General features: G+C 40.8%; 35 protein-coding genes (2 of these 35 only partly in view). 8 read left to right on the forward strand and 27 right to left on the reverse strand.

Translation table 11 applies throughout. The annotated features are described in order from the left end of the window. The 18 genes from OQX61_RS03335 to OQX61_RS03420 form a co-directional block, all read right to left on the reverse strand. Nucleotides 1-1,153: the 5' portion of an alginate lyase family protein gene (locus OQX61_RS03335; RefSeq protein WP_265840255.1), read on the reverse strand. It extends 86 nt beyond the left edge of the window; 1,153 of the gene's 1,239 nt are visible here — the first part of the coding sequence; it begins with the start codon at nt 1,151-1,153; the stop codon falls past the left edge of the window. A gap of 2 nt (nt 1,154-1,155) precedes the next feature. Continuing rightward, nucleotides 1,156-3,303: a TIM-barrel domain-containing protein gene (locus OQX61_RS03340; protein WP_265840256.1), complete on the reverse strand. Its 2,148-nt coding sequence runs from the start codon at nt 3,301-3,303 to the stop codon at nt 1,156-1,158. Nucleotides 3,304-3,316: 13 nt separating this feature from the next. After that, nucleotides 3,317-5,857 (reverse strand): glycoside hydrolase family 95 protein, encoded by a 2,541-nt coding sequence (locus tag OQX61_RS03345; protein ID WP_265840257.1) that lies wholly within the window; start codon nt 5,855-5,857, stop codon nt 3,317-3,319. Between the two features lie 6 nt (nt 5,858-5,863). Beyond that, nucleotides 5,864-8,317, reverse strand: coding sequence for a glycoside hydrolase family 2 TIM barrel-domain containing protein (locus tag OQX61_RS03350; RefSeq protein ID WP_265840317.1), 2,454 nt, complete (start codon nt 8,315-8,317; stop codon nt 5,864-5,866). Between the two features lie 137 nt (nt 8,318-8,454). Continuing rightward, on the reverse strand, nt 8,455-9,300 hold the full coding sequence (locus tag OQX61_RS03355; protein ID WP_265840258.1) for a hypothetical protein: 846 nt from the start codon (nt 9,298-9,300) through the stop codon (nt 8,455-8,457). 44 nt (nt 9,301-9,344) lie between these two features. Next, nucleotides 9,345-10,901 (reverse strand): RagB/SusD family nutrient uptake outer membrane protein, encoded by a 1,557-nt coding sequence (locus OQX61_RS03360; protein ID WP_265840259.1) that lies wholly within the window; start codon nt 10,899-10,901, stop codon nt 9,345-9,347. 11 nt (nt 10,902-10,912) lie between these two features. Beyond that, nucleotides 10,913-14,101: a TonB-dependent receptor gene (locus OQX61_RS03365; protein WP_265840260.1), complete on the reverse strand. Its 3,189-nt coding sequence runs from the start codon at nt 14,099-14,101 to the stop codon at nt 10,913-10,915. Between the two features lie 236 nt (nt 14,102-14,337). Beyond that, nucleotides 14,338-15,219: an AraC family transcriptional regulator gene (locus tag OQX61_RS03370; RefSeq protein ID WP_265840261.1), complete on the reverse strand. Its 882-nt coding sequence runs from the start codon at nt 15,217-15,219 to the stop codon at nt 14,338-14,340. Nucleotides 15,220-15,513: 294 nt separating this feature from the next. Then, entirely contained in the window at nt 15,514-19,587 is a 4,074-nt protein-coding gene (locus OQX61_RS03375; protein WP_265840262.1) for a hybrid sensor histidine kinase/response regulator transcription factor, read from the reverse strand. Nucleotides 19,588-19,797: 210 nt separating this feature from the next. Next, a complete protein-coding gene (locus tag OQX61_RS03380) occupies nt 19,798-20,892 on the reverse strand; it encodes a hypothetical protein (RefSeq protein WP_265840263.1) in 1,095 nt (364 codons plus the stop codon). A 221-nt stretch (nt 20,893-21,113) separates the two neighbouring features. Next, nucleotides 21,114-21,371 carry a winged helix-turn-helix transcriptional regulator gene (locus OQX61_RS03385; RefSeq protein ID WP_265840264.1) on the reverse strand — a complete coding sequence of 86 codons (258 nt, stop codon included), beginning with the start codon at nt 21,369-21,371 and terminating at the stop codon, nt 21,114-21,116. A 114-nt stretch (nt 21,372-21,485) separates the two neighbouring features. Further along, nucleotides 21,486-22,241, reverse strand: coding sequence for a LytTR family DNA-binding domain-containing protein (locus OQX61_RS03390; protein ID WP_265840265.1), 756 nt, complete (start codon nt 22,239-22,241; stop codon nt 21,486-21,488). Nucleotides 22,242-22,336: 95 nt separating this feature from the next. Beyond that, complete coding sequence (locus tag OQX61_RS03395; protein WP_265840266.1) at nt 22,337-23,701, reverse strand: RagB/SusD family nutrient uptake outer membrane protein; 1,365 nt, start codon at nt 23,699-23,701, stop codon at nt 22,337-22,339. 10 nt (nt 23,702-23,711) lie between these two features. Next, nucleotides 23,712-27,071, reverse strand: a complete 3,360-nt coding sequence (locus OQX61_RS03400) for a SusC/RagA family TonB-linked outer membrane protein (RefSeq protein WP_265840267.1) — start codon at nt 27,069-27,071, stop codon at nt 23,712-23,714. Nucleotides 27,072-27,109: 38 nt separating this feature from the next. After that, nucleotides 27,110-29,710 (reverse strand): zinc-dependent metalloprotease, encoded by a 2,601-nt coding sequence (locus tag OQX61_RS03405; protein ID WP_265840268.1) that lies wholly within the window; start codon nt 29,708-29,710, stop codon nt 27,110-27,112. Nucleotides 29,711-29,864: 154 nt separating this feature from the next. Then, nucleotides 29,865-31,481 carry a histidine kinase gene (locus OQX61_RS03410; protein ID WP_265840269.1) on the reverse strand — a complete coding sequence of 539 codons (1,617 nt, stop codon included), beginning with the start codon at nt 31,479-31,481 and terminating at the stop codon, nt 29,865-29,867. A gap of 96 nt (nt 31,482-31,577) precedes the next feature. Next, complete coding sequence (locus OQX61_RS03415) at nt 31,578-33,011, reverse strand: Gfo/Idh/MocA family oxidoreductase (RefSeq protein WP_265840270.1); 1,434 nt, start codon at nt 33,009-33,011, stop codon at nt 31,578-31,580. A 291-nt stretch (nt 33,012-33,302) separates the two neighbouring features. Continuing rightward, nucleotides 33,303-35,762: a glycoside hydrolase N-terminal domain-containing protein gene (locus OQX61_RS03420; protein WP_265840271.1), complete on the reverse strand. Its 2,460-nt coding sequence runs from the start codon at nt 35,760-35,762 to the stop codon at nt 33,303-33,305. Nucleotides 35,763-36,268: 506 nt separating this feature from the next. Between OQX61_RS03420 and OQX61_RS03425 the strand changes: the two genes are divergently transcribed. Then, nucleotides 36,269-36,586, forward strand: coding sequence for a PD-(D/E)XK nuclease family transposase (locus tag OQX61_RS03425; protein WP_265840272.1), 318 nt, complete (start codon nt 36,269-36,271; stop codon nt 36,584-36,586). Continuing rightward, complete coding sequence (locus OQX61_RS03430) at nt 36,583-36,864, forward strand: hypothetical protein (protein WP_265840273.1); 282 nt, start codon at nt 36,583-36,585, stop codon at nt 36,862-36,864. Before OQX61_RS03425 ends, OQX61_RS03430 begins: the two co-directional genes overlap by 4 nt. Nucleotides 36,865-36,964: 100 nt before the next feature. On the opposite strand, the gene OQX61_RS03435 is transcribed toward OQX61_RS03430, so the two are convergent. Together OQX61_RS03435 and OQX61_RS03440 are read right to left on the reverse strand one after the other, a co-directional pair. Further along, entirely contained in the window at nt 36,965-38,221 is a 1,257-nt protein-coding gene (locus OQX61_RS03435) for a hypothetical protein (protein ID WP_265840274.1), read from the reverse strand. Between the two features lie 202 nt (nt 38,222-38,423). Continuing rightward, a complete protein-coding gene (locus tag OQX61_RS03440) occupies nt 38,424-40,697 on the reverse strand; it encodes a glycoside hydrolase family 95-like protein (protein ID WP_265840275.1) in 2,274 nt (757 codons plus the stop codon). Between the two features lie 248 nt (nt 40,698-40,945). Here OQX61_RS03440 and OQX61_RS03445 point away from each other — a divergent pair, with 248 nt between their 5' ends. Further along, nucleotides 40,946-41,236: a putative quinol monooxygenase gene (locus OQX61_RS03445; RefSeq protein WP_265840276.1), complete on the forward strand. Its 291-nt coding sequence runs from the start codon at nt 40,946-40,948 to the stop codon at nt 41,234-41,236. A 3-nt stretch (nt 41,237-41,239) separates the two neighbouring features. On the opposite strand, the gene OQX61_RS03450 is transcribed toward OQX61_RS03445, so the two are convergent. Beyond that, complete coding sequence (locus tag OQX61_RS03450; RefSeq protein ID WP_265840277.1) at nt 41,240-42,004, reverse strand: methyltransferase domain-containing protein; 765 nt, start codon at nt 42,002-42,004, stop codon at nt 41,240-41,242. A 396-nt stretch (nt 42,005-42,400) separates the two neighbouring features. On the opposite strand from OQX61_RS03450, the gene OQX61_RS03455 reads away from it, so the two are divergent. Continuing rightward, entirely contained in the window at nt 42,401-43,234 is an 834-nt protein-coding gene (locus OQX61_RS03455; protein WP_265840278.1) for a DUF6266 family protein, read from the forward strand. Nucleotides 43,235-43,794: 560 nt separating this feature from the next. Beyond that, nucleotides 43,795-44,112: a hypothetical protein gene (locus tag OQX61_RS03460; protein WP_265840279.1), complete on the forward strand. Its 318-nt coding sequence runs from the start codon at nt 43,795-43,797 to the stop codon at nt 44,110-44,112. Nucleotides 44,113-44,203: 91 nt separating this feature from the next. Here the strand turns inward: OQX61_RS03460 and OQX61_RS03465 are convergent, their stop codons facing one another. The 6 genes from OQX61_RS03465 to OQX61_RS03490 form a co-directional block, all read right to left on the reverse strand. Beyond that, nucleotides 44,204-45,547, reverse strand: coding sequence for a TlpA disulfide reductase family protein (locus OQX61_RS03465; RefSeq protein WP_265840280.1), 1,344 nt, complete (start codon nt 45,545-45,547; stop codon nt 44,204-44,206). A gap of 26 nt (nt 45,548-45,573) precedes the next feature. Further along, nucleotides 45,574-46,440: a hypothetical protein gene (locus OQX61_RS03470; RefSeq protein WP_265840281.1), complete on the reverse strand. Its 867-nt coding sequence runs from the start codon at nt 46,438-46,440 to the stop codon at nt 45,574-45,576. A gap of 14 nt (nt 46,441-46,454) precedes the next feature. After that, entirely contained in the window at nt 46,455-47,819 is a 1,365-nt protein-coding gene (locus OQX61_RS03475) for a RagB/SusD family nutrient uptake outer membrane protein (RefSeq protein WP_265840282.1), read from the reverse strand. A gap of 41 nt (nt 47,820-47,860) precedes the next feature. After that, nucleotides 47,861-51,421 (reverse strand): SusC/RagA family TonB-linked outer membrane protein, encoded by a 3,561-nt coding sequence (locus OQX61_RS03480; protein WP_265840283.1) that lies wholly within the window; start codon nt 51,419-51,421, stop codon nt 47,861-47,863. A gap of 126 nt (nt 51,422-51,547) precedes the next feature. Then, entirely contained in the window at nt 51,548-52,702 is a 1,155-nt protein-coding gene (locus tag OQX61_RS03485; protein WP_265840284.1) for a FecR domain-containing protein, read from the reverse strand. A gap of 89 nt (nt 52,703-52,791) precedes the next feature. Further along, nucleotides 52,792-53,370, reverse strand: a complete 579-nt coding sequence (locus OQX61_RS03490) for an RNA polymerase sigma-70 factor (protein WP_265840285.1) — start codon at nt 53,368-53,370, stop codon at nt 52,792-52,794. A 568-nt stretch (nt 53,371-53,938) separates the two neighbouring features. Here OQX61_RS03490 and OQX61_RS03495 point away from each other — a divergent pair. The 3 genes from OQX61_RS03495 to aspA form a co-directional block, all read left to right on the forward strand. Then, the gene (locus OQX61_RS03495; RefSeq protein ID WP_265840286.1) at nt 53,939-55,195 is read left to right on the forward strand and encodes a hypothetical protein; all 1,257 of its coding nucleotides are present in this window, start codon (nt 53,939-53,941) and stop codon (nt 55,193-55,195) included. Nucleotides 55,196-55,253: 58 nt separating this feature from the next. Beyond that, a complete protein-coding gene (locus tag OQX61_RS03500; RefSeq protein WP_265840287.1) occupies nt 55,254-56,300 on the forward strand; it encodes a type II asparaginase in 1,047 nt (348 codons plus the stop codon). Between the two features lie 142 nt (nt 56,301-56,442). After that, nucleotides 56,443-57,671 carry the 5' portion of an aspartate ammonia-lyase gene (gene aspA / locus OQX61_RS03505; RefSeq protein ID WP_347343838.1) on the forward strand. It continues 184 nt past the right edge of the window, so only the first 1,229 of its 1,413 coding nucleotides appear in the window; its start codon is at nt 56,443-56,445; the stop codon falls past the right edge of the window.

Raw genomic sequence — 57,671 nt, forward strand, 5'->3', positions numbered from 1 at the left:
TTTTGAGCCAGTCCTGCTCCTGAAAAGCATCTGCTGCAAATATTAAGAAAGGCTGTGCTACCGGCCAGTTGTCCCAATGCATCACATCCGGTTTTAAAGGCCATTTACTTTTATCTTTTACAAAAGGATAGAAATATTCCACGCCCTTTCTGATGGACTTCCCATCCGCCGTTTCAAAAGTCCAGAGGTTATCCTGTGGCGTAGAAAGAATCTGGCAAATCGTGGTCATGGCATCCAGGTTAAAAACCGAATACCCATAAGGTTTAGTACGTGACATCTCTCTGGGGAAACTACCATCAGCAGCCATTTGATTGGGTAACAAAACTGTTTTATAACGATCGCTGCAAAAACGCAACAACTCCTGATTTCCGGTAAGTTTAGCGAAAGAAGCTACCTGCATGACAAAACAGGTCCCATGGTTATTCTCTGCATTCATCTCTTTTTTACCATAAGGATGAGTCATCAGCCAGTTCAGGTATTCCGAAAACCAGTTTTTCACTCCTTTCAATACTTCTTTATCCAAAACATCCGACATCACAAAGACCCCTTGCGCCACTTCCATCAACTGAATGGTATCAATGATCCCGATCCCACGTCCCGTAAATCTGCCCTTAATAGCCTGTGCAAATTTCAGGTCCGGATTCATCATCGTCCCCTCAGTGATAAACCAGGCTTTCAAATGCACCATTGCCTGTTTCGCATATTTTTCCTCTCCGGTTAAACGATAAGCAGAGGCCAGGGCCCCAATAATTTCGCTAAAGCGGATCATTGCTAAACGATGCGCCACAAAGTTTTCCGGATTGGTCATCCCATCCTTTTGTACATAAGGACTATCAATGTGTTTAGGATCCGGCCACCAGTAATCACCTTCTGAAAAGAAATCATGTAAACCACCGGCACTTCTTGAGGAGCGATCTGCGGTTACGGTGATCGTTTTTTGCTGCATCGCCCATTTCGCCTGAGCCAAAACCTGCTTTTTCAAAGTCAGTTCCGCCTGTTTTCTGATTTCATCAGCAACCTGCTTCAGATCAACCGCTTTACTCAGCTCATCAAATTGACTCACTGTATCCTTCAGCGGATTCCCACTGGCAAACCGGGGAAAGCCTGCCAATAGAAAACCAGCTGTACAAACCATCAGGATTAATCTTTTCATAATTAAAATTTAGTAGTCATTGCTTTGAAACTGATTTTGTTCAGTGTATTCGGTTTTCCTTTAACAGCATTGCTGATTGAGGCTTTCAATTTCCCATCTTTCCCGCGTTCCATTTTAATCTCCCTAAAGCTGAAATCTCCTTTTTCATAGTTAAAAGTCTCCCCGTCATCATCATAAAGCTGATAAGTTGCCGGCTTATTGCCATAATACCTGATCTCCAGGTCGATCTTATCTGTAGGTTTCGGTGCGTGCATTAAAGCAGGGCCCATCGGAATGATTCCACCATCTTTTACATATACCGGAATCCGGTCTAAACCTGGCGTTACGGTAATCACTGTTCCATCCCCTACAAAATCTCCTGTATAAAAATCAAACCACTTCCCACGGGGAAGGATCACCGTACGTGTCGTTTTACCGGCAAACATTGGGGCAACCAATAAATACTCGCCTGCCATATACTGATCTTTTACTTCTTTAGTTACCGCCTCTACGTAAGGATTATCTTCCAGATTAGTACTTTTCAGTTCTTTCTCCGGACCATAAGCAAAGCCGGATTCCAGGTTCATCGCACGGAAAGGAGGAATCCCCTGAAAATGATATTTCGCAAACTCACTGTACCAGTAAGGCATCATTTGCATCCGCAGCAAAGCCATATCTTTCACCTGCTGTTCAACTTCCGGATAAGACCATGGCTTTGTCCCGCTAGACCAGGCATTGATCATCGCCATTGGCGAGAAGACCACCGACTGCATCCTGCGCAACCATTCCTCTCCCGTTTTGGAAGCCCTGACTTCCGGCGTCCATAATACCCCGGCAAAACTGCTGTTGATTAAAGCTGTAATAAAATCTTCATGGTTATAATAATCGTTGTAAATCACGTAAGGGAAAGACGTACCTCCCCCATTAGAGCCGCGAACCAGGCCATAAGTCCGCTGATTGCGCTCATGAAAAATGGCGGCACTGTAACGTTGCATCAGCAAACCGTAAGTCTGCCTCATTTGCTCCGCACTTTTTCCGGAAGGGAAAGTCGTCACATCCGGCCATAAATAATGGTCATAACCATCCACCTCATCAAATTTATAGCCGCTGACGCCGATATCTACCTGACTCTTCTTCAACTGACCAAACAATAACTGCTGTGCCTCAGGCATGGTCAGATCAGGAATTGCGCCTAACCAAACCGTATGATCTGCGGTAAAAGGCTTGATCTCCTTATAAACCGGAGATTCAGGAGAAACATAAGGATTGGTCCATAAGTTCAACCTGATTCCTTTTTTAAGCATATCGCTCACAAATTCCGAAGGGTTAGGAAATCTTCCCTTATCCCATTCAAAAGAACAAGGATAAGCCTTACTTTGCCAGCCTGGTTCCAGACCGATAAAGTCTAAAGGAAAACCTTTATCGGCAAATGTGGCCGCTTCTTTCTCTACATCTTCAGCGGTAAACAAAGTTTTCACACGTTGCGTGAAACCCAGGCCCCAACGCGGAGGCAAAGGACCACCGCCATTAAATAAATTGTAACGACTCACTGCATTTAATGGCGTCGGACCGGCGAACACATAAAACTCTACCCCTTCTGCCGGAACAAGAATCTCCACAGCATCAGAATAAGGGCGTGAAGCCCAGCTTTTATCTGTATTCCGATCTTTAGCAGGAGGCGCATTTTCGCTGTCTCTACGAACCGCAGAACCCGCATAAACTTTCAGGTAACGGGCAGAATTGATGAAAACCCCATAACCATCGGAAGACACATAAAAAGGTGTTGGCGCATGTGTGCGGCCATTATCTTTACCTCCAAAATGATCTACATGCAATTCCAGAATTTTTCCACGCTGATGGATCGTCTGGAAATTTAAACCAAAACCAAACAACTGCTCTGCCTTTTTCAATGGGAAACGCAAATATGTTTTCCCATCTTTTAACTGCGCAACCACTTCCTGCTGTACCATAGGAAAAGTTGCTGAACCTAATTTGTTCAGCCCCTCTAAATAAGGTTTCGCGCCCGAGGCCGTTAATAGATTATAACTTTCAGGACGACCTACCGTCCCTTTCCAAACACCCGGAGCCACCAGCTCCCAGGCAATATTTTGTGCATTTACGCAAAGACAACTCAGTAAAAATGCAGTACAAACAACAATGCTTTTAAACATAAATCAAACTTTTTTATAGGGTGACCACTTTGTAAATCTTACCTTTTTCCGTCTTAAAATCTACCACATAACCATTTCCAACCGGCAGTTTTTCCAGGACAGCTTTTGAAGCATTTTTATAGGTTGGTACATATGGTGTTTGAGTTAATAAATTCTGGTTCTCTCCTTTAGCCGCTTTTGTAGCTACCGCTACAATTTTCACCGGTTGCAACGTCCGTAACCTGCAATTCCCGCCAATCTCAGATTTGATCGTAGCGCCGGTCAGCTTTCCGTCTTTCCAGTCCATTCCTACTACAAAATTCCCTCTCGCCTTAATTCCCTGAATGCTACCTGAAGACCAGGCATCCGGCAAGGCCGGCAATAAGCTGATCATCCCATCCTGACTTTGCAACAACATCTCCGTAATACCGGCTGTTGCTCCAAAATTCCCGTCAATCTGAAAAGGAGGATGGGCATCAAAAAGGTTCGGATAAGTCCCGCCCCCACTCATCTGCGCTTTGGTTAGCGTTGGATCGATATAAGTAAAAGCATCTTCCAGAATCTTATACGCATGATTACCATCCTGTAACCTTGCCCACCAATTGATCTTCCAGGCCATAGACCATCCTGTACTTACATCCCCTCTAAAAATCAGGGTTTGTTTTGCGGCACTCGCCAGCTCCGGCGTTTCAAAAACAGAAATCTGGTTACCGGGAAATAAGCTGAATAAATGAGAAATGTGACGGTGTTTATCCTGAGGATCGTCCCAATCCTGAAACCATTCCTGCACCTGACCATATTGGCCGATGTGGAAAGGATATAACTTTTCGCGCGCATTGATCAATTCGGTTCTGAAAGCCGCATCTATATTTAAAGCCTCAGTAGTACGGATGATATCCGTAAACAACTGTCTGAGGATCGACATATCCATCGTAGAAGCTTTAGAAAGCTGGTATTCCTTCCCTTTAATTTTAACCGTATTTTCCGGAGAAGTAGAGGGACTGGTCACCAGGTAACCGGTTTTATCATCCTTGATCAACCATTGCAGCATAAACTCTGCGGCACCTTTCATTAGGGGATAAGCCGTTTTACTTAAAAACACCTTGTCTCCGGTAAACTGATAATGCTCAAACAAATGTGTACTGAACCAGGCGCCACTCATCGGCCATGCGGTCCATCGTGGAGCCCCTTTAGGATCCCAGTCATACCCTCCCGGAGGAGAAGTTTTTGCCCAGAGGTCTGAATTATGGTGGGCTACCCAGCCCTTGTCTATATTGTAATTTACTTTAGCGGTCTTTGCCCCGTTTACAGCCAGCTCCTTCATAAAATCAAAAAGTGGCTGATGACATTCCGAAAGGTTGGCATTTTCTGCCAGCCAGTAATTCATTTCCGTATTGATATTGGTGGTATAATTGCTACCCCATGGTGGTTGTACCTGGTCGTTCCAAATCCCCTGAAGGTTAGATGGACGAGAGCCCGGACGGGAGCAGGCAATCATCAGGTAGCGGCCAAACTGATAATATAAAGCCTGTAAACCCTGGTCATTTTTAGTACCCGCATACTGCTTCAAACGTTCATCCGTAGTTTTCTTTTCAGCAATTGCATTGCCTTTCAGCTCAAACTTCACACGGTTAAAAAGCTGCTGATAATCCTGCACATGCTGCGCTTTCAACACCGCATAACTTTTCCCGAATACCGCATTCATATCCGCTAAACTGGCTATAGCAGGATCTTTTCCGGCAAGGCCAGGCGATTTATCAAAACCATTAAAACTGGTTGCTTCCGTTAAATAGATCGTTACCGCATCGGCATTCTGAACGGCTAACTGATCACCGGCAGCTTTCAAAGTTCCCCCTTCATTTTTAACCCGTAAACGGATCTCAAAAGTCATCCCTTCTTTTTCATCATACTCCACCTGTTTCGGCTCATAATCCCGGTTGGCGACAAACTTCGGCGCCTTACCTTTTAAAATCAGCTCTTTATCTCCCGAAGCAGCAGTCTTAAAACGCAGCTTACTGATTAATCCGGTGTTGAAACTAATCGAGCCCGGCTTACTTGCCGTAATGCGCATCATCAATACCTTTCCAGGAAAACTGGTAAAAACTTCTCTTTTATAATCTACCCCATTCAAGGAATAATTCACGGTAGTAACTGCATTTTCCAGGTCAAGCGACCTGCTGTAAGTCGCAGGGATACTATCCTGCTGTTGAAACTGTAAATACAAATCCCCTAAAGGAAGGTATCTGGCCGAATAAGGGCCCTGCATCTTGCGCCAAAGCTGTGTTGCTTCCTCATATTTGCCCTCATCTATTGCCTTCCGTACTTCCGGCAATACTTTTGGACCTGCCGGATTGTTCCCCGGATCCGGATAGCCAGACCACAGTGTATTGTCGTTCAAAGGGATTCTCTCCCGGTTCACACGACCATAAACCATGGCACCTGTTTTACCGTTTCCTAATGGCAAGGCCTCCTCCCATACTTTCGCTGGCCGGTCGTACCATAATTTTAAAGGCTGTTGTGCAGCGGCATTCATACTAATGGACACGGCTCCTAACCATACATACAGTTTCTTCATTTTCAATTAGTTTATTTCGACAAATGCGGAAGCCAAACCATCAGCTTTTACGCTCGCTACACTCTTTCCTTTATTCGTTTTTATGCTGATCTCTGCGCGGCCATTTCCAAGTTGTACTTTTCTGGAACCGCGGGCAGTTCCCATATCATCGATTAAAGTACCATCACCGGTTATGCCAAAGCTGATATAGTTTTGCGCATCCAGACACAAGATATTGTTCTTGTCCAACACTTTAACACGAATCGTAGCAATACCATCCTTTTCAGACACCTTTTCAAGTAACATTTTCGCGGGTTTATCCCATTTCGCAGTTTGATATTCTTGTGTGATCTCGTCCGTAAATACCTTCCCATCTTTCTTCCCTACCGCTTTAATCGTATTCTGACCTTCCTTAAAAGTGACCATCCACCTCAAACCAGCTGCAGGAAAATCCTGACTATCTCTTTTTCTTTTGCCCAGGCTCTTACCATTCAGGAAGAGTTCTACCTCATCCAGATTGGCATATACCTTGATCATTTTCTCTTCATTGGCTGAACCCCACCTTACCGGCCAGGAATGCCCGTAAATGTGGATCATCGGATCGGTTGTCCAGTACGACTGGAACACATAGAAAGACTCTTTCTTAGTCAGATCGCGCTCTACCACCCCTTTTTGATTCATATAAGGAATCGGATTATCCGGACGTACCGGCGTAGAAAAATCTTTAAAAGGCCAGTAAGCAGCACCGGTTAACCAGGGCATGGTTTCCTGTTCTTTCAAATGCCAGTCGATCAGGTTTACGATGTAACTCTCACTCCAATCGCCATCTTTAGAAACCCGGGCACTACCTCCAAATAAGGAAGCATCACCTGCACGCTCATCGGCACCTTTACCTTTAGACACCAAACTCAAAGCATTATCCGGACTTTCCGAATGACGACCTGCATGGCTATCTCCCCCCCATTCTACATGGAGGAAGTTGTCTACTTTATCAAATTCCTGCTTAGATACTTCTTTATATTCCGTGTAAATCCCACGGTACCAACCTGCCCAGATAGATGGAGAATACACATCTACGATATCCCTGCAGAAATCACACCTTCTGATGGCTGTCTTTCTGGAAGGATCCAGCAGGTGAGAAAGGTCATTCAATTCTTTCATGAACTCCCTGATTTTATGCTGATCAAATTCGGAGAAATCTCCCGGCCAGTCATTTTCATTCCCCATTCCCCAAATGATGATAGAAGGATGGTTATAATGTTGCTCCACCATATTGCGAAGCATTGTACGCGCCTGATTCTTATAGCTTTCGCCACCTAAACCACCGCGACACCATGGAATTTCCTCCCAGACTAAAATCCCTAAACTATCACACAAATCCAGTACAATTCTGGATTGCTGATAATGACCGAGGCGGATAAAATTAACGCCCATGCTTTTCATCAGCACCATTTCCTCGCGGATCTGATCTTCTGTCATTGCCGCAGCTACCCCTGCATGATCCTCATGACGGTGGGTGCCTCTCAACAACAACCTTTTGCCATTCAGCATAAAGGGCCCTTTTTTAACGAACTCAAAATTTCTGAATCCTATTTTCTCCGAATGAACGGAAGTCTGCCCTTTTGCAGTAATACTCATTTCTACGGTATACAGGTTTGGATTTTCTGTAGACCATAGCTTAGGATGCTTCAATGAAGTTTCCCAAAGGTCTTTTTTTCCATAAAAGGCTTTCCAGGCTTTATTAAAACTGGCGACCAATTTCCCCTGCGGGTCTTTTACCCGGATATTGACCGCTACCGTATCCAGCCCATCAGGGTTTAATAATTTTGAACTGATTTTAAGCTGTCCGACAGCACCTTTGGCATCCACACTTGCTGTTGCAAAAATCTTTTCTGCGGACACCTGTGGCACATAACGAAGATTCAGGTAACGGTATAAACCGCCGTATACATTAAAATCTGAAAGATCCGAAGGGATCATTTCCAGATCACGGGAGTTATCTGAACGGATTGCTACCGGGATCTTTCCTTTAAACTGTTTTTCGAATAATGGGTTTTTACGGAAAGCTGCTACCGCATCGGTAATGTCAGCCGTCCATTCATCGTAACCACCAATATGCTCAGCTACTAAAACATCATAGATATAAACTTTAGTTTTCTGTCCTGCTCCTTCAAAATGAAGGAGTGTACGTCCATTTGTATAAGGATTATTAATCGTCAGCTGCGTCCGGTACCAACCTGGTCCCTGATAGTAATTGACATCGGGAGTTACGGCATCCTTCGCATTGAAACAATGCGGAAGCACCACCTGTTCCCATACCGGAACACTCTCGGGATTTCCGGCTTTCACCGGTCTGATGGCTTCATAAATACCACCAAGATCACCTTTTAAAAATTCCCAGTTTTGGGTTAAACGCTGACTTTTTTGTGCAAACAGCGGACTGCAAAACAACACAGCAACGATTAGTATCAGCTTTCCTATCCAGTTTCTATAATTTCTCAATTCCTATATTTTAATATGTTCAGCCAAATCTAAATGGCAAATTAAATCCGATGCATTAACCTGTAAATCAGGAGAAAAAGCGCAGTTTTCTCCTGATTTACAGGGGTAATTCTAAGCTATAAATAACTGTATCTAAAAGGGTATACCGTTGTTCCATACACATGTACCTGCCCGTTGGTGGCAATTTGTCCCGCAGAACGGTCAGAGTTGAAATCGTTAATTTTCAATGGCGTACCATCAGAGTAAACAATCTTCATATTGATTAAACCATCCGGATCAAAACCTGGCGCACCCTGTATAAAATTAGAAACTATAAGAAAGGTATTAGGAGCTGTCCCCGCAGGATTTGGGGTCGACTTAGTGACCATATAGCTCAACATAGATTCATCTTTTTTGGCCACAGATCCCGGAGGAAGCAAGGTTTGGAAAGTCGTATTCGTCGTAACGGCATTGTTAAAGCCATAGTCCCCCTGAAGGATCAGGTATAAAAAGTAATTTTTGACTGTTTCTTTAGAATAATCGCTCCATTTTGTTGCAGGACGGGTTTTTGGTCTGGCTGTAACAGGATCCATTATCGGAACACCATTTGCGTCTTTTAGTACAATCGGCACATCAAACCAAAACCCGCTTTTAGGCAGCTTCGTTTTGTCATCCAATACACGGATGGCATCATTGTGTAAAAAGAGGAATGTTCTGCCCGGCTTTTCGTACTCTGCAAGGTCTATTCCTGCATAGTCCAGTCCAAGCTTCATATATTTAAAAACCGTATCATTCAATTTGGTGGGAACAACTGCACGCGTCTCCAGGTACTGTCTGGCGGTCATGTAAAGGTTAGGATCTAACTCCTGTTTGATATACTCATGGTCTTTCTGTACATCCAGACCAAACATAGAGCAGGAAGAAAGGGCTGCTGAAACCAGCAGAAAAAAGGCACCCTTTTGTATATTTTTATATTTTTTCATTGCTATCAATTTAAACTGTGATTAATTCTTTGAAACGAGGAAAATTACTCGGAATAAGGCTGATTTTGAACCAATAAACTATTTGAGTTCAATACATTCCTGTTAATAGGCCAGAAATATCTACGCTTATCGGTGCCCCAGCCTACAGGCGTAGCCCCTTGTTCAATCTGACGGGTAATCAGGATTGGATCCATAAACTCGGCCACGCGGTCGGTACGGACAAGGTCAAACCAGCGTTTTCCCTCAGCAAATAATTCCAACTGACGCTCCTGTAAAATCGCTGTTTCCAGATCTTTAGCTGTAGGAAATTGATTCGCAGTATAAGCCACCAGACCGGCCCTGACATGAATCAGATTCAGATATTTCAAAGCATTTAACTGATCTCCGGTCTTGTTTAAGGCCTCAGCATACAATAAGTACTGGTCAGACAAACGGTACATTGGCAACAACACATTTAAAGTAGCTCCAAAAGTCCCGGCATAAGTATAAGCTCCTAAAAGGCCGGGCGTATATACTCCCGGGTACCATTTCCATGTCCTGTCTCTGGTTTTAGTATTGATGTCAAAGCTTTGTTTCACCCGGATATCAGTCGTACTTAAAGACCATTTGGTGAAAATCTCTTCAGAAATTCTATACGGTGTATTGTTAGGTGAAGTAGAAATACCAGCCATACAAGCGCAACCATTAGCCGCATAATCCCAATGGATATTCCAGATCGCTTCCACACTACTTGCCGGATTGACGAACATATCTTTCCAGGTAGCCGTTGGCTGCAGATCTGTCGCTGCACCACCTGAGCCAGTAACTGTAGCACCTGCGGCATTGTACACTTTCCCTGTTGGTCCTTTTGCAGCGAACAATCTCTTGCTCCAGATAATGGCATTTGGATAATCCTTTTTCCACATGTATACATCAGCCATCATCGCGCATACTGCTGCCTCACTAATGTAAAACACTTTGGCTGTGGCTCCTTTAGCCATCGTATTATAAGCCATTGTCAAATCTGATATCACCTGATTCAATACTTTTTCCTCTGAATCTCTCGCCTGTTCCGGATCGTCATAAATACTTTCGTAAGGCTCTGTTCTGATTGGAGCTCCTCCCCATACTCTGGCGATATAGAAATAAGACATGGCCCTCATCGCGTAACATTCCGCCATGTAGCTCTTTAAAGTAGCCGCAGGAAGTTCATTGGCTGAACCCGGCTGGGTATAAGTATTTACTTCAGGAAGCTTTTTGATCAACAGATTTGCACGTCCGATCACCTGATATAAAGGACTCCAGTCTCCCCATTCATTATTGGCGGTCAGCGTATTGAAATGCATTTCATTGTCTGCATTCTTAGAATAGGTTTTAAACCTTTCAAAATTGTCTGCTCTTGCATCTCCCCAATACGTGTATCGGTTAAAGAACTGCTTCTCACCGATCAGTAAACGTTGAAATCCACCGTACATACCGGCCATTCCCGCTTCCGCATCGAATCTGTTTTTGTAGAAATTCTCCAGGGTACCATCAGAAAGTGGTTTTTCATCCACCAGTTTCTTACAACCGGACGATACGATGCCCAGTCCTAAAAGTGTTATAAAAAATATCTTTTTCATGCTCGTAATCATTAAAATCCAATGTTAATACCTAAACCTAACTCTCTTCTTTTCGGATATTTTCCAGTATCATCTCCTGGCGTTAATGTGCTGGAGCTAAACTCCGGATCATAACCTGTGTAATTAGTCCAGGTAGCCAGGTTGGTACCATAGATATAGGCACTGATGTTTTTGGTAAAAACTCTTTTCGACATCGCCGGCGTAAAACGATAAGTAAATCTTGCGCTTGATAAACGAATAAAAGAGGCATTCTCCAGGAACATACTGTTACCATTTGCTTTCTGACTACCTCTGGTGTCTTTATCCGGGAAATATGGATAGGTAGCAATATCACCTTGTTTGGTCCATGCCCCATAAATCGCTTCTGGTAATGCTGGTCCGTTTGAAGAACTGTTATTGGTTAAACCTTGTTTAAGGGAATTGTAAACCTGGCCACCAATCGTTCCGTTAAAAATAAAGGACAGGGAGAATTGCTTATAGCTCAGGTTATTGATCAGGCCGAAGTAAAAATCAGGTTGTGCATTTCCAATCACATGACGATCTGCGTCATCGATTACCCCGTCATTATTAATATCCACCCACTCAGTGTCACCACCTTTCAGTTTTGCACCATTGGCCGACAAACTTTTTACTGTTCCGGTATAAGGCTGCCCGTTTAAGGTATAACCATCACACACTGAGGTCATGTAAGTTTTTCCTAAAGCGTCTACGGCTTCCACCACTCTAACATTTACAGGTTCTAATTTTATCCCGTCTGTGTTAAAAGCATTGGACACATCGTAGGGGAAAACCCCTTTATTTTTCCAGCCATAAAAGTCACCGATGTTACCACCTTCCTGAATCAGGTGTTTATTTCCGGCAATAAATTCCTGACCGTTATAAAGCTTTAGAATCTTTCCTTTTTCAAAAGTTAAGTTTCCGGTAACGCTCCAGGTGAATTTATCAGTTTTAATAGGAGTACCATTTAAGGCAAGTTCCAGTCCTTTATTCTCAATATTTCCAACATTCACTTTTACCGTATTGAATCCTGTTTCTTTAGGAATCTGACGGTCATACAATAAATCATTGGTCGTTTTAATATAATAATCGGCGCTCAGGTTCAATCGTCCTTTCATAAAGACAAGGTCCATTCCCAGATTCTGAGTCACCGTATTTTCCCATTTAATCGTTGGATTTCCAAAAGTTTCCATCAGAGAAGCACCGGCAACACCGCCATAACTATTACTACCGACTTCAATTCTTTGGATAGACTCATAGTTTCCACTGGCATCATTACCCACGGTACCATAACTCACCCTTAACTTCGCATCATCAAGGTATTTCTTAGCCCAGCCCATAAATTTCTCATCTGAGAATCTCCATGCCGCAGAGCCTGAAATAAAACTTCCTGACCTTCTGTCTCTACCAAATCTGGAAGAAGCATCATTTCTAAAAGTACCCTGAACAATATAACGGCCTTTGTAATTATAGCCCGGACGAAAAAAGAAGGAAGCTAAGGAGTAAGCAGTTGCACCTACCCTTTGTTTGGTCAGGTCTACCATATTGGCACCGGTCACAAAATGCACATCTTCCGCAATTAAATTCTTACCCTCCAGGTTCGTAAAATCAGAACGCGTTCTGTCCATACTAAAGCCGGCTAAACCAGTGATGGTATGGTCATTTCCGATAACTTTATTGTAGTTAAAGAAACCCTGAGTCTCATAATACACCCTTCTGGTCGTTCCGTTTCTGGCCAGATTTTCAATTCCGTTAGCACTTAAAAATCTAGGCATAAAATACACCGATTTTCCATCATCCAGCTGCGCATTAAAAGTCGCCGTGAAATTCAGGTCTTTGATAATGTCATACCTTAAAGAGTTCGAAATTTGCGCTTTATAAGTATCCTGGGTATTGTCTTCCAGCAACGCATTTGCGACGGGATTTCTTTTCGAATTCAGGTAACTGGTTAAAGTCCCGTCAGGGTAATAAATCCGGGCATAAGAAGGACGGTCGAATACTGGTTTTAAAGAGTTGTTAATGCTCGTAAAGTTTCCGGTCTGAAAGTAATAGGAAGCATTGGTAGCCCATTTCACTTTTGGTGATACCTGAAACTCCACATTAAATCTGGATTGCAACCTTTTAATCCAGGTATTCAGTGCGATACCCTGATCATCAAGGTAATTTCCGGATCCGTAATAAGTTATTCCTTTTTGTCCGCCGCTAACACTCAGCTTCACCTCATTACGGTGACCGGTGTTACCTAAAAGCATGTCCTGAAGGTCATTGTCTGAATTAAAACTTGGATTCAGGGAATCTACAAGACCACCTGCATTCCCGTTCGGGTTACCTGCCTGTAGTTTTCTGTAGTAACGCAATTCGGAAGCATTTGCCTGTGCAATTTTATGCGCCAGCTTACCAAAAACATGAGAATATTGTGCGTCGATCCTTGAATTTCCGTCTTGTCCTCTTTTAGTAGTAATCAAAATTACCCCATTGGCAGCCCTTGCACCATAAATAGCCGCAGATGCTGCATCTTTAAGCACTTCAATATTTTGAATATCACTTGGGTTAATGGTACTTCCATTGTCACTAATTACCCCGTCAATTACATATAAAGGATTGGAACCATTGCCATCTGTAGAAAACGTAGAAGCTCCCCTGATCTTAATAGAGCCTTCTGCTCCGGGTTCACCACCATCGTTCATCACCAGTACCCCTGCTGCCTGACCTTGTAAAGCATCAAAAAGGTTAATCGGCTGGCGTTCTTCGATATCCTTTGCATTCACAGAAGATATTGCCGCGGTAAGATCTCTTTTTTTGGTTTTCCCACCGTAACCGGTGACTACAATTTCATCGAGATCATTTAAGTTCTCTTTAAGGGAGACATTGATGGTCGTTTTTGTCCCTACCGGAATTTCCTGGGGGATAAAACCGATATAAGTAAAAACAAGGACTTGATTTGGACCGGTCAGGGAAACAGTGTATACACCATCACCGTTGGTGGAAGTGCCCACGGCCGTTCCTTTTATTTTCACACCTACACCCGGGAGCGGCACTCCCTTATCATCCTTCACCACGCCTTTTACTTTAATTGTTTGTGCAAATGCGGAAGGGGAAAACAACATCCCTATGGCTAGTAAAACGATTACGCCAACCTTCCTGATCGGGCACACTTTCCATTTGTCAGACAAATAGAGGTTCATAGTATAAATTTGATTCATACTTCAGTTTTAAAAATGAGTAAATACTTTAATTGATCTTCAGCTAATCAGACCGGGAATCCGGTAATCACACTGGTCAGGAGGAAGCAGCCATGTATCCCAGATGGCTCTTAGTGGTGGTGGTCATTTTCATACTTTTGGTTAGTTTAGTTTATTTTGGTTATTCTAAGGGACGAATTATTTTTCAGGAATCAGTCGGTCGGTTTGGCGTAGTTGTCAACAGAATTGGCTCGTCTTTAGTTGACATATTCCGTTACAAATTCCCGCTGATAACAGAGTGGACTTTTCCCGGTTACTTTCTTAAAACACTTATGGAAGCTGGCGAAATTATTAAAGCCACTATTGTAGCAGATTTGTTTAAGGTTGAGGTGTGCTTCTATTAAAAGCTTGCAGGCCTGCCCTACTTTGATCTCTGTCAGAAACTGAGAATAGGTTTTTCGGGTACGCGATTTAAAATAGCGGCAAAAAGAATTGGGGCTGATCTTTGCTACATCAGCAATTTCTTCCAGGCAGATCTTATTCCTGAAATTGGCATAGGTATATTCATAGATATCACTGATCCGGTCTTTCTCTACCTGCTCCAGGTCGTATTGAAATCCGACAGAAGCCAGGGTTTCCAGCTCGCCACATTTGGAGATTTCCAGTAGTGCCTGCATCAGCATGATGATTCTTTCTGTTCCCTCTGCTTCCAGCATCCTGCCGAGTAATGCAGCAACCTGCTCTTTGTTTTTTCCGGTAACCTTCACCCCTCTTCTCGATTTCTCCATCACATCTTTCAGCGCTTTGTTTTCCGGCAGGTTCAGAAAGAAATCTCCCCAAAGGTCTTCGCTAAAATGAGCAACTTTCACATCTGCTGTCCCGCTCTTTTCGCCACCTTCAAAATAGGCATCCTCAAATCTCCAGTAATGTGGAAGATGAGCGCCGACAAGAATAATGTCTCCGGAATTAAAAGACTGAATATTATCACCGATAAACTGGGTGCCTTTACCTTCATTAAAATAAATCAATTCCAGTTCCTGGTGGTAATGCCATTTGTTATTTACAAATGGTTCGACATCCTGTCTCACACTAAATGATTGAGCAGGAGCCATCGATACTTTTAGTAATTGTGCTTTCATAATCAATAGTTGTTTAGTTGAAATCCGAGAGAATTACCAGAACATTTATTCGAAACACAAGGGATACGATCATCTTATTACCGGAGTAAACTCCAGTATATACTAGCGGGGAGGAATCCTGGGAAACATTTCCATAGCTGGAAAATACAGGACAAGAAATCATGGAATACGCGTTCATCAGATCTTTGGTCTTACAGATAAATTATACTTGGTTTAGCTAAAGTACCGCTCCTGTATGGTTCTGAGGGGGGAAATTCTTAAGTATAAAGGGTGAAATTCTTAAATGACCAATAATTATTCTTCCAGTGCATAATCAGAAGGTGTTCTGCCAAACTGTTTCACAAACTCTTTGCTGAAATATTTAGGGTCACTAAAACCAACGAGATAGGCAATCTCATAGACGGTATATACCTTTTGCCGAAGGAGCTGGGCAGCCCTTTTCAGGCGGACAGATTTGATGAAATTATTAACGGTGAGACCGGTCAGCACTTTAATCTTTTTATAAAGGATTGGCGTACTCATCCCCAGGTCTGAAGCCAGGGTATTCACGCTAAACTCCGGTGTAGTAAAGTTGTTTTCAATCAGGGTCATCACCTTGTTCAGGAACTCTTCATCGGAAGACTCAATTAAAATATTAGCGGGTTGCAGGGTAATCTGCTGACTAAACTTCCGCCTCATATTTGCCTGAAGCAAGAGCAGGTTAGAAATGGTCAGTTGCAATCTACTGATGCTAAAAGGCTTGGTGAGGTAAGCCTCAGCACCGGTTTTCAGGCCATTCACCTCATGGATGTTTCCGGTTCTTGCGGTCAGCAAGATCACCGGAATATGGCTGGTCCTGACATCAGTTTTTAAGGTACGGCATAACTCCAGCCCGTCCATTACCGGCATCATCACATCACTCACAATCAGGTCCGGTATTTTTTCTATGGCTATCTGTACGCCCAGCTCCCCGTTTTCTGCTTCCAGAATCAGATAATACGGACGTAAGGACTGTACAATAAAATCCCTCACTTCATGGTTATCTTCTACGATCAAAATCGTAACCTGCTCATCTATCTCAGTGGCTTCTGATACCGGAACCAGAAGCATTAGATCCTCCACCGGGCTCTCCCCAACCAGGTAATGTGCTGGATTTTCACTATTCAGGAAATCCTGAACCAGTTCATCTTTTGAAAAATGTGCCTGCCCTAATTTCAACTTCAGACAGAAGCAGGTACGTATCTCCACTTCGGGAATATCTTTTTGATCTGCTAAAAACAACGTACCATGGTGCAGCTCCGCGATCTTCTTAGAAAGCGCCAGCCCTATCCCGGTCCCACTATTTCTGGATAGCGGATCTTTAATCTGATAGAAATTACTGAACAGCTTATCTCTGCTTTCTTCCGGAATCCCCTTCCCATTGTCGCAGGTATGGATTTCGACAAAGCCATCGGCTGTTTTTAAGACTGATAAACGGATCATCCCGCCGTCCGGTGTACATTTAAAGGCGTTGGACAATAGATTATACAGTACCTTTTCCAGCTGCTCATCGTCAAAATAGACCTCAATCTGCTCCTCTTCTGATAAGAACTGGTAATCGATATGTTGTTTAATGGCCAGATCTGTAAAAGAAAGATAAATCTCCTTAGCAAAGCTGACGATATTTCCAGGTACAATATTCAGACTTAGTTTTCCGGATTCTGCTTTTCTAAAATCCAGTAATTCATTCACCAATCTGGTTAATCGGCCTGCATTTCTTCTGACCGTCAACAGTTTCCTGTTCAGGGCCGGAGACTCCTGCGTCTCATTGATCAAGGTTTCTAAAGGCCCCTCGATCAAGGTAAGCGGCGTTCTGATCTCATGAGATACATTGGTAAAGAAGTCAAGTTTCATTTGATAAACGTCCTGCTCGCGTTTCAGGAGTGCTCTGATCCAAAGGAACCTGGAGAACAAAAACAACAGACCGGCAAAAGCCGACAAATAAATGAGGTAGGCCCACCAGGTTTTCCAGAAGGGCGGGTTCACATGGATCAGGAGCTTAGTAGGCACCGGATTCCAAACCCCGTCATTATTAGAACCGCGGATCAATAAAGTATAAGTGCCGGAAGGAAGATTGGTAAAGGTAGCCGAAGGACTACTCACATAATTCCAGTCCTTTTCAAAACCTTCCAGTTTATAGGCATATCTGTTCTTTTCCGATTTGATATAATTGAGGACGGCAAAATCTACCGTAAAAATATTCTGATGGTAAGAGAAAGTAATCTCTTTAGTCAGACTGATGTTCTCTTTCAGCAATTGTGTCTCATCATTGATCGCGATTGGTTTATTAAATAGGCGGAGCCGGGTAAACACCACTTTCGGCACCCTGTCGTTGTCTTTAATCTGATTCGGATAGAAGCTGACCAAACCATTAAATCCACCAAAGAAGAACTCACCTTTACTGTCTCTAAAGAAAGAGTTGTAATTGAACACATTCCCGGGAAGGCCATCCCTAACGGTATAAGTCTTAAAAGTCTTGCGGTCAAATTTCGACAAGCCATTGTCCGTACTGATCCAAAGATTGCCTTTATCGTCTTCCAGCATCCCCAGAATTACGTTGCTTGGTAAACCGTCTTCCTTTTTAAAGGAGCGGATGGTTTTATTTTGAGGCATATAACGGATCAATCCTGATTCATAGCCACCTAACCAGATGTAACCACGGGAATCTTCCTGCACAAAGTTGATGTCATTGAACGACATGCGCTCGTCATTGTTCTTAAACTTGCGGATCCTGGTCGAATTTGGCGCCAGAATATAGGTTCCTGAACTACAGCAAATCCAGATGTTATTTTTTGAATCCTGGAACAAACACCGCACTACTTTTAAATCATGTTTATCATGGTCGCCAAAAAATGGCGAGAAGTTATCTTTTTCCTCATTATAAAGGAAAAGACCATTGGCACGGGTACCGATCCAGAAACGCTGCTGCCGGTCGTGCAGTAAAGAAATAATCCGGCTGGAATTTAAAGCCGTAGGATCTGTAGGGTTTGCGGTATAATGCCTGAAGCTTTTAGTGGCCGGAAGGTATTGGTCCAGTCCGCCTTCATAAGTCCCCACCCATACCTTTCCTTTATGGTCAATAGAAACGGCTTTCACCAGGGTAGAACTCAGGGAAGAAGGATTTTCAGGATCATGACGGAAACTACTGAACTTCCCCGAAGCACGGTCGTAATAGTTTAGCCCCTCCGCTTCCGTCCCTATCCAAAGGTTCTTTTTTGAATCTTCCACAATAGAACTCACTACATTGCTGCTGAGCCCGTTTTTTCCGATTTTAGATTTATATTCCCTGAAAGGGGTAGAATTGACATGATATACATTTACACCGCCATAATAAGTGCCCACCCAGATTGAACCGGCGGCATCCTGCATCAGGTCGTAGATAGAATTCTGATTCAGACTGGAAGGGTCGTCAGGCAAGTGGTTTAAAACTTTAATAGCCTTCGTTTCCACATCGATGATATTGATACCGTTTAAGGTTGATACCCATAACTTCCCATCTTTGGCCAGCATCATTTTACGAATTACATTACTACTGATGCTATTCGGCTGCCCGTTCTTAAAACGGAAATGCGTAAAGCTTCCCTTCTCCCGATCCATGAGCTCGAGTCCGCTGTTATGTGTTCCGATCCATAAATTATGTTGATGATCTTCCAGAATTGAACTGATGTCGTTATCGCTCAGACTTCCCTGCCGCTTGCTATCATGTACATAGGAACGGCATACATATTTCCCGTTTTTAAAGTCCATGCGGGTTAGTCCCTGGATCGTACCAACCCACATGACGTTATTGTGATCCTGATAGACCGATTTAATCAAATGATGGATAGGTCCTTTTTGCGGATCATTAGAAGTCATGAAGCGTTCAAATTTATCCGGACTAACCAGCTTGTTCAAACCGCTGTCTGTCCCCACCCAGATAAAGCCCTGCCGGTCTTCATAAATACTCCTGATGATGTTATTACTCAGGCTATGCTTTTGTTTTGAGTGATATTGAAAGCGCTTAAAGGAATTGGTTTTAGGCAGATATAGGTTCAGCCCCTTTTGCGTTCCTACCCATACATTCCCCTTGCTATCGGTGAGCAGGGCATTGATATTCATGCTGCTCGTTAAAGAAGTGCTGTCTTTTTTATGGTATTTATAAACTTCGAAATTTTGTGTATTGAACTTATTTAGTCCGTCTTTGGTACCAAACCACATAAAGCCCAGACTGTCCTGGGTAATGGATAAAACACTGCTTTGCGACAGTCCGTTTTCTACCGTCAGGTGATTAAAGCTAATGCTTTTTTGTTGCGCCGTAGTCCCGATATAGGAGAACAGCAAGGCCAGAAGCAATAGTTTATAGTGGTTCATTTTTTTATTCTTATACAATATTCTGCTGCGTAGCGCAGTATATTGTAATATTTGGTCGGGGGTAAAAGTATATAAAAAATATCTTCCCTACCAAAAACCTCAGGAATTATTGATTCAGCCAGTTTTTAGAGTTTTTCTCTATTGCTCTTTTGGTTCGTGATATATTTTCTTTTAGCAAGAAAGCACTTCATTTTTTTAATTCTAACAAGATCAGTATACGTTTTTCAACTCGTTTACATGGTTTAATTGCTTTAAAATAGCTCCCGGCAATGGGTGTTTTTTTATTTCTTCTGTCCAATACTGAGCATTGTAAAAACTTTTATCAATATCCACGTTGCTTTTGGATTTCAGGGGCTTAATGCCATTGTAATTTATTTTGGTATCAAAAAATATCTCTGTAACCGTTTCTACTTCATTGCTTTTACCCTTTACATTGGTCTTCTCCAATATCTTCTTATTAGAAAAAAGGTATGTTGGGTGTCTGGTACCATTTGTCGTTGTCCATTTTTCAATATTTTTTGATTTCCCTGAGATCTTCCACCTTAAAGCTATTTTTATTGCCTCTTCTCCTTCAAAATTATTAGTAACATTAATCTCAATTGGAAGATTTTCCTTGTCAAGTACAGCGTAGCCTACATTCTTTTCCTCATCATAAACATCGTACAAGCTATCTTTAAGATTTTTTATATTATACCAGCTCCAACTACTAGAAATTCTATCACCGTTAGGTACGTCGTCATTAAAAAAACCATCTTTAAATGAAACGCTAACTATTTTTGACTTTGTTTTTATGCTATCAATCTTAAAGTTCCTGAATGCTTTTACATACTTATTCTTTTGTGTACGAAAAGGTTGTTTCACATCTTCAAATGAGATTTTATAATCTGTTATAGCATCTCCATATCTTACAAGCTTATTATTCACCAATTTCCAGCTACGTATATAAGCACTTAGGAAGTAATAATCGTTAATGCGCTTAGCTGTCACTTCAACAGGATTTAATTGAATAACTTTGTTTTTCTCCAGGTAAATAACACCCGTTAATGTAACGAGCGGCACTTCAACAGACTGGTATTCTACGTTGTATAGTATTATTTTTTTCATTTCTAATTCACCAAATAACGATTTATCAAAAATAAATTCTCCTTTTTTATTGGTCCCACCGATTAGACTCCCCGTCTCGGTAAATATTGATATTCCGTTGATGGGCTTTTTATCTGCTTTATCCAGAATAATAATCCTGGTGCTTTGAGCAAAGGAGAAATAGGAACTTAATATAAGAATTGAAAAAAAAAGATATCTCATGAGAGGGCGTGTGTTAATTCCAGTAGTTGTCTCAAAAAAAAGAAGATAGCTACATATTGGTTCAATTTCACTAAACTAAACCTATAAGATTAACTTTGCAATATTAGTTCCAACTTAAATAATGTAATGCTAAAAAACAACTACCCTCGTTTTGTTTTTTGGAGATTGCGTAACCTATTGCTTTGCGATAACTCCTATTGATTCAGTCAGTTTTTAAAGTTTTATTTTAGAATATGCCATTGACCTCTTGTACCTCCAAGACGGGTAATATATCCTTTAACTTTTAAAAGTTCTATATGCATTTGAGCTGCTGAAACATTAATATCCAATAGTTTGGCCAAGTCTCTTTTGGTAAGTTTACTATTTTCCTTTAGCAAAATAAGCACTTCATTTTGTCTTTGGGTTAAATCTAAGATTGGACCACCTTTAACTAAACCATCATCAACAACATTAACTTCTGGATTTATAGGAAAGGACATTCTTAAAAAGTTCTCTTTTATTTTAAGCTGATTACTATCACTGTCTACAATCCCATCCCCCCTAAAACAAGAGTTTATGATTATTGCAGGTAATAAATTGCTTTTGTGGTAGCTCTATTGATTCAGCCAGTTTTTAAAGGCTTCTGCCCTTTCCTCACTTACCACAACTTCAAGACCTTCTACCGGTGCCGGTTCCAGTACAATCCTTACCCTGTTTCTGGAAAGTTTGTACATCTCCCGAACGGCTTTGATATTGATGATAAATTTGCGGTTGATGCGGAAAAAGTCGGAGCTGTCCAGTTGGGGTTCCAGACTGCCAATTGTTTCTTCTATGATGTAATTCTGTTTGTCGTTGGTTACCAGGAACAGGTATTTACCTTCTGCCATAAAGTAAGCCACATCCTCAGACTGTACCGTCTTGATCAGCTTACCTAATTTCACCATGAAACGGTTACGGATTTTTGGCGCAGGGCCTTGCGTTTGATAACTGAATTGCGGAAGACCAATTTCGGAGATCTTACGAATCCCTTTCAATTTTGCCAATGACGCAGCCACATCCTCTTCATCAAAAGGTTTGAGCAGGTAATCGATGCCTTGATTTTTAAAAGCTTTGAGGGTGTACTGGTCGTAAGCTGTGGTGAAGATCACCGGACAGTCTACTTCGACCTGTTCAAAGATCTGGAAGCTTTCGCCATCCCCCAGGTGGATGTCCATAAACAAGAGGTCAGGGGTATTGTTGCTGAGCCATGCTACTGCTGCTTCCACAGTTGCCAGGGTAGCCATTACTTCAATATCCGGATTTAACTGGCCCAGTATTTTGCGTAAGGTAACTGCTGCCAATTCTTCATCCTCAATAATTGCTACTTTCATCCTCTTCTTGCTTGGCTGCAAAAGTAAAAAAAAACTCCGGTCTGTAAAACAGACCGGAGTTAATCACCCGCAATAGTTCTTTATAATTATTAATGCTACTGAAGGTTCGGGTTTGCCCTAATCGCTGATTGAGGGAAACGAATGGTATACCTCGGATCGTTCTTCTGAATAGTATACGTTACACCTTTTAACTCATGAGTCATTACAGGCTGACCGTAACGTCTCAAATCGTACCAACGGTGTCCTTCCAATGCCAGTTCTCTTTCTCTTTCATTCAGGATTTCCTGATATAAATCTGCTTTACCCAGTCCGGAAATCCGGGCTTGCTCAGTTGCAAAATAAGCAGGCGTTAAGCGTTTCGCTTTTAAAGCCAGTAAGGTTTGTAAAGCAGTACCAAGGTCTTCTGTTTGCAGCGCGGCTTCTGCCTTAATCAGGTATAGCTCCCCATTACGGAAAGAGATCTTGAAATCGTTAAGATTACCTTTATTAGACATTAATTTGTCTTTATTTTCTTCGTAGCCTGCGTCGCCAGGGAAAACTGTAGCCTTCTTGAAATATACCGCAACCCTTTTATCATTTTGGGGATCATAGATCCCTAATAAATGCGGAGAAACGAAAGAAGCATTTGTTGCACCTGGATTAAAGGCTGATTCCATCGACATGATATTCTCTACGGACTTAAAGTTGTTCGGTGATAAAACATTTGCTGTTGCATTCAGGTCTTCCAGTTTGTCATTGATAGCCAATCCTTCCTGACTTGCTTTTAATGCGCTGCTCCATTCTCCTCTAAACTCATGAATTCTTGCTGTTAAAGCTAAAGCTGCACGTTTGCTGAAACGATAATTCTGACCGGCAGGGAAACTTGTCACATTTAACAAAGCTTGTCCCGCAGCAAGATCTGCGAAGATCTGATTGTATACGACCTCTACTGTTGAAGGCTTATAATTTGTTTCCAAATCAATCTTCAAAGAGATTGGAACACCGCGATCTGTTGCCGCCGTATTCTTATCAAAAGGCTTAGCATATAAATTCAACAACTCGAACAATGCGTAAGCACGAAGCAAATAAGCTTCCCCTTTAATTTGAGCTGTCTCGGTAGAAACCCCTGCTCTGGTTTCAATATCTTCAATCACAGAATTTGCATAGAAAATCGAAGTATAAAAACCACCGTAAGGCATTTCCATAGAAGTGGCATCAGGATTCAAGTCATTCCACTTGTACTGATCGTAGTAGTTTGGCGTTTCTGTGGTATAGAAATTCAATGTCAACTCGTCTGTACGAAAAGCCAGATTAGATTTATGACTTGGAAACTGAACATATCCAGAATTCAACAAGGCTCTGAAATCCTCTACTGTAGTAGGGATTACTTTCCCTACCGGCTCAATATCTAAATATTTTTTACAGCTGCTGGCTGATATGATCAGGAACAGAATGGCTGTTAATTTTATGATCTTATTCATGGTTTCTTAATTAAAAAGTTGCGTTTAAACCAATTGAAATACTTTTGGTGATTGGTTGTGCATAAATGTTACCATAAGTTTCCGGATCAAAATAACCTTTGTAATTCGTACCGATTACGAAAGGATTTCTTGCCTCCATACTAATTCTCAAGCTATTTGCTTTTACTTTTCCAGCGATTGCTGTTGGCAAACTATAGCCTAAACGGATACTATTGATACGCACATAACTCATGTTTTTAACGAAAATATCTAAGTTACTATAGGTATTAGCAGGATCATTACCATTCTGCCAGCTATGAGCCATCCATCTTTCTCCACCAAAACTATCCGCTCCATAAATACCCGGCAAACTGCTACCTGTATTTGTTGGAGACCAGGCGTTAAGAATTTCTCTTGAATAATTCCTTCCACGGTCAACCTGTGAAGGGTTAAAAAGAGGTGCTGTATTTACCAGTTTATTGATATTGAAAAGTGCAGAGATTGATAAATCGAAGTTCGAGTAACGGAAACGGTTAGTCAAACCACCTGTGAATTTAGCGTCACCATTTCCTGCATAAGTATACAGGTCCTGGAATGCTTTACCACTGTATTTGCTACTTACCTCGTAACCTGCAGCCCAATCTATATCGGCATTCGGATCATACAATCCGTAAAACTCTTCCATAGAAAGTGTCTTGCCATCTCTGACAAACAACGGAAGACCGTCTTTGTCTAATCCAGCAGTTTTAAGCACCCAGATTCCATTTACCGGATAGCCTTCTTTAGATGGCATAAACTGGTTAGGACGAACCTTCTCTCTGATCACTTTGGTTTTGTTGTGGGCAATATTGAAATCCGTTGACCACTGGAAATTAGCGGTGTTGATGTTTCTTGTAGAAATCGTCAACTCCAAACCTTTATTACTCAATTGAGAGAAATTAGAACTGGTATAATTGAAACCATTTTCTACCTGTAATTCTTCAATTCCAATCAAATCTTTACTGAAACGGTCGTAATAATCAAAAGTAACCTGAACAGCATTTTTGAACATTCCGAAATCAACTCCCGCATTGAAAGTAGAAGTTTTTTCCCATCTCAACTTGTTATTTGGCGGATTCGTTACACCGATAGTCGGTTGGTTTCCACCAGGGAAGGCACCCGAGTTACCATAAGTTCCTATGACAAAAGGAGAGGTACTTTTATCAATATTTCCTTGTAAACCGTATGAGGTACGAACGCGTAGGTTCGAAATCCAGGAGATATTTTTGATAAACTCTTCTTCACTTGCATTCCATGCACCTGAAAGGGAATAGATCGGCAAGTATCTGTATTTAGGATCTACCCCAAATAAGTCTGATCCGTCGTAACGAATACTACCATAAGCAGTATATTTTCTGTCGTACGTATAAGACAAAGTACTGTAGAAAGAGGCATAAGCATTTTCTACATATCCTTTTAGATAAGGACGTAAATCTTCTGCATTGGCGTAACTATTGTCCGGGAAAATAACACCCTGACTCGTCAGCGTACGTTCGTTAAAACCAAAAGCTCTGGTTGAGATCGCTTCGTTAGTTGTTCTTCTGAACTCCGTACCTGCGAGTGCCTCAATTTCATGCTTTTCAGCAAACACCTTTTTATACTCTAAAATAGTTTTCCAGTTGTATTGGAAGCTGTTTGCGCTTTGGTTATAAATCGTTCCACCTTGTGGCAGGAAAGATTCCTGTTGCTTGGTAATCGGATTCCAACGTTTATATTTATCTCTGTATTTACGGGTGTAATAAGAATTTTGTCCACCAAATTTCTCTACGTCAGTATCTTCAAACTGAAGACCTAATTCCGTACGGATACTCAGATTTTTATGAATTTGATATTTCAAATCAAGGATAGCCTTTATACTCTTGTTGTCTAAAGTATAACGGGTGTTTTCACGTTCCTCGATTGCATTAAAAGGAAGGTAAGTATCACCACCACGGTCACCGAAAATATCCGGATCATAGTTAAAACCACCTGCTGCATTTCTCACCGTTTGGTAAGGATTTACATTCCTGGTGTAAGTACTGATGTTGGTAAAGGCATCCGCATCCGCAAGGTAATTGGTACGTGTAGATTTCGAACCAAAAACTGCTGCTCCTGCTTTCAACTTCTGAGAGATGTTAAAATCAGTTTTCAGGGTCATGTTGTAACGCTCTAAACCGGTTTGTTTAGTCGTACCTTTTTCATTGTAATAACCACCTGATAAGTAATAAGTAGCCTGCTCAGAACCACCAGATAAACCTAAGGTATATTGCTGGTTAATGGCATTCTGATAAATTTCTTTACCCCAATCTGTTCCATCTGCTCTCAATGCATTGATTGCTTCCTGAGTGGAAGGATTTAAAGCAGAGAAACCACCGGTTCTGTATTTACTCAACTCACCACTTTTCTTCAAAATCCTCGCTATCTCACCATTACCGGATCTGTAGCTTAAATCAGAACGGCCAGCCATACCCAATTCGAAATCTACTTTTTCAGTAGCATTCATCAGGTTCAGTTTACCAAAATCAGGACGTTGTGAAATGAAAGAGTTCGCGGAGAAGTTAATCGCCATTGGCCCTTGTTTACCTTTTTTAGTGGTGATCACGATTACCCCGTTTGCTGCTCTTGCGCCATAAATAGCGGTAGCGGCAGCATCTTTAAGGATCGTAATGTCGGCGATATCATCAGGGTTTAAACCTGCAATTGGTAAGTTACGCAATTGATCGATATCGTCTTTTCCAATGGTATTAGGCAAATTGGTACCGTCTAAAGGAAGACCGTCCAATACCCATAATGGATCTTGTGAACCGTTTAATGAAACTGTACCACGGATTCTGATCTGCGGTGCAGCACCAGGACCACCGGTAATGTTTCCAACAGAAACACCAGCAACCTGTCCTTCTAACATCTGGTCAATACCGGAAACACCAGTCTGACGCACTTTGTCATAGTCCAGCTTTACCGTAGCCGTTGTGTTTTTACGTTTTGCAATATCAGTATAACCATTCACAACTACCTCCCCCAAGGTATTGTCAGCATTCTTTAAAGAAACTGTGATGTGTGTTTGGTTGCTGATATTGATTTGTGCAGACTGGTATCCAAGGTAAGTTACTCTTAACAAAGTAATTCCTTCAGGTACTTTCAAGCTGAATTTACCATCACCATCAGTTACAGTCCCTACAACTGAATTCTGAATCACACCAGGAACACCTGTTTGTTCGCCAATCATGGCCTTGTCTACAAATACCGAAGCTCCAGGTATCGGCAAACCATCTTTTTCATCCAGCACCTGACCAGTGATGGTCTTTGTGCTCTGACTAAAACCTGCGAAGCCGAAGCCAAGCAAGATTAGTATTAGCATTAATTGTTTATTCATGTCCCCTTTTTAAAAATATTATAGTTGTTTGGTTGTTTTTAGTTCATTCTTAAACTCTGACGAATCCGGAGGATTAAGTCTAAGTAATGACCTTTTGTTGCATCATCTCCCCTGCCTTTGTTTTTTTCCAGGGTCGTAAGAATCTGAAGTAACTCACTGCGTTTCGCAGCTGCTACATCAGAGGTTCTGCTCATAGAACTCACCTGAATATTTCTCAATGACGTTTCCTCAGCCCCTACAACTGATTTACCATCATTACTGAAATCACACACTTGCAATTGATTTTGCATTTTTAACTTATTATCTTGTAAAGATGTCTTAGTGATTTTCTCCAACATTTTGTCGGTGCTCACCAATAGTACATCTACGTAGTTTTGTTGTAACATACGGTCGGTAATCGAAAGCGTTTTACCACGTTGAGTTTTCGCGAAAACCGTTTCTCTTACTTCTTTTAATAGCTCATTAGCGGTGTACACGCTGTCTTTACCCAGCATTACTTCCATTTCCATCATTCTCAATAAGCGCTCCTGGCTAACCAGGCTATAAAGAATCCCATATTGAAATTCACGTCTTACATTGTATGGTCCATATTCGTATGGCCCTGCAGGAGAATCCTTGATTGGGAAAGTTTTCAATAATAAATCCTTACTGAACAACCAATCCGGAACTTCCATCACCTCTTGTTTCAAAAATTCAAGGGATTTAATTTGCATGGCTTTTGGAACTGGTGTATACGCATTCTTATGGTCTCCGGCTACTGGTTTCTCCAGGTAATAACCACCGATATTTGCAGTTACATGCTCTGCGTAAGTCAACCATTGGAAAATGGCCGCCATATACAGTTTTCCTGCCTGATAATAATCTTCACCAGGATTTGCTGCCCAGGTAGAAATCTGAGGGATCAGACGCTTTAAGTTTAACAAACCATAACGACTTGCTTTAACCGCATCATCACCTAAATCTTCTGATTGAGATCTTGGATCAACTACCGCACCTTGTTGCTCACCATAGAAATACAAAGGATCATTTTCATGGTCTTTGATCCATTTCGCCAATACCGGAATTTCCTCATGTGGATCTTTCGTGTCTAACCAACGGTATCCCCAGGCGATCGCATATTTATCATACAGACCGATTTTAGGCGTAATGCTTGTTACTTTATCTTCTGGTTGCGCTACGTAATTGAAACGTGCGTAATCCATGATTGAAGAAGCTGTTCCGCCCATGCGCTCCGTAAATGAAGGCGAGCGCAGAGAATCTACAGGGAAGGAGTAAGAAGCGCCCATGTTGTGTTTCAAACCTAAAGTATGACCCACTTCATGAGAAGATACAAAGCGAATGGCATGTGCCATACGTGCATCAGTAAATTTATTAGCTCTTGCACCTTCGTCAATAACACCTGTTTGAACCCTCATCCAGGATTGCAAAGAGGTCATTACATTGTGCCACCAGATCACATCTGATTCCAGGATTTCTCCGGAACGCGGATCGATTACTGCAGGGCCCATTGCATTAGATTTCGGCGAAGCTGCATAAGTGATTTCCGAATAACGGATATCATCACCATCATAATCAGCGATGTCTTTTACTTCTAATGCCTGAATTGCGTTTTTGAAACCTGCGGCTTCAAAAGCTTTTTGCCAGTCTACCACACCAGCAATGATTTGCTGTCTCCATTGAGGAGGCGTAGATGGGTCAATATAAAAGATGATCGGTTTTTCCGGCTCTACCAGTTCACCTGCAAGGTAACGGGCCCGGTCTTCCGCTTTAGGTTCCATTCTCCATCTGGTTAACAGTTCCCTTTTCTCCATTTTATGCTGTGTATCGGAGAAGTACCATCTTGGTGTGGTAAAAAATCCTACCCTATCGTCAGCATAACGAGGTTTCATTGGCGTTTCCGGTAACAACAATACGTTAGTGGTTACTGCCACACTGATTGGAATACTGTTTTGACCTTCCGTTACTCTGGTACTCAATAAAGAACGTACCACCACATTTTGAGGGAAGCTTTTAATCTGCTCAATAGCCGATAATGCGCTTTTAGGTGCAGTACCTAAACCAATATCAGTAAAAACATCATTAAAGCTTTTATCAGTACCGTCAAAAACCCTGTTCATTTTGATCACTATTGCGGATGAATCCGGGCTATAGGCTTCAATTTTGAAAGATTCAATTACGGAACCGATGAAGTTATCTTTTACAGAACGGGTAATGGCATCCCCTTCCGGCGACTGTACCTGAGGAACGATTGTTTTCACCCAGATGGTTTTCGCCAGTTTATTTTGTGAAAAGCGAATCACTTTGTTATCAAAGTTCATCCCTTTGTTTAATCCGGATTCATTAAGTGCTAATGGTACGGATGATATTTTGTTGACTACTAAAAAGTCCTTACCCATTAACTTCAGGGGGATCTCAAAGTAATAATCAGTTTCTACCTGGTGGACTTTAAAAAGTCCATTTACCGTCTTTGCTTTCTTCAGCAAATCGGCATAACTTTTCAGCTCCTTACCTTTGGTGGTATCAGCAGCATTTTTCTTCTTTAGCGAATCCGCTAATACTTTCTTAGTTGTTTTAGTTGGAAATTTTTTAGGAGTTTGTGCGTTTACCTGTGTAGTAAACAAGCCTGCTAAAACAGCCAAAAAAAATGAAGTCTTATTCAAAATCATGTTCCAAAGTGGGGGATAATTGGCACATTATGAAATTTTCAGGAGTGAACTCGTACAATATACTTAGTGAAAGCGCAGTTTTAAGGAGTGAAATATTTAATGTTAACTTGATATTTTGTCCTGATTACTATTCAGTTAAATGTAAAACAGGCAAATAACAACTGAAGTGTTCCTCCTCAGTTCCGTAGGTAAAGCCTTGATTTCCAAAATAGGAATAAGTGCTTTTCAGGTAATTCAGACCCTGTTTTCCGGAATCTTTGACATCTGTGCGCAATTGGAGGTTATTGCTCACGACAATCGTGTTTCCCTGACTTCTGATGGTAATTTTCAGTGGTTTTTCTTTAGAAAGTATGTTGTGTTTAACGGCATTTTCGATCAGGGTTTGTAAGCTCATGAAAGGAATTTCGCCTTCCAGCAGTCTTTCCCCGATCTGGATATCTAAAGGCTCCAGGGCATCGCCGAAACGGATCTTCAACAGGAAGAAATACTCCTTCATGAAGCGCAATTCGTCGGCTACCGGAGCAAGGCCGCTGGGGTAAGATTCCAGCACGTAGCGGTATACTCTCGAAAGCTTGACTACAAATGCCTTAGCGAGCTCGGTATCCTGTGCAATCAGCGCGTTAAGGGAGCTGAGGGAGTTGAAAAGAAAATGAGGGTTCACCTTTTCTTTTAATTTACTCAGTTGCAGCATGGCATTCTCCTTTTCATGGGTCTCTGCCAGAAGTTTCAATTCCTGTTTTTCCATGGACAATTCCTGACGGTTGATCTCAACTTCTCTGCGCAGCATAAACTCTTTCTGCCATTTTCGCTGGTAGATCCAGATCAGCCCTAAGATGATCGTGACAGATATCAGACCCATATAAATAGAATAGGCTCTGATATCCTCGAAATCCTCCTCTAATACAATAACCGGAACATCGACGATAATGGTCCAGTTCAAGCCATTGATCACATTGGGAATATAATATCTGGTAACGGGCATACCTAAATAATCGGATTCCACCAATTCATGCTTTGTCTTTCCATAAGGATGGATCTGATTGAAGAGGGTATCCTGTTTAGGATGAAATAATTGCTGACCGATTTGCTTTTCATTAGGACTGGTGATACAAATGCCATTTTCATCGACAATTAAGGCATAAGACTGCCCTTTCACATCCACAGAAGCAAAAGCACGCTGCAATTCCTGCAGGTCAACATCCAAACCGGTTAACAGGCGGCCTCTATCCGATTCTACCGTATTGCTGGCGGTTAACAAATGTAAAGCAGGAGAAACCTGAGTTTGTGATCCTCTCACATTACTGGTATCATTGGCCAGAAATTGTTGCTTTGCCCAGGCTCTTACATAAAGAGGCATTGGTACTTTCTGAAAAGAAGCAGAATTACGAATGAGATATACAAAAGAAGTATCTTTTCCCTTGATGATGGCATACCATGCTTTTTTCACTTTTTCGTCCGACAATAATACGGTCCCCAGGGTCTGCATTAAGCTCTCCTCGCTGATGTCTTTTCTTAATTCAGGAAAAAGTGTGGCGGCCACTTGCGTGCCTTTTAGGATGTTACCGAACTCATACTGATAAACCAGTACTTTTTGACGGTACACATTTGTGCCTGCAAAATCAGCGATAGTATTGATCCGTTTCTCCAGAAAACGACCAGTAAAAAAGGTAACGCCAGCGATACACAGAAAGACTGCGAGACCGATAACTATCAGATATTTTGGAGTTTGCAACACGAGCTTCATTGCTGCAAAGATAGGAAAAGAGAAATGATTCCGGATTAACACAAACGTTTGCGCTAATCCGGAGTAATCATTATGATATGTTAATGACGATAAATTTTACTTCGCTTCTCTGACTTTAGTGTTACCACCACCGTCTAAAGTAAGGTTTACCGGCTTGTTAGTCGTCCAGTTACCTCTTGTGAAATCAGGAATATCAATGCTGGTTGATCTTTTCGATACTGATTTCTTACTCAAAGGAACAATACAACTCCATGCTGCAGCATCGTATACGTCCTGATCTAATGGTAAACCATTACGCAGGCAATCGATTAATCTCCAGTCCATCATGAAGTCCATTCCGCCGTGTCCGCCTACTTTCTTAGCGATTTCACCAACGTGTTTGATCAATGGCGGGGTATAAGTATCGTATAATTTTTTCAGTTCCGCATCTTTGACAAATTCATGTCCGAAAGCAATACGTTCTGGTTCAGGGTATTTACTGGCGAAAGCTTTCGTTCCACTCAATACGTGAATTCTTGAATATGGACGCGGAGAAGTTACATCATGTTGTAACATCATCGTTTTTCCTTTATTGGTTCTGATGGTCGTGGTATTCATGTTACCTCTGAAGTTCTTCCCTACAAACTGATTGTAGAAAGCGTCTTTTTCAGCTCTCTTTTTTGCTTCTTCGCCCATCATGAAATCATTAGAAGACATAGACACTAAATAGTCCATTTTATCACCTCTGTTGATGTTCATACACTGTGCAATCGGCCCTAAACCATGTGTCGGGTAAACGTTTCCATTGTAATCAATGTTTTCTTTTAGTCTCCACATGTCTTCATAACCCTTCTTGCTGAAGTTTAAATCTAACAAGTCGTGGATATAAGCACCTTCTGCATGAATCAATTCGCCGAACATGCCCTGACGAACCATGTTTAAGGTTAACATTTCGAAGAAATCATAACAGCAGTTTTCCAGCATCATACAATGCTTACGGGTACGCTCAGAAGTTTCTACCAACTGCCAGCATTCGTCAATGGTTAGCGCTGCTGCTACCTCTGTTGCGGCATGTTTGCCGTGTTCCATTGCAAAAACTGCCATTGGGGTATGTAAATGCCATGGGGTACAGATATAAACAAGATCAAGGTCTTCTTTCTCAATCATTTCCTTCCAGCCGTTTTCACCTGAATATTCTTTTGCTTTTGGCAAGCCTTTTTTCTCCAGTATTTTTTGTGCTGCCGAAGCTCTTTCCGGAAGTTTATCGCATAGTGCTTTAATTTCTACACCTTCAATAAAAGACATTCTTCCTACTGCACCAGGACCACGCATGCCCAATCCGATGAAACCGATCTTTACTTTATCGATTTTCGGTGCAGCGTACCCTGACATGTTAAATCTTGCGCCACTGGTAATTGGGTAAAGCGAAGGAGTTTCATTGGATAGGATTTCAGCTGATGCAGGTGATTTTGCAAATGCAGGTAAGCCCATTGCTACCGCGCTGGAGCCAATAGCTAGTTGTTGTAAAAACTTTCTACGGTTAGGTTTCATTTGTGGTTGGTTTATGTTGGTTGTATTTTGTATTGGTTGTATGCAGGGTTGATATTGGTTATAAACAACCTCCTACCCTGTTTAACGAATATAATGATTGTGTTTATTTTTTGATGCTGTTAATCTTGCGCAAACGCTTGCGTAAAAGTAAATTGTAAATAAAAATCACTCCGGAATGGTTATTCCGGAGTGATTTTTTATTGTTGTTTCAATGTGTGTTCAAGAACCTTTACCAGCTATTTTAATTAACTGATGACGCGTTGATTCCGTTGCTCTTCCGGCGACTGTTTACTATGCTTTTTCGAAGCTATAATTCGCTCCTTTAAGCGCTTTAAAGCTAACTACTCCTTGTTTTTCAGTAGTTCGGGCAATGACTTTACCTTGCTTGTCTTTAATCAACATATTTGCTGGTAAATCAATCTTGCAATCGCCCCCATTTAATGCCAGTACATTTCCTTTTTTCAAGGCTCCGTTTTCCCAGTCGAAATCAACTACAAAAGCATTTCTTGCACGCATTCCTTTGATAGAGCCGTCTTTCCAGTCTTTATCAGAAGGCAATGCAGGCAGCAACCGGATCACGTTATCATTACCATGACTTTGCATCAGCATTTCTGCAATCCCGGAAGTACCACCGAAGTTTCCATCAATCTGGAAAGGCGGGTGTGCACAGAACAAGTTCGGATACGTTCCACCAGAGTGCATGTTTAATTTTCTTGAAGGATCTACCAGGGTCACCAACTGTTTGAACAGTTTTAAGGCATGATCTCCATCTCCTAGTCGCGCCCAATGGTTAATTTTCCATGCTTTCGACCATCCGGTTCCACCATCACCTCTTTGAATCAGACTTTCGCGTGCTGCTTTAGCCAGCTCCGGACTGTCCCATGGGGTAATTTCTTCATAAGGATGTAAACCATAAAGTTGAGATACATGGCGGTGTGTTGGTTCTGCATCTTTCCAGTCCTCCAACCATTCATTGATGTCACCAGCAGCCCCAATTTGATTGGGTGCCAGGCGTTTCCTGATCGCTGATAATTCTTTAGCCCATTCCTGGTCTTTTCCTAAAATCTTTGCTGCTTCAATGCTATAACCAAAAATCTCCCTGCAAATCTGCATGTCCATTGTTGGTCCCATTGCCGATTGTCCTTTAAAGCCATCTGGCATAATATAGGTGTTTTCCGGCGAATTTGAAGGTGCTGTAACCAACCATTTATGTTTCGGTTCTTCAATCAGAATTGCCGAAAGGAAAGTGGCTGCTTCTTTAAATACAGGATAATATTTTGCTAAGAATGCTTTATCGTTAGTGAATTTATAGTGCTCCCAAAGGTGTTCGCATAACCAGGCGCCACCGGTTAAAGTAGAGCCCCATTCTGCACCCTCTCCAGGAGAAGTGTATCCCCATGGGTTCGCGATTACGTGTGCTACCCAACCTGGTGCATTGTAATATGCTTTTGCAGTTTTTGATCCTGGTTTCACCAGACCTGCAATAAATTGGTGTAAAGGAGCTGCAAGATCACCTAAACCAGTCGGTTCTGCCAGCCAGTAGTTCATCTGAATGTTAATGTTCAAATGATAATCTCCGTTCCATGGTGTTTGGTATTCTTCCGCCCAGAGTCCTTGTAAATTTGCAGGTAAACTGCCTTGCTGAGAAGAAGAAATCAACAGGTAACGACCGAAATTATAATACAAAACCGGAAACTGAGGGTCCGGCAACTGTTTAGCATAACGCTCCATACGTTCCGGAGTACTTAAAGCGGCAACTTCCGAAGGTGCTCCTTTTAGTGAAAACCTGTTTCTGTTGAAGAAGCTACCGAAAGCAGCAAGGTGTGCTTTTTCAATTTGTAGCGGACTTAAATTACCTGCTTTCATCAGGTTGTTTTTCACCGTAGCTACGGGATCTGCTCCACGCTTATTGTAATCGGCTACGTTATAATCTGTGGCGGCAGTCCAGCGTAAAATAACCTCGTCTGCATTGATCACCTCTATTTCATTTCCTTTGACAATCTTTTGTCCGCCTTTAGCCTGAACCTGCAAGCCCGCAGCGAAACGAAGTCCGGCTTCTTTGCCGTTTGGCAGCTGCCCGTTCATCATCAACATCTGCCCTTCCGCTTTCACCGTAGCATTTTCTTTTCTATTGATAGTAGTGCTGAAACTAATCTTTCCCTTTTCCGAAGCGCTGATTTTAATCATCATCACATTCCCGGGAATACTAACCAGGGCTTCCTGAGTATAACTTACGCCGTTACGTTTCCATTTTGTAGTAGCAATCGCCTTTTCCAGATTCAATATCCGACTGTAGCCGGTATAGGCAGCAGTAGTATCTTTCCAGTTGATCAACAGGTCTCCCATGGTCTGGTAGGCGCCATAAGGGGCATCTTTCCCGGCCCCATTCGCGGAACCTGCTCCTTTTGACACAAACTGCTTTTGTAACAGCTCCTGCGCTTCTTTATTCTGACCTTTCAACAGATAGTCCTGAATAGGTTTCAGGTATTGATGGGCATTTTCCCTATCAGCATCCTGTACCCCACCCGACCATAATGTGATCTCATTCAGGGTAATTTTATCTTTATTCGGGTTTCCGCCAATCAATGCACCGATACGTCCATTCCCTAATGGCAGGGCCTCCTGGAAGGTAGCTGCTGGTTTCTTGAAGTAAATAGTGACGTCAGAAGATTGTGCGAAAGCCCCTGTGCTGAGCGCAAGAAGAAAGGTGTTGCCCAGAGCAACGAAGAAAATATTCCGGTAAAGCTTCATTTTGTTTATTGGTTTCAGGTGTGTTACCCAAAGAACGTCACATTTACCGAAAATAAACTGAGTTTTTCTGTCTAATTATTAAGGTATTTTGGCAACCAGTTCAATTCATCAGCATGGCTTTAACCGGCCTGAATATTCCATAAATTTCATTTAAATACGAAAAAGCAATACTCAGATTAATTTAATAAAAAATAATTACCGTAAAAGTTGTTGTTTAAATTTTAAATGTAGTAGTTAGACCAGAGCCCAATGGTATATGACTGATCCTGCTACATTGCCCATCTTCTTAAATCCACTGACCGATTTTGGTTTTAAACATCTATTTGGTGCAGAAACAAATAAGGACCTGTTGATTTCCTTTCTTAATGCTATTTTTAAAGGTGAAAAGACAATTATAGACATTCAGTATAGTACTACAGAATATGCGGGAAACCTAAAAATATTAAAAAAGGTGTTTTTTGATGTGACCTGTACCGCGGCTGATGGGGAGCAGTTTATCATTGATAATGCAGCAGAAAAAACAAGCGCTTTTCAGAGAGCGGTGTATTTTCTACTTGTCGAGATTGATCAACGAACAGATTTCAGTTTTAAACACCTGGCAGGAACCGCTTAAGGAAGCTTACCTCGTTGCTGTGCTGGATTTTAAAATTACCGATAGCGAACCTGAGACCTACCTCCAGGACATCGCATTAATCAATAAAGTTAGCGGAAAGCTATTCTACCCAAGGCTTGGCTTTAAATTCCTTGAATTACCAGGCTTTAATAAGAAAGAAGAAGAATTAGAGACAGATTTAGATAAATGGTTATACACCCTAAAAATATGAGCACACTAACACAAATACCTGTAAGCTTCCAGGAGGGAGTTTTCTTTAAGTTTTTTAAACTGGCAGAATTTAATAACCTGTCAAAAGCAGATCGGGAGATCTACGTATCTAATTGGAAAACCTACTCGGATTATGTAAATACTATAGATTTTGCCAGAGTAGAAGGGAAAATGGAAAACATGATACATATTGCGAAAAACCTGAAGCACATGGGATTCCTCACAGATCAAATTTTTGCAATAACTGAGCTTCCGGTTTCAGAAATTGAAAAACTGTAATTTTGTATAAAAAAAATCCAAAAGACTAATCCTACCTTCAAATAAAAGCCGTTCTTCTTTACGAAAAGCGACTTTTATTTGTAGTGATAAATGATGGGATTTAATCAGATTGAGACACCTGTTTGCTGAAATATGGGGCATCTGCCAGGTACTGTAAAATAGACTCAGCATCTTTATCTACAACCTGGTTGATGGTAAATTCTTTAAGATGTCCTAATTTCAACAGAGATCCGCAGCCAGCATCTTTAAATAACTTGCTTAGTTTTTCATTTTGGTCAATATGATAAGAGTTGAAAGCGGGAAGGCTATCGATTTCCAGATACTTTTTATCCTCTTTAACGATACTTAAAAGACGTCCAAGTTTTTCACCTTCAAACGTATCGTTGTTGGTTAAAAACAAGAAAGTATGGATCATCAGTTTGCTGCCATGCAATTTCACGACAAGATACCCGACTTTCAGACCAGCGACAAGGAAATCAACATGACTTACGTCTCCCCTCCATCGATGAGAGATTTCTGGTTGTAAAAAGGTGAGCAACAATATTTGATGCATGATTCCTGGAGTGATATTGATTCTTTCCTGTAGCCTGTCGAGTGCATGAGTACTGATGTATATTTCCAGCGGAATATCGAGACCTGTAGTCTTGAACCCAAGTAGAGAAGCCTTGACATTAAAATGCTCCCAGTTGAATTCAGGTGATGGCCAACCCAGGCGTATAGCATTTCGCATACCTTTCGTTGTTTCTACCTTTTCTTTCTTTGGTTTAAAGGTGTGAATCAGGATATCATTATCCGGATTAAATTTCGCAAAATAGGGAGTCAGCCCAAGATCAGTCCTATAAATATGGTCATTGAAATCACTCAATAATGTACAGATATCGGTAACCATATCTATTAGCATTTCTTGCAAATCATGATGAAAGGGACTATCGTGTGAACCGAACAAAAAATGTCTTTTAATTTCTTCCATTTCAGGATCACCATATGTTTCCATATCACCAATGCTATCGGTTAAGGTGATCCCTTCTGAGAGATACCAGGAAAGCAGGACTTTATTACCGTTAGGAAGCGTAAGTTCTACACCATCAATAAATTGAAGCAATAGTTTATTAAACTGAATGACCTTGATCTTGTCGATCCCTGAGCCTGGCGCAGCTTTTGCTTTTAGCACCGGGTACCGACATTCATAAAGTTTTCCCAGAAAAACATCAGGGAGTTTTTGCAGGAGTATATCACCTCCGATCAGCACGATTATTTTCCTGGTTCGATCCAAAAACCTTTCTTTCAAAGCCTTGCGCTGCTGCTCAATATTAGCAGCAGACTTAATTGCCGCCTGCTTCTTTTTCTTCCTGTCCATGCTAACTTTATTTGGTACTGGCCAATTCGAAATAACAGCTCCTGAGATTCTAAAGAAATCAGTACGCAAACATTATTGTGAATCAGCCCTATATATTTTTATTTGTGTTAAGCGTATCCATGCCCGCGCTAACTGATTTTAACTCCATTCAAATATACAACCTTATAGCAGAAGGAGATTGCCATATTCGGCTTGCAAAAAACTAAGGTTTATTTTTTAGGCCCCAGCTCCAGTTTGTTCTAATTGTTGGTGTTACAGCAGCTGCTTTAAACTTATGCTCCTTCTCGTTTCTTTCAGAGAGATATATCGTTTCCCCTGGTATCGTTGAAAAGCTAAGGTTCACTTTTCCCTCATTTTGGAAAACGGAGAAAGTCAGTCCTTTTCTTTTATCAGAACTTAAGAGGCTTACATTCAAATCTGTTTGCAACCGGCAGGTATCCCCTTTGCTGCTGTATACTTTAATAAAGTTCGTCTTTCCATTTGTTCTGCCGGCAGAAACCAGAAAACCACCTTCTGTACGAAGTTTGTCAAACGAAACATTTTGCCATGCCTCAGGTACTGCAGGAAAGATCCTTATTTTATTTCCCCAGCTCTGAATGAGTAATTCCTGGATGGAAGTTGCGGCAGATAGTGGTGTTTCGATTACCGGTCCCGATTCCTGATACAGCGTATTTGGCTGAATATATTGATCAAAAAGCTGGTTTAGCAAGTCGTAGGCCTGATCCCCTTTGCCCATCATCGCATTGATAGAGGCAGCACCTGTAAAAGTATAACCTTGCAAAGCACCTTTCAGAGAGAGCCAATGGTTCAGCGACTGTTCAATTAAAGCTTTATCAGCAACATTTAAAGGTGTCATCAAATGATAAGGGTAAATCATCATCAAATGAGAATAATGTCGGTGAGAGCTCGTTAAACTAACATCCTTCCCTATCATCAATCCGGTCTCATTTACCGGGTAAGCCGCCAGATTCTCCGATATGTTCTTCCATTTATCAAGATCAGCGTCCTGAAACCCTTCTTTTTCATTTAAATTGATTAACGTTTTTAAACCCCAGCGCAGGCTGGAAAGGGCGTAATTTACATCTTCCGCATATTTGTATTCTGGCGAAAAAGAAGAAGGTAAATGCAATACATCCTGGTCATCCTTTTTCAAATGATATAAAAGATGATTCACAGATCTTCTCAATAACGGATATATGTGTGTTTTTAGTTCTTCCTGATCCTTTGAATAGGCATAATACTGGTAATAATAGAACATAGTCCAGGTCAGATTCCCCAATTCAAACTGTCCGTTTTCTTTATTGGCTTCAGCTAGTGGCGCTACTAAATCATAGCCGGAAATCCTGCCGATTGCCGCGGCATCTTTCCTCCATGGCTCCGGCACATTATTAATCAGATTTTGAAGGTTGCGGTTTAGGGTATTAAACAAGGATTTTCCAAGTTCAAGATGGTTGGCCGTAAATATTGGCGAATAGGTAAGCTGGGTGTTGAGGTTCCACCATACTCCCGGCCATGGCGTTTTTCCATTAAACCAGGGGCCCATCAGGTCTATCATCGGCAGGTTTTCTCTGGTAGCAGAAGCCAGTTTATAGAGTTGGATCCAATAAAAACTTTCCATCCGCTGATCTGGAATAGAAATAAAACTCTGTTGATAAAACTGGTGCCACCATTTTTGATGTGCTGCTAAAACTACCGGGTATGTTGCTTTCGTAAAGGTCTGGATAGCTTGCGTAGCCTCCTTTACCTCATCGGATTTTCCGGACGCATCATATCCTACGGAAATGATCATGGTACGCTCAGTTTCCGTTTTCTTTTTGGTCCATACGGTAGCATACCCACCATTGTTTAGCAGAGGTTGTCTGCAAATCTCAAAAGCTCCGGTTTTTGAAAGTTGATAAGCCGGATTTTCAGGATATACCGCAGGGTTACCGGCATTCTGCCCATTCATCCTCGGACTTTTGCTTTTTTCAGCAACAAATTCCCAATTAACATCCTTTTCTGATTGAGTTCCTTTGGCCGAAATATAAATTACATTGGTATTAGAGGGCACAAAAGAGCTGAATTTCAGCACTCCTTTAGTCGTATAAATCGTCCCTTCGGCGGTTGCATTGTAAATATCGAGGCTCATTTTAGCACCGGTAATTTTTCCGGCTGTCTTGATCGTCATCCGTCCTATGGGTAATCTAGGTCTGGAAATTAAGGGTTCTGAGAGTCCGGCTCCCTGGTGTTCACGCTGATCGGTAACGTCTGTCCGGCCAATGTCAAACCGGATCGTCTGTTCATCTTTCTTATAAATATTAGTGCCCATCAAGCCATTTCCCAGAATGATACCGCTATAATAGCTGGTTCCAATTGTATCCCAGTGCAGGGTTTGCCGTTTCATGAATGCCGCCCAATTGATTCCATCGGATTTCACCTGTGCAGACAAGGTAATTGTAGCGAACAAAAAAAAGAGAAAAGAAAAACAGGTTTTCATGTGTGTGAAAATTTCAGTCGCTCAGCCACCTATAGAAGAGCTAGTTAACTAACCTACTCAGATTTAGCCGAAAAACCCATGCTTTGCCAATATCGCTGAACATTATAACGAAATCCTTAAGTTAATAAACTTCGTGTTTTTAAAAAATGAGATAAACCCTCATAATTATAATAGTTCAGTATGATTTATGTTATTTTCATAATACGGGAAAGCTGATTACTTTTGTGCTTTACAAAACCCGGAAAAAGATGAACATTAACTTAACTGCCATTATCAAAAGTACCGAAGGAAATGCGGAGGCGATGAAAGCCCTGTTGTTAGCACTACTTGCTGAGTCGAGAAAAGAGAATGCTTGTATTCAATATGACCTTCACCAGGATCAGGAAAATAAAAATGTATTTATATTCCATGAGATCTGGGAAAGTCAGGAAGGATTAGACCTGCACAATTCGCAACCTCATATTGCTCGTTTTATTGCAGATTCTGCAAGCATCATGGACGGTACGGCGGCAATTCATAAAATAGAAAAGGTGGCTTAATTTTTAAAACATCCCTGACATCAGGGTTCTTTTAAAAGGATAGAAAACAGGTTTTTCAGGATAATGTGTCTGAAGCCTGTTTTTATATTCATTTGCAAAACGAGTCTTCAGGTCGTCTGGAAGACGTTCTAAATACGGGATCATTGTGGTTCCCGAAGTCCATTCAAATATGGCATTTGCATCTGTTAAAACATGTGGGTAGATTTTCTCATAAACAGTCATTTCTTTACAACCTTGTTCAAATAAAATCCGGGCGTAGATTGCGATATCGAGAACGGACGCAATTCTCTCCCAACCATTTAATGCTTCTTTAAAAGGACTTTCTTTCGCGATTTCTCTGAGTGTCTGATGTGCAAAATGATCATGATTTGAGGGCATTTGAATTAGTAATTGTCCGCCGGAATAAAGTAAGGCAATGATTTCCGGCCAGAGCTGTTCATGGTGATCCAGCCATTGCAAAGCCGCATTAGAAAAGATCAGGTCATATTTTTCTCCGGATTGAATTTTCTCATTAATGTCTAAGTGTTCAAAATGGAGGTTTTCATTTTCAAAAACCGCAGCATCCCTTAACATTTCCATAGCCGCATCTATTCCCAATACCTTCGAGCCCGGTAATTCCAGCTGAATTTTATGGCTCAGCTCTCCGGTTCCACAGCCAAGATCTATCACTTTCAGATTTTCCCTTTTATTCAGCATTGCCAGCAAGTCATAAAATGGCGCGTAACGCTCTTCTTTGAATTTATTATATAGATCTGGATTCCATGCCATTGTATACTGATTTAGGATTCAGGTAATTTTGTTCGCTATTCAATTAAACAATAAAAACAGGCCAATAGTTTAGCTAGCCAGGATGATGGATACCTACGAAATGTGGTTCCTCAAACAAGAAACCTAAGCAAGTTAAGACTGCTTCCTATTAAACGCTACTATACCTTCGACATGAGATTATAGTTACATGGGTTTCTTTCCTGCTTTGACTGGAGGTTGATAGGGCCAAGTTGGGCCTATAGCCCTATCAAAGCCTTGAAGAACAGCCTATAACTTTCCTTTAGCACCTTAATAATTATAAGGTCATTAGCCGGATAACCCGAACATTATAACTATCTTCATGCTCATCAAACCGAACAGTACTACACTCAACCTCAAACCATTAACCTCTCTAACATGGCAATAGCTTCAAACGGTCCACAAGGCCACCTCAACGGAAAAGTAGGCAATCTTGTTTTTTATATGCTCAACGGTCAGCCTGTAGTACGCTTAATCGGCAGAAAAGGGAAACCAAGTACGCTTCAACTGGCCAATTATCAGGAAATGGCCGTCACCACCAAACTGCTTAAAAGAATGGCTGGGTTTATTAAACTAGGTTACGGCTTACAGGCCAGAGGGACCGTGCATAACGCACATAACTTAGCCACTTCCTACCATAAAAAACAGGCTTTAAAAGGTGAATACCCCAATATCAGCATCGATTACAGCAAGGTGAAGTTAAGTCAGGGCGTCATGCCGGAAACCGCTGATTTAAACATAAAAAAGTTAGCCGGCGGATTGGAAATCACCTGGGATCCAAAAGATTACGCAGGCTTACAGGACAACGACAGCGTGATGGTCATGATTTGTTGCCCGGAAACCGGAAAAGACCAGGAATACCTGAATGTGGCGAGAAGATCTGAGGGAAAATGCTTTATTCCGATGTATGAGAACCTATTGAATCAACAGATAGAACCCTATATTTCCTTTATTTCTGCTGATGGCGAAAGGGTGTCGGACAGTGTTTATCTGGGTAATCTGAATGGTGAAGGTCAAAATGCAGCAGAAAAACAACAGCAGGAGAAATACCAGCAGGTAAAAACAAGGTTTGATCAGGTGGAAGGTAGTTATTCCGCGCAAATGATAGCCAATTACGGCGAAAGACCCAAAACCAAGGTATTTAAATACCTGGAAAAAGAATATCAGGCACTCAAAAATCAACTGGAACACCTACCCGGAAAACCGGGCTAATCTGCTCCTCCTATTTTCTTGTTTTATCTGTTTTTCAGGTTAATCTCCTATCACAATTAGACGAATCTGAAACATCGATTCTCAAAAATCGCCAGCAAAATGAAGCGAAGGTCAGGCTATGCCTATGGCTAAATGCCAGGACTACCTCCTACCCTTCCTGATAGAAATTTCTTCTTATCCACCAGAAGACGCCAGATATTCATATTCATTTTCCTGATAATTGCGTTACAACTGAACGACATCTTTACAGTTATCAATTGCCTATTCCAGACTTAAACGTTGTGAGGGCAATTAGCTTATGTTCCAGATCTGTTCAACTGAACAACTCCACAACAACCTTACTTTAAGCCCATTAAGCAACCAAAGTATCAGTAAATTAGTACATCATAATTATTTGAGTTTACCATGATACTTACAAAATACCTGATTCCAAATTTTGCGAGAAAAAACAGCAGTTGCCATGGTACTCTCTATTTATTTAAATATTGGTTCCTAAAAAGGAGCGCCTAATATCCTTGTTATAATCTTTAGGCACAGGGAATGCAGAAACCCTAAATAGTATGCAACAATTAGAGTTTAGCTTTTTAAATTATAAAAGCACAAACATTATGGCATGGTTTCTTTATAACTCGCCCTTAAGCATTAGCAGTCCATCTAGCTACACTAAAGTACCTGGAATGCCGCAACTGCCACCTAATTGCTCAAATGGTCCTGATTTATGTGCAATTGAAGCTGAGTCCCTGGAAGGCACTGATTTACCAGACTTAGACACTGAAGGTTTACAGGATTCAATTATTGCAGCATTTGCGAACGATGCAGAACAGTTTCCTCAAGAGGATCCTCCGCGTCGTGGAGTAAAAATGAAAACGCAAGAGTAGGCTTAATTTAGTTTTATTTCATGAACTCCCGGGGGTAATCTCCCCGGGTTTATTTCTTTATAGCTATTTTTGAAACCACTTGTCCTGCTTCTCAGCGCTCATAAGCATCTCCCTCGGTTAAAATAAGTATATCCACAACTTTCATTTCTTCTTTTAAATCCAATCCATAAGCTTTCAATGCTTTCCTAATGGATAAAACATCTGTCCATGAACGGATAGTCAAATCCAAATCTACCGGATTTTTATACCCTGTTTCGTCAAAAACATAAGGATTATCCTGATATTGGTTTAGCCAATCTATTACACTTGAGATCGGTGTATTACGCAAGACTTTTAATGGTTTGTCAACCTCGAAACGAGCTGTTCCTCCTTTTGATTTTATTCTATCTATAGCATCCGTTCTAACCAGGATTAAGCATTTTCTACTGCGCTTTTCCCATCTGCAATGTAAGTTTAATAAGCAATCCAAATCCGCGATCATATCACTATACTCAGCCTTTTTACTTTGTCCATGATTTTTAAAAACCCTTTCATAACAGATTCCATTTTTACGAATCCACTCTTCCCGATACCCTTGTTTTGAATCAAAAATATATCTGGAAGGATCCTTTACTTCCAATAAAACCTGATTCAGATTAAATTTCAAGGAAAAAGGAGCAATTAGAGAGTCTTTTGGAATCAGCTCATTCCATAAAATATAATAGGCATTTAATATGGGATAATTAATCAGATAATTTCTTCGACTTCCTGTAACAGGATCATCAACAGAACCGATCTTAGTCTTTAATCCTTCAAAATAATTCCCTATTGCAGTATAAGTTAATAACCCTTTAGGATCAGAATATTGCTGTTGATCAACTTGAAATAAGGGTTGCTTGATGTCAAAAACAAACATATCGTTTTTAACCGGCCAACTGATTTTCTTCCCATTAAGTATGGCAGAAATATTTTTATCATTCACATATTCAGAATTTGTGATGGCCACAACTTTCCCTTTATTAATCCAGATTTCATGAGGAATACTGCGGTGTTTAAATAAATTTGAAAGCGCCTTATCTTCTATTACTGTGGGTAAATTTAGCCCTTTAGTATGCTTATTTTTCTTCCAGAATTCAGCAACTAATTGCTCCTTTTCATAGGTTACAGGCATGATCTCCAATTTAGCACCAAAAACCTTTTGCAATGAATCCATTTTGGGTAAGGCAGCTACACATCCACTACAATTTGTCGCCCAAAAATCAATAATTAACAGTTTGTCTTTGTAATCAGATAAATTGGCATTCTTTCTGGATGAATTAATAATTTTAGGAATAAAAGTATTGGGGACGAGATCCCCAACATTCATCATTTTCTCTTGTGCAAAGGCGGTATTCTTTAGACTAAAACAAGAAAAGACAAAAATACTTAAAGCCAGAATGTTATTATTTAGTTTCATAAATTTTAATTGGATGATTCAATTTTCTACTTGACAAAATTCCGCTCTTCAATAAGGAACATTTTAATTTCCCTTTCTTCTTCTTTCAGATCCAAATCATAAGCCTGTAAAGCCTTTTTTATGGAATTTATATCTGTCCAGGAACTGATCACTAAATCCAAATCAATAATTCCCTTATAACCCGTTTCATCTACCACAGGTAAATTCTCCACAAAAGAATTGAGTAGTTTCGTTAGGTCTTTAAAGTGTGCATTTCTAAATTGTTTGATATTTTCTGTTTTGTCAATTGCAAGACCAGCTCCCTTAGGCTTCAATTTATCAATTGAGGAAGTACGGTAGAGTACCAGACACTTCTCTTTACTGGTAATCGGCCCAAATTTCAATTTAAGCTGGTTCGCAACATCAAGCCTGCATACGTCTATAATTAAACCGGATTTACTTTTAGCTGGCCATATCATTTTCCATTCAATGGGCAGCAATGCTTCATAACTAATCAAGTTTTTACGTTCCCAATCTTCTTTATTTCCATAAACAGGTGACCATCTATAAATAGCAGGGTCTTTTACCTTTAGTTTGATATGGTTTGGACTATAAGCATTAAAATTCCCTAAATGACCATAAAGCCCTAAAAGAAAGTCTACTTTAGAGAAATTAATCATAAGAAAACGGTGTGTTTTGGAAATGCTGTCTGGAATACCTTTTAAATATTGTCGGACACCATCTCTATATCCTGAAATTGAGGAGTATCGAAAAAAAAGGTGGCTATTTAAGTTTTCGCCTTTAAAATTCAAGAGAGGCCGTTTATTATTAATAACAGCCACCGGGCTAACCTGTGCAATAACAGGAACTATAAAATGTAAACAAAAAAATAAACTGAAATAAATGATTTTCATAATTGATCGTTATTTTATCTGGGATTTTGTATGAGTCTTGTACGATTCATCACATCTAATGGAATTAACAAGGTATACCGTAAATCATTGGCTGGAAGCGAGAACACCTGGGTCTGTCCATTTACAACTGCAGACCTTGATAAAGTAATGGCCTGATTTGGGTCGGGATTCAACCTCCTTAAATCACTCCAACGCAAACCTCTAAAGATCAACTCCTTTCTCCTTTCTGCTAAAATAAGTTTAAGCGCTTCATCTGCATTTGATGCGATAAAGTTCACATTTCCAGCCAGCCATCTCGTTTTCATAAGGGTATTTAAATCAGCTAATGCTTCCGGTAATTTCCCATTCCGGGCGTAACATTCTGCCCGGATTAAATACATTTCATCGGTAGCAAGCCCATTAAAAAAAGCAGCCGTAGTTACTGGTTCATAATTCCCGGTGAATCTAAAATCTGTACCACTGGCTTTAAAAAAAATCTTTTTCCGAAGATCATTTGCGTCGTAAGAATTGTACAAATTTAGATTCACCTTAGCTGAATTAGGACTTATCGTAACTCCGGGGGTGAGCAGAGACTGAAAAATAACCTCTCCATTAAATCGGGCAAAAGGAGTTGTTGAGGTGGTGCTAATGGCATTATAATTCATCAGCGTACTGTATTTTTTTAAACAGGAATCTGCGTAAATACCAGCCTGATCATAGTTCCGCATAGACAAGTACACACGGGCCAATGCTGCAAAAGCAGCAATTTTATTAGGTCTTGATTTTATACCGGAGGTGTAAGGCAATAGTGAAACAGACTCTTTAAGGTCTTGAGTAATTCGATCATAAACCTGCTGAACAGTTCCCCGGTCTGAATCATAATCAATATCCGGACTTAGACGGAGAGGAATCCCAGGTTTTGAAAGATTAACTGTAGTATATGGATCCGCATACAATTGAGCTAAATTAAAAAAAGAAAAAGCTCTAAAGAACAAAGCAGATCCTCGTAGTGTGTTGTGTTGAAGCACATCTGTATTATCTTTTAAATTATCTAAAACCTGCAATGCTAAATTGGCATAGTAAACGACCCTATATGAGTTAAACCATTGTGAATTAGATGTCGGTCGCTGGCTATTACCAGCCCAGCTATAGATGTTTTTTTCTTCGGGAGCCAACGCATTATAGTTGTCATCCAATAAAAAGTAATTATCAGCAGATGCCTCTCCATCGCTGGGGTATCCCATATTCATAACTGTGTAAGCATCTAAGACGGCCTGAACATCTGCAACTGTAGACACTTTTACCAACTTACTATCAGACCTGACGTCCAGAAATTTTTCACATGACATTAAAGACAGGAAAAAAAATGACAGGAAGCATAAGATTTTATGATTTTTCATTTATTTTACGTTTTTTTGAGAAATAATAAAAATTTAACACCCTAAAAATTAGCAGTTAAACCAAAAGAAAGAGACCTGGAGGGTGGTAATCCCGTTCCATATTCTGGATCCAACTTTTGGTGGTTGGCACGCCATATAATCCCAATGTTATTGACATTAGCATAAAACCTTAAATTCTGAATTGATTTGAACTTAGGAAAAGTATAACTTGCTGTGATGTTCTGTAAACGGACATGATCTCCTTTTTCAATCACTGTGGCTGATTGCTCATAAAAAGCATCCCGATCCGGATTTACGGGATAAATCGAAGAGGGGACATTTGTTTTTTTCTCATCCCCGGGCACCTGCCATCTATTTGCATACTCTGCCGGCGCATAATTAGAAAAGAATAAATTGGTATAGTTTAGTCCCTCTCTCCTAAAATAATAGCCTAATTTATAGGTTAAATTCGCAGAAATAGTTATCCTTTTATAATTCAACTCATTGCGTAATGCCCCAAAATAAACCGGAACAGAGGATCCGAAGTATTCAAGATCCTTCACCGCTACCTTTAAAAGGTTGGTATAATCTTTACTTATTTCTCCATTTAAATATCCTTGAGGATCTCCGTTAACAGGATCCAAACCTCCCCATTTATAAGCGAAAACAGCATAAGCATCCTTTCCTTCAATTGGATTTAGAAAATTAGAAACATTTATCACAGATGAAGAATTTGTTCTCGGCAACAAGTATTTTGTAACTTTTGTTCTGTTATAACTAAAAAGAAAGCTGGTATTCCATTGGAAATCTACTGCGTTTATATTTTTAGAATTTAAAGTCAAATCAATACCCTTTCCATGAATATTGGCTGTGTTAAAAGTCAATTGCATGAATCCTGTAGTAGGATCAACCGGAGCACTGCTGATTAAGTCTACCCCACGCTTATCATAATATTCAACAGAGCCCGACAAGCGGTTGTTTTTTGAGCTAAAATCAATACCATAATTCACAATACCCACCTTCTCCCAGCGCAAACTTGGGTTTGGAGGATTTCCTGTCAGCAAAAAAGGAAGACCTGTAATTGGGTTAGGAGGATTGTAAGAGCCAACAGCATAATCGGTTACACTACTGTTTACATTACCACTAAATCCATAAGTAATTCTGACTTTTAAATAAGGAAGAATTTCAGATTTATAAAATTTTTCATTTGAAATGTTCCAGGCTAAACCTGCTGACCATAAAGGAGTACCTCTTTTATTTGTCTTAGTACCAAATACATTTGAAGCGTCCTTACGGATACTCGCACTTAAAATATATCGCTTATCATAACTATAAGATCCATTGGCAAAAAGAGAGGTAAACCTATTAGCCATCTGCCCCATAGCTCCTGGATAAGGGATTGCTGATGTACCGCCGAAGTACAGCGGCTTATCTGTATCCTTAATGTCCACAAATACAAATTGACGCGTCCCCTCATCATATCCAAAATATCTATCTATGCGAGTTTCATTTTGATTTTTTTTTCCTTCCGCCCCAATAAGTGAATTAAACTCATGTTTGTTCCAACTCTTGTTTATATTTAACTGGCCTCTTAAAGTTTGAGCATTAAAACTACTTACCAGTGGGTTGTAAATTGCCCCTAGGGGAATTGACCTGCTGAAGTTAGCCGGATTGGTATATCTATTGATAAGATCCCGGCTAATATAAGAGTCCGCTCTGTATAAATCGTTACCATCAACAATGGAATTCTGGTACTGATACTTAATATCAAAGTTAAAAATCGAATTGATTTTATAATTAAGGCCGAAGTTAAGTAAGACATCGTTTCCCTTACTACTCCATCTACTCTGATCCATTTCATCTAAAGGCTTGTAATGCCAATCTAATAACCCCGGAATATTAGCCAAATTATCGACATGACTGTTTCTCCGAAAATTTACCGGTGACAAATGATTACCCTCCTCATCAGCCAGTCTAGCATAAGGATAGGTTATTCTCGGATTTGAGCCTGTAGAACCATAAGCGAGGTTGCTTTCTAAGCCACTATCAATAATGTGATTTTGAGTATACAGAATTCTCGTTTGCAACTCCAAATTAGGAATTGGTTTATAATTCACATTGGATTGTAAGGACAGACGGTCATAATTAGAGGTTACCAGAGAATTTAAATTCTTATCATATCCTGTGGAGAACAAATAAGAAACATTCTTACTGCCTCCATTTAAATTCAACGCATACTGTTGGTTGGTTGCGTTTCGATAAACATATTTCAAGTAATCATCCCTAACATCATATTGCTTTAATGTCTCTATTTGTTGGTCAATTAAAGTCCTTCCCTCTATATCATTTACATCTAGCGCTCTTTGTTTCGCTAAAAGCTCTACTACCGGAGTTAAAAAAGGAAAAGTAGATTGGTTATTAATCTTGCTATTATAAAAACCCTGGTTAAAAAGGAATCGTTCCACATCAATAAAATCCGGGGTACTAATTCTCCTCATATAGAATAAATCAGGTTTCTCCGAAATTGTCAGATTAGTATTTAGAGACACCTTGATTGGTTGTTCAAAAGCCCCTTTTTTCGTCGTGATCACAATAACACCACTACCAGCTCTTGCCCCCCAGATAGATGAAGCAGCAGCATCTTTCAATAAAGTAATGCTTTCTACATCATTTGGATTTATATTGTTCAACTCTCCATCATAGGACATATTATCCAAAATCACCAATGGTTTCCCCTCTCCTGGTTGATTGTTGAAGGAGCTTATTCCTCGAATCATAATGTTGTTAATTGGACTTTTTCCATTGGCTAATGCCGTCCGGGTTTTAAACTGAACCCCTGTCGTGATTCCATCCAATCTGGAAAGTACATCTGTACTCACTACTCGGTTGAACAGCTTATTATCAATCTTCTCAAATGAGCCTGTTGCTCTTTCTTTGGGCAATTCCTGGTACCCGGTACTCACAATACTCACCTGTGATAAATCTGAATTCACAGTGCTCAATTTAATCTTCATCACTCCATCAGCATCTGCTCTTTTTAAAGTAATCTCCTGAGTGACAAACCCGATATAAGAAACCTGCAACACTCCATTTACCGGAGCATAGATATAAAAACTCCCTTCATTACTGGTTAAAGTCGCTTTACTTATTCCTTTAACTTTTATAGAAGCACGTGGCAAAGGAAGCCCTTTATCGTCCAAAATGGTTCCTTTAAAAAGCAAAGTATCTGCTACATTTTTACCGGATATTTTTTCCGGCGCCAAACTTTTATGAGACACCATAACCGCTTTATCTTTTAGCAGATAATTCAAAGGTTGGCCTTCAAAAATTTGTTTTAAAACAAGGCTAAGTTCTTCTGCTTTTACATTTATAGTTACTTTTTTAGCTTCCGCTAAAACCTCTCCGGTAATCATAAAATCAATCCCGGTCTGTTTACTAATCTTCTTAAATACACTAATCAGGCTAGCATTTTCCTCATTTAACGTGATTTTCTGAGCAAATGTAGCGGCAGTCACCTGCATCAAACAGGCCGTCATGATGATGATCATTATTTTCATGATCCTGAAAAATTGTTTGGCATAACCGGATAGTTTACACCATTTTTCTGTGTAAATTTTATACATTTAGTTGTTTAGTTTAGTTGAAAATCGGTTCTTCGATACATTGGTAAACTGAACGTTGGGTTAGATTATATTCAGCATTTCTAACCTTTTTTATTACCAATTGGCTGGTTAATTTATGGTAGAAGTTTACTTCATTACCGTGACCTCCTTCCCTTCTATTTTAAAATGAACTGATCCTGTATACTCCAACATTTCCAGTACTGCAGATAAGTTTCTGTGCTGTGACACCCTGCCATTAAATTGGTCAGCCGGTCTGTCTCCTTTGTATTTTACTTCCACATTATACCAGCGTGCGATTGTCCTCATTACTTCCTCAATATTTTCCCCGTTGAACTGAAAATATCCATTCTTCCAGGCGATCTCTTCTTCAGCGTTGACTTGTTTAACTGTAAGTCCATTATTCGCTAAAGCAGCCTGCTGCCCGGGCTCAAGTACAAATCTGGTAGAAGAATGGTCGCTATTCAGCTGCACTTTACCTTCTAACAAAGTGGTTTTAACCGCCAGTTCATCCGGATAAGCATTGATATTGAAATGTGTTCCTAAAACCCGCACTTCTTGTTGTTGTGTTTTCAGGATAAAGGGATGTTTAGGATCCTTAGCGACTTCGAAATAGGCTTCGCCGCCCAACAACTCCACCCTTCTATTAACTAACCTGGCAAACGAGGAAGGGAATTTAAGTGTTGATGCGGCATTCAGCCATACTTTTGTGCCATCAGGTAAAATAATCTGATATTGTCCACCTCTGGGTGTTTCAATGGTATTATAAAGCAAATCCGCATTTGCGGTCTTCCCTACCTGATCTGTGATTTGATAGAATACTTCTCCGTTGACTTGTTTAGTAATTTTAACTCCTGCTTCCTGAGCAAGTTCACCGTTCTTTGCATCGGAGAGCGAAATACGCTGTCCGTTTGCCAAGGTTAGATAAGCCTTATTGTCACCCGGAGCAACATCATTGCTATATTTTGTTTCGGGGATGAGCTCCATTGGTTTTGACTTCAAAAAATAGTATGTGAAGCCGGATAAGAGTAAAACTGAAGCCGCTATTAATTGCCAGCGACTTACCCGGGATTCCGCGGTAATCCGGGTTCCAAAAACACTTTGCTGCACCGGAAGTTTCCTGCGCATTTCTTCCTGAATGGCTTTCAGTTCTGTTTCAGAATATTCGCGGACATGTTGGTGCTGATATTGGAAATACCACTGATCAAATAAGAACATTTCCTCCTTACTGGAAGTTCCACGGTGTATCTTTTCAAGTATCGCATTTGCATCTTTCTCTTCCATTGTGAAAAGGAATTTAATGACCCTTTAGTACCATATCAGTTAAGACTGGTCATAGGGTAAGATGAAATGAAAAAAAATCCTGATCAGGCTTAATGCCAGAATAAAAGTATCAGGTAATGGATGAATCCCAAACGGCTCCTTAGAATTTTTAAAGCATTTTTGATTTGTTTCCTTACCGTTTCTTCTGAAATCCCCAGTTCATCAGAAATCTGCTTATAGCTTTTATATTCCCTTCTGCTCATCAGGAATATTGCCCTCATTTTTTCTGGAAGTCGATTGATTTCGCGTTCTATCAAATCCGACATTTGTTTCTCCCGTATTGGTTCATCAGACAGATCTGTGCTTTGCACTGCAAACTCTTTAAAAGACTGAACATATCTTGTTCTCACTTCCTTAAACTGAAGCAGGTTAACAAATTTATTCCTCACACAGGTGAAAAGAAAAGCGGCAAGATTTCGTTCGGGGTTAAAATCGGTATGCTTCAGCCATAAGTCGATAAAGATCTCCTGAACCGCATCTTTTGCTTCTTCCTCATTGCGCATCTTTTTTGAAGCATGTAAAAATAACAGGGGTTGATAACGGTTGAAGATTTCTCTGTAAGCCAATTGGTTCCCTTCTTTTAGCAGGGTACCAAGTTCAGCATCTGAAAATGTATGGTACAATCTCATTACCTATTAGTATTCATAAAGCTGATTAAATACAATTATTTTTTTTTATAGGTGAGCAACACAGTAAAAGTAATGATTTTCTATACCAATATTAAAAATATATTAACACACAATTGATTATCCGTATTTAATCCCCGTATTAATTTCATAAAAACCCTCTTGTATTTGCAGGCATTCCCGCCCATTTACACTATCGAATTACGACCTTTCTTCTGCTAGCCAGCAAATTATCTCCAGATACGAACCTAATCAAAAGTGTTTCTATTAAATAGCTTCCTTACCAGGGTAATCATTTTCACCATGAGCACCTATAAATACAATAAAGTTAATACAAAACCGCATCTACATGGAAATCAGCCGATAAAAATACATTTCAAATTATTACAATAAATTTCAAACTTTTATAGCCTATAGGGGTTGTTCAAGAAACAAAAGTATTTCCTTCATTCTGCTACCTCTTTATGAAAAACTACTCCGTACGCTTGCAATTGCTATTCATAGCGATGTTAAAGGATTTTTTCTTTTTGAAGGATTACTCATGCCGTCATTTCCCCTTTAAATCGCAACTATGAATACAACCTTTACTAAAGTTAAAGTTTCCTTTGGGTTGCTGCTGGCTGGCTGTTCGTTAATCACAACACAGGCACAGGCACAACTCATCAAATATGAAAGCAAAGACTCGCTGAATGGCAAGCCCAGGATCAGCTCTGCGTTGATTGGCCGGTTAAAGCTCAATGGCATTTACGATATCAGTGGAAATCTCCATGGCAACAGCTCCTTTCTCATCCATGACAATGATGTTTTTGGCCGCAATAAACCCGCGTTTTGGGTGGATATGCGCCAAAGTCAGATTCGTTTCACGACTACTAGTCAATTGAAAAACGGCAAAGAGATCCGGGCAATGCTGGAAGGTGATTTTGAAGGCGGCCCTAACCGGACTTCCTTATTCAGGTTGCGTCATGCCTGGATCAAGTACAACAATTTCACATTAGGACAGAATTGGTCGACTTTTGGCGATCCTGATTTATGGCCGGCAAGTTTATTGGATTGGGACGGCCCTACCGGAATGGTACTGAGCAGAAGAATCCAGCTGAACTACAAAAACAAATTCAATCCTGAAGGCAGGGCCGGATATGAAGTTGCGGTGGAACAAATGGAGCCCCGCAGACTGTTCGACTATACCAGCAGTGAAGACCTCGGCGTAGATTATGCGCCAAGAAGGATGCCGGATGTGATTGGTGCTTTGAGGTATGACTACGACAATGGTGGCTTCTTAAAGGTTGCCGGAATCTATAGAAACATCGGTTACGATTCAAAAAACGTATTGGAAAGTGCCCCCGACTTTAAATTTAAATCGGCAAACGGCTGGGGTCTGACCGGTATGGCCAGTATCTTTTTCAATAAAAAATCCGGTTTGGTAAATAACCTACAAGCTCAATTTAATGTAGGAAAAGGCATTGCAGATTATTTTCTGGCAGTTGGCGGTTCTGGATTAGATGGTTTCGCCAATGAGAACAAATTGGGAGAATTAAATCTATTGAATGTACACTCCGGTTTCATTTCTTACCAACGTTTCTGGACGCCTAAATTCCATACGATGGTTATCGCTTCTTACAACCATTTCTCTGGTGCGGAAGCTACGGCAAGTCCATGGAATGAAATGACCAATTATCACTTCACGCTAAACTTTTCTTACAACATACTGGACAATTTAATGGTGGGTTTTGAGCCTCAAACCGGCTATAAAGAACTCCATTTGGATGAGGGTATCAAAAAAGGAAAAGATGCGCTGCGCATCAACTTCGGCATGTTATACAATTTTTAAAAACATCAATCCGCAATACAAAACATCAATCTACAATACAAGTTATAAATCTACAATTATGAGAAAACTACTGTCCCTTTTAGTAATGGTCCTGTTGCTGCAGGTAGCGTATGGCCAAAAACCAAGAATCATTATACTTGCTACCGGTGGAACTATTGCCGGAGAGGGCGCTTCCGCAGATCGTGCGGGATATACGGCAGGTAAAATCCCTGTTTCGGCATTGATTGGCTCTATACCTACGATTAGCCAGATTGCGGATGTGAGTGGCGAACAGATTTCCGCAGTAGGAAGTCAGGATATGAGCCTGGAGATCTGGAAAAAATTAGCCTTGAGAATCAACGAGATTTTCAGTAAAAAAGAGGCGGATGGCATCGTGATTACCCATGGTACGGATACGCAGGAAGAAACGGCTTACTTCCTGGATTTGGTGATTTCATCGGACAATCCGGTCGTTCTTACCGGTTCAATGCGTGCTTCTACAGCGATCAGCGCAGATGGTCCTAAAAACCTCTTTGATGCCATTACTGTTGCTGCAAACAAAAAAAGCAGGAACCGTGGAGTATTGGTATCCTTCAATGAGTCTATTTTCAGCTCGAGAGATGTGACCAAATTGAGTACCACGAAAGTGAATGCATTTGGTTCGCCAAACAGCGGTCCGGTTGGACAGGTTTTCGATGGAAAAGTAGAGTTTTATAAAACTTCCGAGCGTCGTACCCCACATATTGCCCCATTTACCATTGATAAAAACACGGTTTTCCCTAAGGTGGAGATCGTTTATATGTATACTGATGCCTCCCCTGTGTATCTGGATGTCCTGATTAAAGAAAAAGTAGCAGGAATCGTGATTGCTGGTGTAGGTAATGGAAATTTCTCTAAAGGCTTTACCGCAGCGGTTAAAAAAGCGGTTTCGGATGGCATTGCCGTTTGTCGCGGAAGCAGGTGTATTTCCGGCCGTGTGGTAGAAGATGGAGAAGTAAATGATAAGGAATTAGGAACGATTGTTTCCGATGACCTGAACCCTCAAAAAGCAAGAATCCTGCTGATGCTGGGCTTGACAAAAACACATCAAGCTGCTGAACTACAAAAATATTTCCTTCAATACTAATCCTTTCTCCGATTAACCCCGGGCACATTGTTCCGGGATTTTTCACAGGATCAAAAGAAGCTGCGTCATTAACCTGATGCTTTAATATTTCAAACAAAAACAAGATTTTAACTATCAAACTTATACTATTTAATTTTATACTATTATGGCAACTTTTCGAATTGAACACGACTTTTTAGGCGAAAAAGAAATCAGCAATGACTGTTATTATGGCGTTCAAACGATGCGCGCAAAAGAGAACTTTGACATTACCGGAATTCCGATTGGTTCTGAACCTCTTTTCATCCGGGCTTTTGGTCACGTTAAAAAAGCGGCTGCACTGGCCAACAGAGACCTTGGAATTTTGGATGCTAAAAAAGCGGAAGCCATTGTTTATGCTTGCGACAGGCTAATTGCCGGTGAGTTTACCGATCAGTTTATCAGTGATTTGATTCAGGGTGGTGCCGGTACTTCAACCAATATGAACGCCAATGAGGTGATTGCGAATCTTGGTCTGGAATATTTAGGTTATAAAAAAGGAGATTACGTTCATTTACATCCAAATAACCACGTTAACCTTTCTCAAAGCACGAATGATGCTTACCCAACGGCATTCAGAATTGCCGTTTACCTGAAAATCAATTCTTTCGCTCTTGCGCTGGAAGAATTACAGGAAGCATTTTTCTTCAAGGGGAAAGAGTTTAAAGATGTCCTGAAAATGGGAAGAACGCAACTTCAGGATGCGGTTCCGATGACTTTAGGTCAGGAGTTCAACGCTTTTGCCACGACTTTAGGGGAAGATGTATTGCGTATCAAAGAAGCTGCATTGTTGATTACCGAAGTAAATATGGGCGCTACTGCCATTGGTACAGGCGTAAATGCACCAGAAGGATACTCTGCTTTATGCGTTAAATACTTAGCGGAAATTAGTAAGGTACCTGTGGTTCTTGCAGCAGATTTAATTGAGGCTACATACGATACCGGTGCTTTAGTGCAGTTGAGTGGCACCTTAAAGCGCAACGCGATCAAGTTAAGTAAGATTTGTAATGATTTAAGGTTGTTGAGTAGCGGACCAAGATGTGGTTTAAACGAGATCAACCTTCCTCCTATGCAACCGGGTTCTTCGATCATGCCGGGTAAAGTAAATCCGGTGATTCCTGAGTTGATGAACCAGACTTGTTTCTATGTGATTGGTGCAGACTTAACGGTTACAATGGCTGCTGAAGCCGGTCAGTTACAATTAAATGTAATGGAACCAGTAATTGGAATGGCGCTATTCACTTCCTTGCAATATCTGACAAAAGCTTGTCTGACGTTAAAAAATAAATGTGTTCTGGGCATTACTGCGAATGAAGAACACTGTAAAAATATGGTGATGCAGAGTATTGGTAT

This window comes from Pedobacter sp. PLR (assembly GCF_026239675.1).
Lineage (GTDB): Bacteria > Bacteroidota > Bacteroidia > Sphingobacteriales > Sphingobacteriaceae > Pedobacter.

Coding starts and splice junctions, on each gene's coding strand:
- OQX61_RS03365 (WP_265840260.1), bottom strand. CDS start 14,101: ATGAATCAAATTTATACTATGAACCTCTATTTGTCTGACAAATGGAAA.
- OQX61_RS03475 (WP_265840282.1), bottom strand. CDS start 47,819: ATGAAAAATCATAAAATCTTATGCTTCCTGTCATTTTTTTTCCTGTCT.
- OQX61_RS03385 (WP_265840264.1), bottom strand. CDS start 21,371: ATGTCCTTTCCTATAAATCCAGAAGTTAATGTTGTTGATGATGGTTTA.
- OQX61_RS03435 (WP_265840274.1), bottom strand. CDS start 38,221: ATGGACAGGAAGAAAAAGAAGCAGGCGGCAATTAAGTCTGCTGCTAAT.
- OQX61_RS03495 (WP_265840286.1), top strand. CDS start 53,939: ATGAATACAACCTTTACTAAAGTTAAAGTTTCCTTTGGGTTGCTGCTG.
- OQX61_RS03455 (WP_265840278.1), top strand. CDS start 42,401: ATGGCAATAGCTTCAAACGGTCCACAAGGCCACCTCAACGGAAAAGTA.
- OQX61_RS03485 (WP_265840284.1), bottom strand. CDS start 52,702: ATGGAAGAGAAAGATGCAAATGCGATACTTGAAAAGATACACCGTGGA.
- OQX61_RS03415 (WP_265840270.1), bottom strand. CDS start 33,011: ATGAAACCTAACCGTAGAAAGTTTTTACAACAACTAGCTATTGGCTCC.
- OQX61_RS03425 (WP_265840272.1), top strand. CDS start 36,269: ATGCAGCAGAAAAAACAAGCGCTTTTCAGAGAGCGGTGTATTTTCTAC.
- OQX61_RS03460 (WP_265840279.1), top strand. CDS start 43,795: ATGCAACAATTAGAGTTTAGCTTTTTAAATTATAAAAGCACAAACATT.
- OQX61_RS03480 (WP_265840283.1), bottom strand. CDS start 51,421: ATGTATAAAATTTACACAGAAAAATGGTGTAAACTATCCGGTTATGCC.
- OQX61_RS03345 (WP_265840257.1), bottom strand. CDS start 5,857: ATGAAGAAACTGTATGTATGGTTAGGAGCCGTGTCCATTAGTATGAAT.
- OQX61_RS03380 (WP_265840263.1), bottom strand. CDS start 20,892: ATGAGATATCTTTTTTTTTCAATTCTTATATTAAGTTCCTATTTCTCC.
- OQX61_RS03430 (WP_265840273.1), top strand. CDS start 36,583: ATGAGCACACTAACACAAATACCTGTAAGCTTCCAGGAGGGAGTTTTC.
- OQX61_RS03420 (WP_265840271.1), bottom strand. CDS start 35,762: ATGAAGCTTTACCGGAATATTTTCTTCGTTGCTCTGGGCAACACCTTT.
- OQX61_RS03500 (WP_265840287.1), top strand. CDS start 55,254: ATGAGAAAACTACTGTCCCTTTTAGTAATGGTCCTGTTGCTGCAGGTA.
- OQX61_RS03465 (WP_265840280.1), bottom strand. CDS start 45,547: ATGAAACTAAATAATAACATTCTGGCTTTAAGTATTTTTGTCTTTTCT.
- OQX61_RS03470 (WP_265840281.1), bottom strand. CDS start 46,440: ATGAAAATCATTTATTTCAGTTTATTTTTTTGTTTACATTTTATAGTT.
- OQX61_RS03375 (WP_265840262.1), bottom strand. CDS start 19,587: ATGAACCACTATAAACTATTGCTTCTGGCCTTGCTGTTCTCCTATATC.
- OQX61_RS03355 (WP_265840258.1), bottom strand. CDS start 9,300: ATGAAAAAATATAAAAATATACAAAAGGGTGCCTTTTTTCTGCTGGTT.
- OQX61_RS03440 (WP_265840275.1), bottom strand. CDS start 40,697: ATGAAAACCTGTTTTTCTTTTCTCTTTTTTTTGTTCGCTACAATTACC.
- OQX61_RS03450 (WP_265840277.1), bottom strand. CDS start 42,004: ATGGCATGGAATCCAGATCTATATAATAAATTCAAAGAAGAGCGTTAC.
- OQX61_RS03370 (WP_265840261.1), bottom strand. CDS start 15,219: ATGAAAGCACAATTACTAAAAGTATCGATGGCTCCTGCTCAATCATTT.
- OQX61_RS03490 (WP_265840285.1), bottom strand. CDS start 53,370: ATGAGATTGTACCATACATTTTCAGATGCTGAACTTGGTACCCTGCTA.
- OQX61_RS03410 (WP_265840269.1), bottom strand. CDS start 31,481: ATGAAGCTCGTGTTGCAAACTCCAAAATATCTGATAGTTATCGGTCTC.
- OQX61_RS03445 (WP_265840276.1), top strand. CDS start 40,946: ATGAACATTAACTTAACTGCCATTATCAAAAGTACCGAAGGAAATGCG.
- OQX61_RS03340 (WP_265840256.1), bottom strand. CDS start 3,303: ATGTTTAAAAGCATTGTTGTTTGTACTGCATTTTTACTGAGTTGTCTT.
- OQX61_RS03390 (WP_265840265.1), bottom strand. CDS start 22,241: ATGAAAGTAGCAATTATTGAGGATGAAGAATTGGCAGCAGTTACCTTA.
- OQX61_RS03360 (WP_265840259.1), bottom strand. CDS start 10,901: ATGAAAAAGATATTTTTTATAACACTTTTAGGACTGGGCATCGTATCG.
- OQX61_RS03395 (WP_265840266.1), bottom strand. CDS start 23,701: ATGAATAAGATCATAAAATTAACAGCCATTCTGTTCCTGATCATATCA.
- OQX61_RS03400 (WP_265840267.1), bottom strand. CDS start 27,071: ATGAATAAACAATTAATGCTAATACTAATCTTGCTTGGCTTCGGCTTC.